The sequence below is a fragment of the Bradyrhizobium sp. 192 genome (genome assembly GCF_023100965.1).
GTDB lineage: Bacteria > Pseudomonadota > Alphaproteobacteria > Rhizobiales > Xanthobacteraceae > Bradyrhizobium > Bradyrhizobium symbiodeficiens.
In genome coordinates, this window is sequence record NZ_CP064690.1 from 6771413 (window position 1) to 6827730 (window position 56318).

Annotated in this window: 55 protein-coding genes (2 of these 55 running past the window's edge); 12 read left to right on the forward strand and 43 right to left on the reverse strand. The window is 64.7% G+C overall.

Annotated features, from left to right (window positions below; translation table 11 throughout):
• The 3 genes from glgC to IVB24_RS31710 form a co-directional block, all read left to right on the forward strand.
• On the forward strand, window positions 1-623 hold the final stretch of the coding sequence (gene glgC, locus IVB24_RS31700; protein WP_094977851.1) for a glucose-1-phosphate adenylyltransferase. The gene continues 640 nt to the left of window position 1, outside the view; 623 of the gene's 1263 nt are visible here — the last part of the coding sequence; the start codon falls outside the window, past its left edge; it ends in the stop codon at window positions 621-623.
• Complete coding sequence (gene glgA, locus IVB24_RS31705) at window positions 620-2074, forward strand: glycogen synthase GlgA (protein WP_247770360.1); 1455 nt, start codon at window positions 620-622, stop codon at window positions 2072-2074. The genes glgC and glgA overlap by 4 nt, the downstream gene beginning before the upstream one ends.
• A 218-nt stretch (window positions 2075-2292) precedes the next feature.
• The gene (locus tag IVB24_RS31710) at window positions 2293-2553 is read left to right on the forward strand and encodes a SemiSWEET transporter (RefSeq protein ID WP_140480791.1); all 261 of its coding nucleotides are present in this window, start codon (window positions 2293-2295) and stop codon (window positions 2551-2553) included.
• A gap of 63 nt (window positions 2554-2616) precedes the next feature.
• Here the strand turns inward: IVB24_RS31710 and IVB24_RS31715 are convergent, their stop codons facing one another.
• Window positions 2617-3411, reverse strand: a complete 795-nt coding sequence (locus IVB24_RS31715) for a class III extradiol ring-cleavage dioxygenase (protein WP_247770361.1) — start codon at window positions 3409-3411, stop codon at window positions 2617-2619.
• A gap of 155 nt (window positions 3412-3566) precedes the next feature.
• Here IVB24_RS31715 and IVB24_RS31720 point away from each other — a divergent pair, with 155 nt between their 5' ends.
• Window positions 3567-3746 (forward strand): hypothetical protein, encoded by a 180-nt coding sequence (locus IVB24_RS31720; protein WP_094977458.1) that lies wholly within the window; start codon window positions 3567-3569, stop codon window positions 3744-3746.
• A gap of 21 nt (window positions 3747-3767) precedes the next feature.
• On the opposite strand, the gene IVB24_RS31725 is transcribed toward IVB24_RS31720, so the two are convergent.
• Both IVB24_RS31725 and IVB24_RS31730 read right to left on the reverse strand, forming a co-directional pair.
• On the reverse strand, window positions 3768-5243 hold the full coding sequence (locus IVB24_RS31725) for a carboxylesterase family protein (RefSeq protein ID WP_247770362.1): 1476 nt from the start codon (window positions 5241-5243) through the stop codon (window positions 3768-3770).
• A gap of 76 nt (window positions 5244-5319) precedes the next feature.
• Complete coding sequence (locus tag IVB24_RS31730; RefSeq protein WP_094894007.1) at window positions 5320-5532, reverse strand: hypothetical protein; 213 nt, start codon at window positions 5530-5532, stop codon at window positions 5320-5322.
• Between the two features lie 228 nt (window positions 5533-5760).
• Between IVB24_RS31730 and IVB24_RS31735 the strand changes: the two genes are divergently transcribed.
• The 3 genes from IVB24_RS31735 to IVB24_RS31745 all read left to right on the forward strand — a co-directional run bounded on the left by IVB24_RS31735 (window position 5761) and on the right by IVB24_RS31745 (window position 9220).
• Window positions 5761-8427, forward strand: coding sequence for an alpha/beta hydrolase fold domain-containing protein (locus IVB24_RS31735; RefSeq protein WP_247770363.1), 2667 nt, complete (start codon window positions 5761-5763; stop codon window positions 8425-8427).
• A 129-nt stretch (window positions 8428-8556) separates the two neighbouring features.
• Window positions 8557-8829: a hypothetical protein gene (locus IVB24_RS31740; RefSeq protein ID WP_094977455.1), complete on the forward strand. Its 273-nt coding sequence runs from the start codon at window positions 8557-8559 to the stop codon at window positions 8827-8829.
• A gap of 85 nt (window positions 8830-8914) precedes the next feature.
• Window positions 8915-9220 (forward strand): hypothetical protein, encoded by a 306-nt coding sequence (locus IVB24_RS31745; RefSeq protein WP_162406708.1) that lies wholly within the window; start codon window positions 8915-8917, stop codon window positions 9218-9220.
• A 287-nt stretch (window positions 9221-9507) separates the two neighbouring features.
• Here IVB24_RS31745 and IVB24_RS31750 read toward each other — a convergent pair whose 3' ends face one another.
• The 4 genes from IVB24_RS31750 to IVB24_RS31765 form a co-directional block, all read right to left on the reverse strand.
• A complete protein-coding gene (locus IVB24_RS31750; protein ID WP_247770364.1) occupies window positions 9508-9663 on the reverse strand; it encodes a hypothetical protein in 156 nt (51 codons plus the stop codon).
• 117 nt (window positions 9664-9780) lie between these two features.
• A complete protein-coding gene (locus tag IVB24_RS31755; RefSeq protein WP_140480795.1) occupies window positions 9781-10299 on the reverse strand; it encodes a septal ring lytic transglycosylase RlpA family protein in 519 nt (172 codons plus the stop codon).
• A 248-nt stretch (window positions 10300-10547) separates the two neighbouring features.
• On the reverse strand, window positions 10548-12143 hold the full coding sequence (locus IVB24_RS31760; protein ID WP_247774218.1) for an NAD-dependent malic enzyme: 1596 nt from the start codon (window positions 12141-12143) through the stop codon (window positions 10548-10550).
• Between the two features lie 451 nt (window positions 12144-12594).
• A complete protein-coding gene (locus tag IVB24_RS31765; RefSeq protein ID WP_247770365.1) occupies window positions 12595-14934 on the reverse strand; it encodes a mechanosensitive ion channel domain-containing protein in 2340 nt (779 codons plus the stop codon).
• Window positions 14935-15705: 771 nt separating this feature from the next.
• Here IVB24_RS31765 and IVB24_RS31770 point away from each other — a divergent pair.
• Both IVB24_RS31770 and IVB24_RS31775 read left to right on the forward strand, forming a co-directional pair.
• Complete coding sequence (locus IVB24_RS31770) at window positions 15706-16185, forward strand: MBL fold metallo-hydrolase (RefSeq protein WP_247770366.1); 480 nt, start codon at window positions 15706-15708, stop codon at window positions 16183-16185.
• Window positions 16089-16568 (forward strand): MBL fold metallo-hydrolase, encoded by a 480-nt coding sequence (locus IVB24_RS31775; protein WP_346771383.1) that lies wholly within the window; start codon window positions 16089-16091, stop codon window positions 16566-16568. Before IVB24_RS31770 ends, IVB24_RS31775 begins: the two co-directional genes overlap by 97 nt.
• 212 nt (window positions 16569-16780) lie before the next feature.
• Here the strand turns inward: IVB24_RS31775 and IVB24_RS31780 are convergent, their stop codons facing one another.
• The 15 genes from IVB24_RS31780 to IVB24_RS31850 all read right to left on the reverse strand — a co-directional run bounded on the left by IVB24_RS31780 (window position 16781) and on the right by IVB24_RS31850 (window position 30769).
• Window positions 16781-17752: an IS110 family transposase gene (locus IVB24_RS31780; RefSeq protein WP_247768358.1), complete on the reverse strand. Its 972-nt coding sequence runs from the start codon at window positions 17750-17752 to the stop codon at window positions 16781-16783.
• Window positions 17753-18068: 316 nt separating this feature from the next.
• Window positions 18069-18986, reverse strand: coding sequence for a polyphosphate kinase 2 family protein (locus IVB24_RS31785; protein ID WP_247770368.1), 918 nt, complete (start codon window positions 18984-18986; stop codon window positions 18069-18071).
• Entirely contained in the window at window positions 18967-19965 is a 999-nt protein-coding gene (locus IVB24_RS31790) for a branched-chain amino acid ABC transporter permease (protein WP_166468450.1), read from the reverse strand. Before IVB24_RS31790 ends, IVB24_RS31785 begins: the two co-directional genes overlap by 20 nt.
• Complete coding sequence (locus IVB24_RS31795; RefSeq protein WP_094894029.1) at window positions 19962-20843, reverse strand: branched-chain amino acid ABC transporter permease; 882 nt, start codon at window positions 20841-20843, stop codon at window positions 19962-19964. Before IVB24_RS31795 ends, IVB24_RS31790 begins: the two co-directional genes overlap by 4 nt.
• A gap of 5 nt (window positions 20844-20848) precedes the next feature.
• Window positions 20849-21553 (reverse strand): ABC transporter ATP-binding protein, encoded by a 705-nt coding sequence (locus IVB24_RS31800; RefSeq protein ID WP_247770369.1) that lies wholly within the window; start codon window positions 21551-21553, stop codon window positions 20849-20851.
• Window positions 21553-22323, reverse strand: a complete 771-nt coding sequence (locus IVB24_RS31805) for an ABC transporter ATP-binding protein (RefSeq protein ID WP_094977448.1) — start codon at window positions 22321-22323, stop codon at window positions 21553-21555. Before IVB24_RS31805 ends, IVB24_RS31800 begins: the two co-directional genes overlap by 1 nt.
• Before the next feature lie 15 nt (window positions 22324-22338).
• Window positions 22339-23649 carry an ABC transporter substrate-binding protein gene (locus IVB24_RS31810; RefSeq protein WP_094977447.1) on the reverse strand — a complete coding sequence of 437 codons (1311 nt, stop codon included), beginning with the start codon at window positions 23647-23649 and terminating at the stop codon, window positions 22339-22341.
• Between the two features lie 93 nt (window positions 23650-23742).
• Window positions 23743-24447 carry an NUDIX hydrolase gene (locus IVB24_RS31815; RefSeq protein WP_247770370.1) on the reverse strand — a complete coding sequence of 235 codons (705 nt, stop codon included), beginning with the start codon at window positions 24445-24447 and terminating at the stop codon, window positions 23743-23745.
• A gap of 30 nt (window positions 24448-24477) precedes the next feature.
• A complete protein-coding gene (locus IVB24_RS31820; protein ID WP_166468448.1) occupies window positions 24478-25503 on the reverse strand; it encodes an ABC transporter substrate-binding protein in 1026 nt (341 codons plus the stop codon).
• Between the two features lie 222 nt (window positions 25504-25725).
• Window positions 25726-26499, reverse strand: a complete 774-nt coding sequence (locus IVB24_RS31825) for an anti-sigma factor (RefSeq protein WP_166468447.1) — start codon at window positions 26497-26499, stop codon at window positions 25726-25728.
• Window positions 26496-27014 carry a sigma-70 family RNA polymerase sigma factor gene (locus tag IVB24_RS31830; protein WP_247770371.1) on the reverse strand — a complete coding sequence of 173 codons (519 nt, stop codon included), beginning with the start codon at window positions 27012-27014 and terminating at the stop codon, window positions 26496-26498. The genes IVB24_RS31825 and IVB24_RS31830 overlap by 4 nt, the downstream gene beginning before the upstream one ends.
• Before the next feature lie 40 nt (window positions 27015-27054).
• Complete coding sequence (locus IVB24_RS31835) at window positions 27055-28524, reverse strand: YncE family protein (protein ID WP_247770372.1); 1470 nt, start codon at window positions 28522-28524, stop codon at window positions 27055-27057.
• A 9-nt stretch (window positions 28525-28533) separates the two neighbouring features.
• Window positions 28534-29067, reverse strand: a complete 534-nt coding sequence (locus IVB24_RS31840) for a DUF305 domain-containing protein (RefSeq protein ID WP_247770373.1) — start codon at window positions 29065-29067, stop codon at window positions 28534-28536.
• A gap of 98 nt (window positions 29068-29165) precedes the next feature.
• Entirely contained in the window at window positions 29166-29951 is a 786-nt protein-coding gene (locus tag IVB24_RS31845; RefSeq protein ID WP_247770374.1) for an ABC transporter permease, read from the reverse strand.
• Complete coding sequence (locus IVB24_RS31850) at window positions 29951-30769, reverse strand: ABC transporter ATP-binding protein (protein ID WP_140480805.1); 819 nt, start codon at window positions 30767-30769, stop codon at window positions 29951-29953. The genes IVB24_RS31845 and IVB24_RS31850 overlap by 1 nt, the downstream gene beginning before the upstream one ends.
• Before the next feature lie 133 nt (window positions 30770-30902).
• Here IVB24_RS31850 and IVB24_RS31855 point away from each other — a divergent pair, with 133 nt between their 5' ends.
• Both IVB24_RS31855 and IVB24_RS31860 read left to right on the forward strand, forming a co-directional pair.
• A complete protein-coding gene (locus tag IVB24_RS31855) occupies window positions 30903-31685 on the forward strand; it encodes an ABC transporter ATP-binding protein (RefSeq protein ID WP_094977438.1) in 783 nt (260 codons plus the stop codon).
• Entirely contained in the window at window positions 31682-33235 is a 1554-nt protein-coding gene (locus tag IVB24_RS31860) for an ABC transporter permease/substrate-binding protein (RefSeq protein ID WP_247770375.1), read from the forward strand. Before IVB24_RS31855 ends, IVB24_RS31860 begins: the two co-directional genes overlap by 4 nt.
• Before the next feature lie 96 nt (window positions 33236-33331).
• Here IVB24_RS31860 and IVB24_RS31865 read toward each other — a convergent pair whose 3' ends face one another.
• From IVB24_RS31865 to miaA, 12 genes are all read right to left on the reverse strand, one after another.
• Window positions 33332-34294 (reverse strand): ABC transporter permease, encoded by a 963-nt coding sequence (locus IVB24_RS31865; RefSeq protein ID WP_247770376.1) that lies wholly within the window; start codon window positions 34292-34294, stop codon window positions 33332-33334.
• Complete coding sequence (locus tag IVB24_RS31870; RefSeq protein ID WP_247770377.1) at window positions 34284-35270, reverse strand: ABC transporter ATP-binding protein; 987 nt, start codon at window positions 35268-35270, stop codon at window positions 34284-34286. The genes IVB24_RS31865 and IVB24_RS31870 overlap by 11 nt, the downstream gene beginning before the upstream one ends.
• Window positions 35267-36433, reverse strand: coding sequence for an NEW3 domain-containing protein (locus IVB24_RS31875; protein ID WP_247770378.1), 1167 nt, complete (start codon window positions 36431-36433; stop codon window positions 35267-35269). Before IVB24_RS31875 ends, IVB24_RS31870 begins: the two co-directional genes overlap by 4 nt.
• Before the next feature lie 291 nt (window positions 36434-36724).
• Window positions 36725-38437: a sulfatase-like hydrolase/transferase gene (locus tag IVB24_RS31880; RefSeq protein ID WP_247770379.1), complete on the reverse strand. Its 1713-nt coding sequence runs from the start codon at window positions 38435-38437 to the stop codon at window positions 36725-36727.
• Window positions 38438-38687: 250 nt separating this feature from the next.
• A complete protein-coding gene (locus tag IVB24_RS31885) occupies window positions 38688-39539 on the reverse strand; it encodes an SDR family oxidoreductase (protein ID WP_247770380.1) in 852 nt (283 codons plus the stop codon).
• Window positions 39540-39724: 185 nt separating this feature from the next.
• Window positions 39725-40744 (reverse strand): ketol-acid reductoisomerase, encoded by a 1020-nt coding sequence (ilvC, locus tag IVB24_RS31890; RefSeq protein WP_028145443.1) that lies wholly within the window; start codon window positions 40742-40744, stop codon window positions 39725-39727.
• A 147-nt stretch (window positions 40745-40891) separates the two neighbouring features.
• Complete coding sequence (locus tag IVB24_RS31895) at window positions 40892-41494, reverse strand: LysE family translocator (RefSeq protein WP_162406714.1); 603 nt, start codon at window positions 41492-41494, stop codon at window positions 40892-40894.
• A 7-nt stretch (window positions 41495-41501) separates the two neighbouring features.
• A complete protein-coding gene (locus IVB24_RS31900; protein WP_247770381.1) occupies window positions 41502-42377 on the reverse strand; it encodes an EamA family transporter in 876 nt (291 codons plus the stop codon).
• Window positions 42378-42422: 45 nt separating this feature from the next.
• On the reverse strand, window positions 42423-43118 hold the full coding sequence (locus IVB24_RS31905) for a class I SAM-dependent methyltransferase (RefSeq protein ID WP_247770382.1): 696 nt from the start codon (window positions 43116-43118) through the stop codon (window positions 42423-42425).
• Between the two features lie 3 nt (window positions 43119-43121).
• Window positions 43122-43664 carry an acetolactate synthase small subunit gene (gene ilvN, locus IVB24_RS31910; RefSeq protein WP_028145447.1) on the reverse strand — a complete coding sequence of 181 codons (543 nt, stop codon included), beginning with the start codon at window positions 43662-43664 and terminating at the stop codon, window positions 43122-43124.
• A gap of 23 nt (window positions 43665-43687) precedes the next feature.
• On the reverse strand, window positions 43688-45463 hold the full coding sequence (locus IVB24_RS31915) for an acetolactate synthase 3 large subunit (protein WP_094977427.1): 1776 nt from the start codon (window positions 45461-45463) through the stop codon (window positions 43688-43690).
• A 329-nt stretch (window positions 45464-45792) separates the two neighbouring features.
• Window positions 45793-46749: a tRNA (adenosine(37)-N6)-dimethylallyltransferase MiaA gene (miaA, locus tag IVB24_RS31920; RefSeq protein ID WP_247770383.1), complete on the reverse strand. Its 957-nt coding sequence runs from the start codon at window positions 46747-46749 to the stop codon at window positions 45793-45795.
• An 11-nt stretch (window positions 46750-46760) separates the two neighbouring features.
• On the opposite strand from miaA, the gene serB reads away from it, so the two are divergent.
• Entirely contained in the window at window positions 46761-47666 is a 906-nt protein-coding gene (gene serB / locus IVB24_RS31925) for a phosphoserine phosphatase SerB (protein WP_166468437.1), read from the forward strand.
• Window positions 47667-47794: 128 nt separating this feature from the next.
• Here the strand turns inward: serB and IVB24_RS31930 are convergent, their stop codons facing one another.
• From IVB24_RS31930 to IVB24_RS31970, 9 genes are all read right to left on the reverse strand, one after another.
• Window positions 47795-49300 carry a Do family serine endopeptidase gene (locus IVB24_RS31930; RefSeq protein WP_247770384.1) on the reverse strand — a complete coding sequence of 502 codons (1506 nt, stop codon included), beginning with the start codon at window positions 49298-49300 and terminating at the stop codon, window positions 47795-47797.
• A 141-nt stretch (window positions 49301-49441) separates the two neighbouring features.
• Window positions 49442-49648, reverse strand: coding sequence for a DUF2065 domain-containing protein (locus IVB24_RS31935; RefSeq protein WP_094893965.1), 207 nt, complete (start codon window positions 49646-49648; stop codon window positions 49442-49444).
• Between the two features lie 72 nt (window positions 49649-49720).
• On the reverse strand, window positions 49721-50617 hold the full coding sequence (locus IVB24_RS31940; protein ID WP_247770385.1) for a protease modulator HflC: 897 nt from the start codon (window positions 50615-50617) through the stop codon (window positions 49721-49723).
• Entirely contained in the window at window positions 50614-51750 is a 1137-nt protein-coding gene (hflK, locus tag IVB24_RS31945) for an FtsH protease activity modulator HflK (RefSeq protein WP_247770386.1), read from the reverse strand. The genes IVB24_RS31940 and hflK overlap by 4 nt, the downstream gene beginning before the upstream one ends.
• A 153-nt stretch (window positions 51751-51903) precedes the next feature.
• Window positions 51904-52416 carry a dihydrofolate reductase gene (locus tag IVB24_RS31950; protein ID WP_247770387.1) on the reverse strand — a complete coding sequence of 171 codons (513 nt, stop codon included), beginning with the start codon at window positions 52414-52416 and terminating at the stop codon, window positions 51904-51906.
• Window positions 52416-52901 carry a GNAT family N-acetyltransferase gene (locus tag IVB24_RS31955; RefSeq protein WP_247770388.1) on the reverse strand — a complete coding sequence of 162 codons (486 nt, stop codon included), beginning with the start codon at window positions 52899-52901 and terminating at the stop codon, window positions 52416-52418. The genes IVB24_RS31950 and IVB24_RS31955 overlap by 1 nt, the downstream gene beginning before the upstream one ends.
• A gap of 5 nt (window positions 52902-52906) precedes the next feature.
• Complete coding sequence (locus tag IVB24_RS31960) at window positions 52907-53701, reverse strand: thymidylate synthase (protein ID WP_094977419.1); 795 nt, start codon at window positions 53699-53701, stop codon at window positions 52907-52909.
• 169 nt (window positions 53702-53870) lie between these two features.
• The gene (locus IVB24_RS31965) at window positions 53871-54851 is read right to left on the reverse strand and encodes a tripartite tricarboxylate transporter substrate binding protein BugD (protein WP_247770389.1); all 981 of its coding nucleotides are present in this window, start codon (window positions 54849-54851) and stop codon (window positions 53871-53873) included.
• A gap of 141 nt (window positions 54852-54992) precedes the next feature.
• Window positions 54993-56318, reverse strand: the 3' portion of a protein-coding gene (locus IVB24_RS31970) for a tripartite tricarboxylate transporter permease (RefSeq protein ID WP_094977417.1). Its footprint extends 189 nt past the window's final position; 1326 of the gene's 1515 nt are visible here — the last part of the coding sequence; the start codon falls outside the window, past its right edge — the gene reads right to left on this strand; it ends in the stop codon at window positions 54993-54995.

The following is a 56318-nucleotide window of genomic DNA, read 5'->3' on the forward strand; positions in this document are numbered from 1 at the left end:
AGTTCCTGTTCGAGGAGCTCAAGCGCGACGCCGAGGACCCGAACTCGAACCACGATTTCGGCAAGGACATCATTCCCTACCTCGTCAAGAACGGCCGCGCGATGGCGCACCAATTCTCGACCTCCTGCGTGCGCACCGGCACCGAGGAACGCGCCTATTGGCGCGATGTCGGTACCGTTGATGCCTATTGGGCTGCCAATATCGACCTCACCGACGTCGTGCCCGAGCTCGATCTGTTCGACAGCTCCTGGCCGATCTGGTCCTATGCGGAGATCACGCCGCCGGCGAAATTCGTCCATGACGAGGAGAGCCGGCGCGGCCAGGCCGTGAGCTCGCTGGTCTCGGGCGGCTGCATCATCTCCGGCGCTTCGCTGCGCCGGTCGCTGCTGTTCACCGGCGTGCGCATCAACTCCTATGCCAATGTCGAGAACGCCGTGATCATGCCTTATGTGCAAGTCGGCCGCGGCGCCCGCTTGAAGAACGTCGTGATCGACCGCGGCGTCGAAATTCCGGAGGGGCTCGTGATCGGCGAGGATCCCGAACTCGACGCAAAGCGCTTCCGCACCACCGAGCAGGGGATCTCGCTCGTCACCCAGCCGATGATCGACAGGCTCAATACATGACGCCTGTTCGCGTCCTCGCGGTCGCATCTGAAGTCTATCCCATCGTCAAGACCGGCGGCCTCGCGGATGTCGCCGGCGCGCTGCCGATCGCGCTGAAGGCGCATGGCGTCGAGATGCGCACCTTGATGCCGGGCTATCCCGACGTGATGCGGCTGGTATCGAACGCAGAGGAGATCCGGAGCTGGCCGGATTATTTCGGCGGGCGGGGCCGGTTGCTTGCGGGCTCCCATGACGGGCTCGACCTGTTCGTGCTCGACGTGCCGCATCTCTATGCGCGGCCGGGCAACCCTTACGTCACCACCGAAGGTGTCGATTGGCCGGACAATGGCGTGCGCTTCGCGGCGCTGTCGCGCATCGCCGCCGATATCGGCCACGGCCTCGTCCCCGCCTTCGTGCCCGAAATCGTCCATGCCCATGACTGGCAGGCCGGGCTCGCGGCGGCCTATCTGCACTATGACGATCGCCCGCGGCCCGGCACCGTGATGACCATCCACAACATGGCCTATCAGGGCAAGTTCGCTCCCGAGCTGATCGGTGCGATCGGCCTGCCCTGGCACGCGTTCAGCGTCAACGAGATCGAATATTTCGGCGGCATCAGCTTCCTGAAGGCGGGCCTGCAATTCGCCGATCGCATCACCACGGTGTCGCCGACCTACGCGCAGGAAATCCAGAGCGACGAAGGCGGCATGGGGTTCGGCGGCCTGTTGCGCGCACGCGCGAACGTGCTGAGCGGCATCCTCAACGGCATCGACGTCTCGGTGTGGAATCCGCAAGGTGATCCGCACATCGCCTACCGCTACGGCGCCGAGGACCTGACCTTCCGGGCCGCGAACAAGGCGGTGCTGCAGCAGCAGTTCAGTCTCGATTGCTCCGACGAGGCGCCGCTGCTCGGTGTCATCAGCCGGCTGTCCTGGCAGAAGGGGCTCGATCTCCTGCTCGAGGCCATTCCGACCATTTTGGCCGAAGGCATGCAGCTCGCGCTGCTCGGCAGCGGCGACCGCGATCTTCAGGATCGCTATCAGTCCGCAGCCCGCGCCAATCCCGGCCGGATCGGCGTCGTGATCGGCTATGACGAGATATTGGCGCACCTGCTCCAGGCCGGATCCGACGCACTGATCGTGCCGTCGCGCTTCGAGCCCTGCGGCCTGACCCAGCTCTGCGCGCTGCGTTACGGCGCCGTTCCGATCGTCTCACGCGTCGGCGGGCTGGAGGACACCATCGTGGATATCGGAGAGGCCGACGCCTCCGGCAGCGATGCCACCGGTTTCAAGTTCGCACCCGTGACGGCAGAGGCCCTTGCCGGCACGCTGCGCAAGGCCAACACCGCCTTTCACGACAAGCCGACCTGGCGCAAGCTGCAACGAAACGGCCTTGCGACCGACGTCTCCTGGCGCAACCGCGCCGGCGACTATGCCGCGCTCTATCGCAGCCTGATGGCGGAGCGTGCCTGAAGCGGCAGGGCATTCGAGACCCTCAGCCATCCTTCGAGACGACCGCTTCGCGGTCTCCTCAGGATGAGGACGGAGTCCGCGGCAACGAACCTCGACAGCACCGGCGCTGCTTAGCCTCATCCTGAGGAGGCGCGTAAGCGCCGTCTCGAAGCACGAGGCGTGCGCACCGACGGCCGCCCTGAGAAGCATGACCGTCGAATCCATGTTATAGAGCCGGCATGGACCCGTTCGTGATCAAGCTGATCGGCTTTGCCGCCGCCACCTGCACCACCGTGGCCTATGCGCCGCAAGCCATCAAGGTGTGGAAGACCCGCTCCACCGGCGACATCTCGCTCGGCATGTTCCTGGTGATGGTGCTGGGCCTCGCGCTGTGGCTGATCTACGGCCTGCTCTCGGGCGATGCGCCGCTGGTCGCCGCCAACGCCATCACCATAGTGCTCGCCGGCTGCATCCTGTTCATGAAGCTGCGATACGGGTGAGGTTGCGACGCTCCCCTCTTCCTTCTCCCCTTGCGGGAGAGGGGTAGAGCGCAACGCTGCTCTTCATCCAAACACGTACGACGCCATCGCGACGCTCGCGACCTCGTCGACGAACACGCGTTTGCCGATATCGCTGCCGGCGGCGCCGGCGGCCACCATCAGCGGTAGCAGATGGTCCTCGCGCGGATGCGCGAGCCGAGCGCCGGGCGCATTCTCCCAATCGACCAGCATCGCGTTGCGGCGGGCGGGATCGGGGTTGCTGATCGCCTCGTTCAGATAGGCCTCGAAGTCATATGAGACCGGCTTCGACTCCGGCCGGTTGAAGCCGCGCATGTTGTGATAGGTCAGCCCGCTGCCGACGATCAGGATGCCTTCTTCGCGGAGCGCGGCGATGGCTTCGCCGACCTTGATGTGCTCGGCCGCATCGTAAGCAGACTTCAGCGACAGCAGCACGATCGGCATGTCGGCATTCGGATACATCAGGCCGAGCGGCACGAAGGTGCCGTGATCGAAACCTTGGTTGGGATCTTCCCGGCAAGCGACGCCCGCGCCCGCAAGCAGCGCCTTCACCTTCGCTGCGAGCTCTGGCATGCCCGGCGCCGGATATTTGAGGTGATAGGTGTGCTCGGGGAAACCGTAATAGTCGTATACCATCGGCGGCTGCGCGGAGGTCGAGACGGTGAAGGCATCGGCTTCCCAATGGCCGGTGATGACGAGCACCGCCTTCGGCCTTTCGGGAAGCAGCTGAGGCAACCGGCCGAACTCCTGGGCGGTCCTGGCGTATTGCACCCGCCGATCCTCCATGAATGGCCACGGGCCGCCGCCATGCGACAGGAAGAGGGTCGGTAATCGCGTCATCGGATTGGTCTCGTCGGAAAGGTGCGCGTGGCAGCGCCCGCGCGACGGCCGCGAGCATAGGCAAACCGGCATGGTTAGCAAGTCGTTAACGATTTGCCGCCCAAAATCCCCGGTGCGGCCGAAGCAGTCGGCCCGAAGACAAGCGAGACGTTGAGATGAGGAAGTTTGCGCTGGGGGACGTCGTCAACAGTGACAAGGGCCGCCGCGGCATCGTTCGCGCCGCCTTCAAGTCGCGGGACGGCCAGCAGTTCTACGCCGTCGAGAAGGACGGCGCGATGGACTATCTGGAGGAAGACCGGCTGACGCCGGCGCCCCGCGTCGAGCTCGCGGCTTAAGTCCAACCCATTCGTGTCGCGCTAGCGCGCGAGCCGGTCGAGACGCTCCGCCAGGGGATCGTCGCCGCTCGCGATGCGATCGTTCGTGATCAGCAGCAGGCGATCGCGGCCTGCGGCCGAGTCCCAATGCGGCAGGTCGGGACCGTTGGGATCGCCGCTCCTGGCGAAGTTGATCCAATAGGACCGCATGCGGCTGGCGACCTCGCGATCGGCTCGCGAGAAGATGCCCGCTCCGGGCACGCCTTCCGCACCGAAGATGAATTGCAGCTCGCGCCCGTGCCCAGCCCCGGGATTGCCGCGACGCGCCCCGGGCACATAGGCGAAGCGATAGCGAAAAGTTGCCGCGCCACTTGCGGCGTGGAGGCGCGCCAGCAGTCTTGCGGGCTCGGAGAAGACCTTGTCGGTGTAGACCTTCGCCGCAAGATCCGTCGGACTGGCGAGAGAAGGCTCGGCGACATCAGGATAGAGCTTGCGCAGATCATCGATCGTGAGGCCTGACGCTGCAAGCTCCTGCCTGGTATCGAGCTCGCCGTCGAAACCGGTCTCGTCGTCGTTCGAGCCGATCATCAGGGCCATGCGGCTTTGGTGTCCGGCCGCAAAGCCTGCAGCGATATCCTCGGTCACCAGAGCTCCATCCATCATCGGCGCGAAGCCGTGCCGCGATTGCTCCAGCAGAAGGCTTTCGGCGGCCAGCAGGCGTCGCGGTTCGGCGGCGCGCAAATCCGCCTCCGGTCCAAGCGCCGCCACGAACTGCCGACCGATAGCTTCCGCCTCCTGCGACGATCGCAACCGCGCCCGGGCGGGGATCGATTGCAGAATGGCTTTCTTGAATAGGCCGCGCGATTGCGCGGACAACATCAGCAGCGCGATCGATGTCGCGCCTGCGCCGCTGCCAAACAAGGTGACATTATCAGCATCGCCGCCGAAGGCTGCGATGTTGTCATGAACCCAATGCAGCGCGGCGATCTGGTCCATCAGGCCGTAATTGCCGGAGCCGCCGTCCGTCAGCGCGGGATCAGCGAGCCAGCCAAGCACTCCAAGGCGGTAATTCATGGTGACCACGATGAGGCCGGCCTGCGCCAGCCTGGCACCGTCGAACAGCCGCTCATTCGCGGTGCCACTGACGAAGCCGCCGCCGTGGATGAACATCATCACCGGCAGCGGCCCGTCGACCCCGAAGGGACGGAACACGTTCAGCGTCAGGCAATCCTCGCTCGCATCAGGCAACGACGGTTGAAGGCACGGCGCGCCGTACGCGTAGGCGGTGCGCATCTCCGAACTTTCCGGCGCCGGCTGCGGCGGGCGCCAGCGCAGCGCGCCGAGCGGTGGCTCGGCGTAGGCCAGTCCCTTGAACGAGGCCACCTCGCCTTCGACGGCACCGAGCATCTGTCCTTCACGCGTCAGCGCGAATGGAAACTGTCCGACCGGCTGCGCCACGGCCGAGCCGGCGCAACACAGGACAATGGAGGCCGCAAGAAGCGCGAGCAAGGATCGCATCTTCGGAGCATCCCGATGCGCGGAAAGGTCCCCGTGAGGTTAAGTCCTGAGCGCGCCGAGAGGCAAGCCTCCCGGCTCACGCACCACGCTTTGCGAGAATCTCCGCCAGCGCGTGCCGCGCGACGATGCCGAGCTCGCCGAGCGTGGAGTGCCCCGCTTGCGCGGCCTCGATCAAGCGCTCGGCGATGAATCTGCGGCTGTCGTGATCGCCGCCGTGCGGCAATTGCCGGCACGTCTCCTCGAGGACGACGTCCATGTTGGCTTTGGTCCGCTCACTCAACTCTGGCATGACGCTCGATCGCTACGCGTGGCTTGTAGCCGCAAGCATACACAGATGGACCGGGCATGATTACCCCGGGTCATCACGGCCATTGTGCATCGCGGTGCGTGTAGCGCCGCAACGTTCAATTGGCCTTGATGCCGCCGCAAACGACTACCGAAGATTGCACTTGCTCTGATGACAAGCCGACCCTGCAGCGATAGCCTGCCGGCAAAACAAAACATTCGGGAGGATGCCATGCCTGACACGATGGTTGCCACACGTGCCTCCGAAGACCGCGGAACCGCTCAGCAGGTCGATGTCGCCGTGGTCGGCGCCGGATTTTCCGGCCTCTATCTCCTGCATCGCCTGCGTAAGGCCGGCTTCTCGGCCGTCGCCCTCGATGAGGCCGGCGACGTCGGCGGCACCTGGTACTGGAACCGCTATCCGGGCGCGCGCTGCGACATCCAGACCATCGACTACAGCTACACCTTCGATCCCGAGTTGGAGACGGCCTGGACCTGGTCGGAGAAATACGCGGCCCAGCCCGAAATCCTGCGCTATCTCGGCTTCGTCGCCGACCGCTACGATCTCAGGCGCGACATCCGCTTCAAGACCAAGGTCACCGAAGCCAGATGGGACGAGAAGGCAGAGCGCTGGCTCATCACCACCGACAACGGCGCGCCAGTCTCCTGCCGCCACTACATCATGGCCACCGGATGCCTCTCGGCGCCGAAGCCGCCGGAGATCGACGGCGTCAAGGATTTCAAGGGCGAGGTCTATTTCACCGGACGCTGGCCGCATGACGGCGTCAATCTCGCCGGCAAGCGCGTCGCCGTGATCGGCACCGGCTCGTCGGCGATCCAGTCGATCCCGCTGATCGCCGAGCAGGCCGCGCATCTGACCGTGTTCCAGCGCACGCCGAACTTCGCGCTACCGGCGCATAACGGCCCGGCGCCGGCCGATCGCATGGACTTCTTCCAGAGCGACCGCGCCGCCTATCGCGAGCAGGCACGCCAGTCGATGGCGGGCGTGCCCTACCCGCAGCAGACCGTCGTGAGCTGGCAGCTCAGCGATGCCGAGCGCCGTGAGCGTTTCGAACGGGCCTGGGCCGCCGGCGACCTCGTCCACATCCTGACCCAGCTCTGGGCCGACCAGGCCGTCGACGTCGACGGCAACAAGATCGTCCAGGACCTGATCCGCGAGAAGATCCGCTCGGCGGTCAAGGATCCCCAAACGGCGGCGGCGCTGATGCCGGACGACCATCCCTTCGGCGCCAAGCGTCCCTGCCTCGATACCAATTACTACGCCACTTACAACCGGCCGAACGTCACGCTGGTCAATCTGCGGCAGGAGCCGATCAAGGCGATCACGGCGAGCGGCATCTCCACAAGCAGCCGCAGCTTCGACGTCGACGTCATCGTGTTCGCGACCGGCTTCGACGCCATGACCGGCGCGATCCGCGCCGTGCATCCGATCACCGGGCGCGGCGGCAGGTCGCTGACCGACGTCTGGGCGCAGGGCCCGCAGACCTATCTCGGGCTCACGGTCGAGGGCTTCCCGAACTTCTTCATGATCACCGGGCCGGGCAGCCCGTCGGTGCTGTCGAACATGGCGGTGTCGATCGAGCAGCATGTCGACTGGGTCGTGGATCGCCTTGCAGGATTGCGCGATGCCGGCTTCACCACGATCGAGCCGACCGAGACGGCGCAGGCCGGCTGGAACAGGCACATGGCCGACTGCTCGATGGTGACGCTGCACCGGCTCGCCAACACCTGGTACACGGGCGCCAACGTCCCCGGCAAGGTGCAGGGCCTGATGCCCTATACCGGCGGCGTCGGCCCCTATCGCAGCATCTGCGACGAGGTGGTCAGCCGCGGCATGCTCGGCTTCAAGCTCACCGGCCCCGGTGGCGCCACGCAATGCAACGACGGCGAGGTGGTGCGGCTGCAGCCCGACGTGCGGCTGGTGCTCAATCTGCTCACATCGCTGAACCTGCCGCCGATCGAGTCGATGGGCGCGGAAGGCGCGCGCGCCTTCGTGAACGAGTTCAACAAGGGCCGCCCCGCGGGGCGGCCGATCGGCGCCATCGTCGACGGCACCCTGCCCGTCACCGACGGCGCGCTGCCGTACCGCGTCTACAAGCCGGCAACGCCGGGACCGCATCCGGTCGTGGTCTATTTCCACGGCGGCGGCTGGGTGCTCGGCGACGAGCAGTCGGACGAGCCGTTCTGCCGCGACATGGTGCGGCGGACCGGCATGATGTTCGTCAGCGTCGGCTATCGTCACGCGCCTGAGCATCGCTTCCCGACCGCGGCCGAAGACGGCTATGCGGCCACGCGCTGGATCGCCGAGCATGCCGCCGAACTCGGCGGCAGAGCGGGACCGGTGCTGGTCGCGGGCTGGAGCGCCGGCGGCAACATCGCTGCCGTCACCTGCCAGCTCGCGCGCGACCGTGGCGGACCTGAGATCGCCGGCCAGCTGCTGATCTGCCCGGTCACCGACTGCAGCTTCGATCGTCCCTCCTACAACGACAACGCAGCGGGCTACTTCCTGACGCGCGGGCTGATGTACTGGTTCTGGGATCTCTACTGCTCGCCGGCGGACCGCGCCGATCCGCGCGTCTCGCCGCTGCGCGGCAAGGTCGAAAAATTGCCGCCGGCCTTCGTGACGACCTGCGAGTTCGATCCGCTGCGCGACGAAGGCATCGCCTATGCCGAGGCGATGTCGGCCGCGGGCGTCCCGGTCGAGCAGTTGAAGGCGCACGGCCATTTCCACTCGTCTTTTACCATGGTCGATGTGGTGATCACGGGTGTGTCCGGCCGGGTGCAGATGGCGGAAGCCTTGCGACGCTTCGCCGGCCTGCCGGAGGTCAGTCGCGGCGAGCCTGGCCCGGGTTTCAAAATCGCGGCGGCGGCGAGCTGATTGCGACAAGGCAGCCGGGAACCTTTTCCCGGCTGCCGGGTTGTGGGTGAGGCATTGAGATCCAACGTTTGGTGTGAGCCCCGGCACGTAGATCCGCGTGCTGGGGTGTTTTTTGCGTGAGGCGGAGCGATGGCGGACGTGGTTGCGGAGTCGAAGGTCGATTTCGGTGCGCATGCACGCCTGCATAAATGGCCATCGCTGGCAAACCAGCGCCGGCCGGACCGGGAGCCTTACCAGGTCAGTGAAGGCACCCTCGACCAGTGCATCTCGGCGTTCATGGAAAAGCCGGCGGCGACCCGGCATCTCTATGAGATCCGGACAGCGGCGCAGCCGCCGCTCGTGACCGGCATCCTCTCCCCCGAACACGTCATCGAGCTCTCGCGCTGGAGAGAATTTCTCTGACGGCACTTCACCTGCAGGCGCGCTGGAACCTTCGGCCGGTTTTTCCCGTTGGTGGAGATCGGAAGCCAAGGCGTGAGTGCCCGATATGCTCGAAGCTGGCGTGCCATCCCCGGTCGTGCCCTACGGCGCAGACAAGACCCTGTTCGTGGTGATCGATCGCCTCGACCAGGCGAGAGAGATTCGCATCGAACGAAGCGATCTCGAAGCCACGATCGGCGAGCTCGTCGCCGGCTGCTTCAACGACCCCATCAAGGTGATTTCGTTCAACACGCTCGAACATTGGATGAAGGACATCTCGACCGATGTCGCCGGCGAGATCAAGGCGCGCTGCGATATCGACGGCGTGACGCTGCCCGACTATCTCAGCGACTTCGTCGAGAGCCATAGCTGAAGTGAATTGGCTGAAGTGAATTGGCTGAAGTGAATTCGCCGGTTTGCGCAGACAACAAAAAGCGCCGCTTGCGCGGCGCTTTCGTGTGATCTGGTCAGCTTAGTGGTGCCAGAACAATGCCAGCAGCAGAACGATCGGCAGCGGCACGCCAAGCAACCAAAGTAAAGCACCTCGTCCAAAGCCCATGAATTCCTCCTCCTCATGCACTGCCAACATGACGCAGGAGAGGCGAACAAGTTCCGCGCTTCGTAGCGAGGGCGAATGCGCTCAGCGCATGGACGCGGGAGTCAGGCGCTGCGGTGCCTGCCGGCGATGACCTCGATCTCGCGGCGACGCTCGCCCGCGAAGCTCAGCAGCCTTTCGATCGTCAGCGCATCCGTGATCCGTTTGGCGAGCCGCTCGGCGCGCGCAGCCTGATCTTCGAGATACTGGATCGTGTTCAAGGGCCGCCTCCCGAGAGGGCTCCGAACCCGGAGCCCCCGACCTGTTGGACAGCCATGGTGCGACAGAGCGGCTAACAGCCGGTTAAGTACGGCGGGTCGAGTTCGACGGAGTTTGCCTCACTGCACGACGTCGAGCCGGACATTGGTGATGCCCCTGTCGACCATGCCGAGGGCCTCGGCTGCGGACGGCGAGATATCGACGACGCGGCCGCGAACATAGGGACCGCGGTCGTTGACCCTGACGGTCACGAAGCGGCCGGAGGACACATCGGTGACGCGCAGCTTAGTGCCGAACGGCAAGCTCGGATGGGCCGCGGTCAATTGGTTCTTGTCGAACTTCTCGCCGCTCGCGGTCTCCGTATCCGAATAGAAGCTGGCGACGCCATGCGAAGTGGTCTGCTTTGCATCGCCATCGGGAATGCGCACCCGGCTGATCGGGCGTCGATGCAGCGCCGCCACCTTGTGCGGCCGTTCCACCGCAGCGTGCCGGCCGGTCGCCGCGAGATCGGCCTTCTGGCGGCCGGCCGGCGATTGCGCGCAGGCGGCGAGCGAGGCGGCACCGACGATGGCCAGCAGCAGCCGGCTCGAGGTTGCCAATGAAATCCGGGCAGTTTCGGCACGTGCAATGCAAGACATGATGCGCCCTCCGAATGATGCGGAGTTTCGGTGGGCAATCGGGGCAGAACCTTGTCGGAACAAAAGCGGGCCTGGGGCCGCCGCCGTTTCGCGTCAGCTGTGACGATTCCACCACAGTGACGCGTCCTGAAACGGGACAGGTAGCCCCGAGCCGGCCCCCACGCAGCGAAATCAGGCGCCCAGCGAAAGCCTGGCGAGCGCCTGACCGGATCGCGCTCCGGCGCCGATCAACTGTCGGCTCAGCGGCCTCAGTAATGCGGCTCGTACATCTGCGACTGAACGAGAGCCTTGACGTCGTTGGGCGCGGGTCCCTCGGCGAGCCCGCGTTGATAGGCGACGTCGGCAACGGCCGCGGCGATGCGGATCGAGACCTCGCGGATGCGCGGCAGGGCCGGATAGAGGCTGCCCTGCGCAAGATCCTCCTTGCCGACGCAATCGGCGAGCGTGTGGGCCGCCGCCATGAACATCTCGTCGGTCACCAGCTTCGAGCCGCTGGCGATCACGCCGAGGCCGACGCCGGGGAAGATGTAGGAGTTGTTGCCCTGGCGCGGCACGAAGTTGCGGCCATTGAGCTTGACCGGATCATACGGGCTGCCGCAGGCGAACAGCCCGCGCCCTTCGGTGTAGCGATAGGCATCCTCCGCCGAGCATTCCGCCTTCGAGGTCGGGTTGGAGAGCGCGAACACGATCGGCTGCTCGTTGAGTTCGGCCATCGTCTTGAGCACCTCGGGCGTGAAGGCGCCACCAACCGCGGCAACGCCGATGATCGCGGTCGGCTTGAGCGTCTTGATCGCGGTGAGGAAGTCGGCGATCGGCGCCTGGTCGGCATGGGCGTAGCGGAGCTTGTGACCGTGGAGGCCTTCGCGACTGCCGACGACGAGTCCGCGGGAATCCACCAGCCAGTTGCGCCGGAGTGCTTCGGCTTCCGAGGCGCCCTCCGCCATCATGGCAGACACCACGAGATCTGCGATGCCGGTCGCGGCCTCGCCGGCGCCGAGGAACAGGATGCGCTGATCCTTCAGCTTGCCGCCATTGACACGCAGCGCCGAGAACAGGCCGGCCAGCGCCACCGCCGCGGTGCCCTGGATGTCGTCGTTGAAGACGCAGGCTTCATCGCGATATTTGTGCAGCAGCTTGAACGCCGAATGATTGGCGAAATCCTCGAACTGGATCAGCACGCCCGGAAAGGTCTTTCGCGCGGCTTGCATGAATTCGTCGACGAAGCTGTCATAGGCTTCGCCGGTCAGCCGCCGCTCGCGCAGGCCGAGATAATAGGGATCGTTCAGCAGCTCTTCGTTGTTGGTGCCGACGTCGAGCACGACAGGCAGGCAGGCTTCCGGATGCACGCCGGCGCAGGCCGAATAAAGCGACAGCTTGCCGACGGGAATCCCCATGCCGTTGGCGCCTAGATCGCCAAGCCCCAGGATGCGCTCGCCGTCGGTGACGACGATCAGCTTGGCCTGATAGGGCCAGTTCTTCAGCAGCTCGGCGATCTGGCCGCGGTCGCGCGAGGAGATGAACATGCCGCGCGGCCGCTGGAAGATCAGGCCGTATTTCTGGCAGGCCAGCCCGACCGTCGGGGTGTAGATTATCGGCTGGATCTCGTCGATATTGTCGACGACGACGCGGAAGAACAGCGCCTCGTTGCGGTCATGCAGCGCGTTCAGCGCGACGTATTTTTCCAGGTCCGTGGGCAGCGTGCGCAGATTGGTGAGGACGCGCTGAGCCTGCGTCTCCATCGTCAGCACGCAAGGCGGCAACAGGCCGCGCAGGCCGAGGGCCTCGCGCTCCGCTTCCGTGAAGGCGGTGCCCTTGTTGAGCAGGGGATCGCGCAGCAGTGCCATGCCTTGCGGCGAATTGGACGATTTCGATTGGGCAACGACCCGGGCAGGTCTATTCACAAATTCCCCCAAGGAGCTTCACATTGAACCTGTGTACATTGTCGACCAGCGTTCCATTGAGATCAAGGACGTAGCGACTGAGACGCCGATTGTGATCTCGCACCGCAGCGAGATTTCTCGCGAACGAGAACGAACGAGAACGCCATCGCGCGGCAAAAGATTAATGCCGCAGAGCCACCGCCCATGGAGAGCGCGGCACGCGGGCCTCAGGAAGGCCGGTGGTCATCGCAAACGGTATCATCAGAGTGATCGCGCGCGACGGAAACGGCCGGGCGCCGAGCACAACGCCCCCCGGCCCGCATCGTCCACGCGCTCCTCCTTTTGCCGTCCGCATGTTGCCAGCGGAGTGAACGCCGCCACAATGCGCCAAGGCAAGCGGGAAGTCGCCCAGCGATCAGCCGGCCGCGCGCCGCGGCGTCAGATTGGCGGCGCTATCGGCCGGCGGCGCGATGTGCATCAGGATGGTCTGGGTCGCGGACGCGACATTGATGCCGTTCTGCTGGAAGCACAGCTTCATGCGGCGATTGAATTCGCGCTGGACCGGCCAGCGCCCGGCTTCGGTGCAGCGGATCTGGCCGACGATCGACACCATCGCGCCATCGACCTTGTCGATGCCCCAGAGATCGAGGTCGCCGCGGATCAGGGGCCGGAATTCGGGCTCGCGGCGCATCTCCTCGACGATGTCCTTGAGGATCTGGCCGGCTCGATCGGTGTCTTCCTTGTAGGCGACGTTGACGCTGACCGAGGCGTTGCCGGCGCCGCGGCTGGCATTGGTGATGGTCGTGACCGCGCTGAACGGCACGATGTGCACCGCGCCGTCGCCTGCGCGCAGGCGAATCGTTCGAATGGAAACATTCTCGACCACGCCCGAAAGCCCGGACACGCTGACATTGTCGCCGACCTGGACCGTGTTCTCCAGCAGCAGGAACAGCCCGGTGATGAGATCCTGCACCAGCTTCTGCGAGCCGAAGCCGATGGCAATCCCGACGATGCCGGCGCCCGCCAAAAGCGGCGCGACGTTGACGCCGATCTCGCTCAGCGCGGTGAGGCCGACGACGGTGGCGATCAGGCACAGCAGCGCGGTGCGCAGCATCGGCTGGAAGGTGCGCAGGCGGGCAGCGCGGGCATAGTGCCCTTCGCGTGACAGCGTGTTGATCTGGCGGTCCAGCAGCGCGTTGCCGGCCTCCCAGATCGCGGCAGCAACCAACACGGCGAGGCCGATCGTCACCACGGCCGAGATCAGCCGGCTACCGATCTGGCCGCCATAGAACCAGACGATGGCATCCACACCCCAGACTTCGAGCACGGCGACGAAGCCGATGAAGGCGATCACGCCGGAGACGATCCTGCGCAGCAGCGGCAGATAGCGGTTGGCGCGGATCTCCAGGCCCGGAAATCGCTGCAGGATCTCCGGCCTGATGCGGAAGCCGCGGTCGATCAGGCTCAGCGTCAGTACGATGGCGACGCGGGTGATCAGGGCGACTGCGATGGTGCCGACGAAATATTGCAGCAGCAGCGAATAGCCGTTGCGGATGTTGAGCGCCCACACCGCCCATAGCGCGAGATCGAGCGCAATGGCAAGATAATGCCAGCCGCCGGCGATGCGGTTGCGCAGGCGCGCGGCGATGCCCTGCCGGTCGGCCGGCGCCCGGATCGCTTCGGCAACCTGCCGGCGGCATTGCAGGATGATGACGACGACGAAGAGGTGCACCACCAGCATCACCATGCGCAGCAGCGCGGCATAGCCGGCACGATGCAGACCGAGCAGCAGCGCCACATTGGCAAAGGCGATGCCGGAGACGCCGACGCCGACGATGCGGCGGGCCCAGATCTCGACATAAGCCGCGGTTTCGGCCCGCACCGGGAACAGGCCGAAGGGTCCGGCCAGCGCCCGGACCAGGCAGATGAGCCAGCGCGAGACCGCATAAGCGTTGACGACGGCGAGGATCACGAGGCGAACCGTCGTGGGCTCGCCGAGCTCGGTGCCGATCAGCGCCGTGGCAACGCCCACAAAGACGAGTACGGGAAGGAGTTCGAGGACGAAGCGCCCCAGCACGAAAGGCAGCCGCAGCACGATCTGCCAGGCGCGCGCGAGGCTGTGACGCCGCTTGCTCAGTTCGGGCGCAGGGGTGACATCGGCAACCGACGACGGCGGATCGGCAATCGGCAGCACCTGCGCGGGCAGATGCGCGGTTTGCGGCACGCGTCCCTCCAGGAAGGCAACCGGGCGACGGATCAGGCGGAACAGCACCCATTCGGCCGCGAGCCCGCAACCCACCACCAATGCAAGCTTCCAGGCGATCTCGATCAGAAGGTTATAGGCCGCGGGATCATTCGCAGTCCGCACGATCCAGTAATAGAACGCCGGGAAATGCGTGATCGTCCGCGCCACGCTGGCGATCTGGCTCGATATGTCGCCGATCTCCTCCGACACCGTGAGCAGGAGCTGCGCACCGAGACCGTCGGCCGAGAGCGGGATCGGCGACTTCTGCTCGGGCGCGGGCGGCGCAGGCTGCTGCTGACCGGACGCATTGGCGATCACACGCAGCGTGTCGATCATCTGCGTCCGCTTCTTGTCGTCCTGAAGCGTCTCCAGCGCGCGCCTGGCTTCGTCGGGCGACAGCGCGGCGGCATTGTTCGTCGCCGGCCGAGGCGTTTCGGCGCTGACAGCTGAGAGAGAGGAGATCGCGAGGAAGAGAGCGGCGAGGAGCGCCGGGGCAAGCTTATGCGACACGAGGATCTCCTGGAACAAATGCATGCACCGGCGGTGTCGGGACCCGTCACCGCCGAAGCGCATGCATCATGTCGGATGGCCGCTATTCGCCCCCGGCCTGTGTCGGAAGTTGGCCTTTGGGGCGACATTCTCTTGGCATTTGCCGCAATGCGAAGATGGAGGAACCGCGGTCGCGACGAAGCGACACGTATCGAAGGATGCGCCGCGGGGAAGGAACTCCTCATTCCATATCACTCGGTCATTCCAGGCGTTGACCCGAAATGACGGCGACGTGGAAGAAGGGGGAAAAGCAGAATGCGATCAAGCACTCGGCGCGCCGGGCTGATCCGACATGATCGGGTGATGCAAAATACAGCGCCGGGAAGGTAGGGGCTCTGCCTTACTGATGCAGCCCGCTAAACCTTGACCCGGCGTGCCGTTCGCGGTTTCTGCCGCTATGCGATAGTCCGAACGAGCTCCATCGCACTTAACGCGGCTGGGTTTGCGGAGGTGGAGTCATAGACCTCCCCTTGCTCATGAGGTGGACGTTGCGCGTCGCTTGTTTGCGACCGCGACCATGCTCCTCCTGTGCCACAAGACTGTCAAGCGAGATCAATCGTGAGAGCAATCACAATTGACGCGCCAGTTCCTCGGGGGCGGCTCGGCGCTGGATCATACTGTGTCGGCCTGGATCGCCTGCGACTCAATGCAGCGGAATAAAATCATTCCGCCAGCGTTTGTGATGGCGAGGATACCTGTCTCCCGCCCTCATTCATTTTCAGAAAGTCAGACATGAAGATATCGATTTGCCTCACCGTACTCACGGCAATCGTTGCCGGACTTGGACCCGCTGCCGCGCAAAATCCTCCGCAGACCTCGACCAAGAAGGTCGACGGCACCGACAACGTCTACGTCTTCCGCTATGGCGGCCATCAATCGATCTTCATCGTGACGCCGCAGGGCGTGATCGCGACCGACCCGATCGCCTATTTGCGTCCAGCCAAGCCCTATATCGATGCGATCAAGGCAGTCACCGACAAGCCGATCAAATACGTCGTCTACAGCCACCACCACTACGACCACATCGCCGGCGGCCAGCCCTTCAAGGATCTCGGCGCCACCTTCATCGCGCACCGGCGGACCAAGGAGCGTTTCCTCGAGCTGAAAAAGCAGAAATCGCTGCTCGCCGATGTCGTGATGCCGGACCAGGTGGTGGACGACAAGAAGAGCATCACTATGTCGGCCGCAACCACTCCGACAATTCGCTCGTGATGCGCCTGCCGAAGGAGAGGATCGTCTTCGTGGTCGACCTCGCACCGATCGAGCAGGTCCAGTTCCGCAACATCCCCGACAACGCCTCGCCGCTGGAATACATCGCCTCGCTGAAGAAGCTGGCGTCACTCGACTGGGAGCGGATGATCCCCGGCCATCCCTATGCCGGCGGCCGCTTCGGCACCAAGAAGGACATCGAGGACGATATCGCCTACATGGAGGATCTCTCCACCGAGGTGAAGAAGGCCGCAGATAGCGGCAAGTGCTTCGACACCGCAATGAAGGAAGTGAAGCTGCCGAAGTATGAGAAGTGGGCCAATTACGAAACCGCACTGCCCGCCAACATCGAGCGCTTCTGCTACTGGTGGGGTCGCGGGTATTGAGGGGCGGCGCCGAACTCGTAGCAACCATTAAGGTTCTCCCGATTTTCCGCAAGCATGACGCCGGGCTTGCAGCCGTCAAGGTGTGGCCTGGCGGCAGCGAGTTTGACGCGGGGCGTTCGCGACGGCCAACCTTGACGGCCGCGGCGCACGGCGTCGTCCAGGCGGAAGGTCGGGACGAAGAAACGGCCGCCTGATCGAACAAAGAAACGCGATCAGGTGGCGGGCAGCTTGGCAGTTTGAGGCGCTTCGGCGATCCACGGAGTTCCGCGGGCGACCACGGCGTTGATCGTGACGAGCAACTTTCTGGCGCAAGCGACCAGCGCGCATTTATGAGATTTTCCGGCGGCGATCAGCCTTGTATAGAGAGCCTTCATCTGCGGGTTCCATCGGGAGGATGCCGGAAGAGCCGCGTTGTAGAGCGCCCAACGCAGCCGCTCACGGCCACCTTTGATGTGACGGGCACCGGATCGTTCGCCGCTATCGTCGTCGTAAGGCGCCAGTCCACTGAGAGCTGAGGCCCGTTCGCGTGTGATGTTGCCGATCTCGGGCATCCTGATCAGGACGGCAGCCGCGGTCGGCAGACCGCAGCCGGCGACGCTGTAGATCAGATCGAGCCGTGCGGCGAGATCAGGATGCTTGCGGATCGCCGCCAGCAGCGCCTTGAACTCGGCTCGTTTGGACTTTGCCAACAGCGCGATCTGCGCCTTCCAAACCCCTTGAATCCGCTTGTCGCGGCAACTCTCGAGCCGGTTCTTCAGCCTTGCGATGTCTTCCGTGATCTGATCGATCATGGTCAGATGCTCGGCAAAGGGCTGCAACCGCGGATCCGGTGCAGGATGGATCGTCTTGACCGCGGCAGTGCACGTCGCGATCAGCGCCGCGTCGATCCTGTCGTTCTTAGCCAGCAGCAGACGGAACGTGGCATAGGCGCGGACCTGCTTCGGCTGAAACAGCACGACGACGAAACGCTTGCGCCGCAGCTCCGCAACGACCGCCTGCTCGTAGCCTCCACTTGCCTCGATCCCGACCCTCTTTACCTTGCGGCACTTCAACCACTCCACCAGCGCCTGGTGACCTCTTGCCGTGTTGTCGACCCGCAACTGCTCAGAGTTGCCATCGATCGCCACGTCGAGCTTGCGTTTGCCGGTATCGATCCCGGCACAGATCGTGTTACGCTTGGCCATCTTCCTCGACCCTCCCTTGTTATGCGAACCTGAAGTTCGTTCAACCATGCGGGTCCCGATGAAGTGCCGACCGCGATCTTGCTACGAAACGCAGCCCTCAAGGCTTCGGTGGGCATCGATCCGATCGATCGGCGGCCCAGCCAGGGTGGCCACCCGGGCTGGGCCATTCCTCACGGAACGGGGCCAATCCTATACCGATGCGCTAATACAAGGGTGGGCAAAGGCGCTCAAGCGCCGTGCCACGTCTTTGGAAGTCGTGGGCACGCTTCGCTTTGCCCACCCTACGGGATCTTGCTGGATCGGCGATCGCGGCGCCTTACCGCTTCCCCTTGCCCTCCTTCTCCAGCGCCTTGCGCACCTGCTCGAACTCCTCCACCGAGGCCTTGTCGGCCCGCGGAAAACGCAGGTCGAGCTTTTCGAGCGCGGCATTGATCACCGAGCCAATCACGACGCGCGCGAACCATTTGTGGTCCGCGGGCACGACGTACCACGGCGCATGAGATGTGGCGGTATGCCGGACGATATCCTGATAGACCGCCTGGTAGCGCGGCCACAGTGCGCGCTCCTTGATGTCGTCCATCGAGAATTTCCACTGCTTGGCCGGCTCCTCCAGCCGGTCGAGGAAGCGCTTGCGCTGCTCCTCCCTGGAGACGTTGAGAAAGAACTTCAGCACCACGGTGCCGTTGCGGCAGAGATAGCGCTCGAACGACGAGATGTCCTCGAACCGCTCCTTCCAGATGTTCTTGGTGACGAGCTTCTGCGGCAGCTTCTCCTTGGCGAGCAGCTCCGGGTGGACGCGCGTGACCAGGCACTCCTCGTAATGGGATCGGTTGAAGATGCCGATATGGCCGCGCTCGGGCAGCGCGATCGCATGACGCCATAGGAAATCGTGGTCGAGCTCCTTGCTGCTCGGCGCCTTGAAGGCATGGACCTCGCAGCCCTGCGGGTTGATGCCCTCGAAGATCGCCTTGATCGCACTGTCCTTGCCGCCGGCGTCCATGGCCTGGAACACGATCAGGAGCGACCAGCGGTCCTGGGCGTAGAGCTTCTCCTGAAACCCGATCAGCCGCTTCTTGTTGGCGTCCAGAAGCGCCTGTGCCTTCTCCTTGTCGAGATCGTCCTTCTCGTCGGTCTTGTGATCCTTGAGATGGAACTTGCCCGATCCGTCGTAGCGGAATGGCGTGATGTAGCGGTCAAGTTCCTGGTCGAGCGATTTAGACGGCTTCTTGCTCATGAGCGCGGGGCACCTTGCGTTGCGGCTTCAGTCGGTCGAGCACGCTACCAAGGATGCCCTTGGGAAGGAATATGATGAAAAGGACCAGCAGCACACCATAGACGAGATTGTCCCAGCCGACCGCCTTGGTGCCGAAGCCGATGCGAAGGGTCTCCGCCAGCAGGATGGTGATCACGGCGCCAAAGGTCGGGCCGAGCGAGACGAACAGGCCGCCCACGATGGCCGCGAACACCATCTGCAGCGAGACCGCGATGCCGCTGACCGTGTCGGGGGTGATGAACATCTGGTACTGGCAGTAGATCGCGCCCGCGAGCGCCGTCATCACCGCGCTGAGCAGCGTGATCTTGAGTTTCTCCGCGGTTACGTTCACGCCCGCGGCGGCCGCGGCGTCCTCGTCCTCGGAGATCGCCTCCAGCGCGTAGCGGCTCATGCTGCGGTCGACCCAGTGCCAGACCACGATGCCGAACAACCAGACCCCGAGTGCGATCAGATACCAGGTGATCTTGTCATCGAATTGCAGCGCCAGCAGCTTGTTGCCGGACGCGCGGTTCGGCGTATAGCCGAGCGAGCCGCCGGTGTAATCGCGCGTCGCCGTGATGACCTGGAGCACGATGCCCGACAGCGCCAACGTCACCAGCACGAAATAATGTCCGGTGATGCGGAAGCGGAAGCAGGGATAGCCGACGATCAGCGCAAGCGCGCCGGCCGCGACCATGCTGACCGGGATGCCGATCCATGGCGACACGCCCAAATGATTCCACAAGAGCGCGGTGACATAGGCGCCGATCCCCATGAAGCCGCCATGGCCGAGCGAGACGAGGCCGAATCGCCCCATCATCGACCAGGAGGTGTAGGCAAACGACCAGATCAGGATCAGCACCAGGATGTGCAGATGATAGGGATCGCGATAGACGAAGGGCAGCGCGACCAGCGCCGCCAGTCCGATCCCCCAAGCTGCAAGCCGCCCCTGCCCCATCATCGGCGCCTCGCCAGCAGGCCCGCGGGCCGGATGAACATCATGACGATGAAGAAAGCGAAGGCGAGCACATAGCCCCATTCGAGATCCGAGAACAGGCCGCCGAGCGAGATGATCTCGGCGAACACGAAGGCGGCGATGAAACCGCCGATGAAATTGCCGAGGCCGCCGAGCACGCAGATCAGGAAGGTGATCGGCCCGAAGGAGAGGCCGACGAAGGGATGCACGTCGTATTGCAGCACCAGCAGGCAGGCAGCGAGCCCGGCCAGCCCACCGCCGATTGCAGAGGTGATGAGATAGATCCGCCTGGTGTCGACCCCCATCAGCGCCATGATCTGCCGGTCCTGCGAGATGGCGCGGATCGCGGTGCCGGTGAAGGTGCGCGTCATGAACAGATAGACGCAGACCATGCCGACCAGCGCCGCCAGGAAGGACAGAAGTCGCGCATAACTGAAATTCATGTCGCCGAACGCAAGCACCGGCAGGCGGATGCCGAGATTGCGGAAGTCGATGCCGAAGGCGACGGTGGCAAAGCTCTGGAGAACGAACAGCACGCCGCCGGTCGCGAGCAGCTGGTTGATCGGCGGGGCGGTCAATAGCGGCGCGATCACGAGGAAGTGCAGCGCGGCACCGAGCATCGCGACCAGCAGGATGGTGAACGGCGCGGCGACGAAATAGCTGAGGCCGTAGACCTGCACCATGAAATACATGGCATACATGCCGATCATCACCAGCTCGGCATAGCAGATCCAGGTCACGTCGATGACGCCGAAAATCAGATTGAGCCCGAGCGCGAGCAGTGCGAGCACGCCGCCGAGCAGGATGCCGTTGATCACGGCCTCCAGCAGGTAGATGTCGAAGATGTCGAGAAATCCCTGCATGCCCATCACACCCCGAGATAAGCTTCCCTGACCGTGTCGCTCGCCAGCATCTCGGCGGACGTGCCGGATGCCCGGATCGTGCCTGCCTCGATCAGATAGGCGCGATCGACCACTTTCAGCACCTGCTGCACGTTCTGCTCGACGATCAGCACCGTCAGCCCGCTGGTGCGAATCCGCTTCACCAGCTCGAACACCTGCTGCACCACGACCGGCGCCAGCCCCGCCGAGGGCTCGTCGAGCAGCAGCAGCTTTGGATTGGACATCAGCGCGCGGCCGATCGCGCACATCTGCTGCTCGCCGCCGGACATGGTGCCGGCCATCTGGTGGCGGCGCTCCTTCAGGCGCGGAAACAGGTCGAACACGACCTCGAGCCGCTCGGCATAGTGGCTGCGCGCCTCCTTCACGAAGGCGCCCATCTTGAGATTGTCGTCGACCGAGAGCTGCGGAAACAGCCGCCGGTTCTCCGGCACATGCGCAATGCCGAGACTGACGATCTTGTGCGGCGGCGTTGCCACGACGTCGGTGCCCTCCATCCGGATCGAGCCGCGCGAGGGTCGGATCAGCCCGGAGATGACGCGCATCAAGGTGGTCTTGCCGGCGCCATTTGGGCCGATGACGCCGACGGCCTCGCCGGCCTTGACGTCGAGATCGACGTCGAACAACGCCTGGAAGGTGCCATAGCCGGCATTCACGGCGCGGAGCTCCAGCATCAGGCGCCTCCCGCACGGCGGCGCGCTTCGGCGGCCGCGGCCTGCGTGGTCTCGGCATCGGTGCCGAGATAGACCTCGATGACGCGCGGATCGCCCGCAACCGCGCTCGGCAATCCTTCCGAGATCTTCTCGCCGTGATCGAGCACCATGACGCGGTCGACGACGCGCATCAAGACGCCCATGATGTGCTCGACCCAGATGATGGTGATGCCGAGCTCGTCGCGGATGTTGCGCAGCATGTCGGCGGCCTGGTCCATCTCGGTCTCGTCGAGACCGCCGAGGCTCTCATCGGCGAGCAGCAGCTTTGGCGCAGTCGCGAGGGCTTTCGCCAGTTCGAGCTTCTTCAGCCCGGCCGCGCCGAGGCCATCGACGCTGGCATGGCGATCGGTCGGCAGGCCGACCATCGCCAGCGATCGTTCGGCCGCCTCCTCCGCCCTGGCGCGGCTATGGCGGCCCTGGCCGTAAAAGCCGGCGAGCGCGACGTTCTCGAAGATGGTCAGGCGGCGGAACGGCCGCGGAATCTGGAAGGTACGGCCGACCCCGCTGTTGATGATCCGGTGCGGTGCGAGGCCTGCAATCTCCGAGCCGTCGAACACGATCGAGCCCGATGTCGGCGCCAGCGTCCCGGAGAGCATGTTGAAGATCGTGCTCTTGCCCGAACCGTTCGGCCCGATCAGGCCGAGGATCTCCCCCTGATCGACCCGGAACGACACATTGTTGACGGCGGTGAAGCCGCCGAACCGCTTCACCAGCCCACTGACTTCCAGCACCAGAGCCCTCCGCTGCTACTGGTTGCTGTAGGTGGTGCCCTTCGGCAGCGGCAGCACGGCCTCGCGCTGCGCCTGACTCTTGGGCCACACCACCGAGGACTTGTCGTCGATGTACTGGATCACGACCGGGAACGAGCGTTCGTTCTGGCCCGACATCGGCGTGCCCTCGCCGTAGAACTTGACGCCGAAGCCGAGCATGGTGCCGCCTTCGGCGATGTCGGTGTCGAGCGCCGCCTTGCGCAGCGCTTCGGGATCGACTCCGCCGTACTTCTTGATTGCCCGCGGCAGCACGTCGGCCATGAAGACGTAGGTGTTGGACGCGCCGATGCCGACATGGGCGGAGCGGATGGCAACGCCGGGCTTGATCTTGTCGAACTCCTCGCCGACCATCTTGATGACGGGCGCAAGCTTCGGATCCATGGTCTTCTGGTTGGCGAGCCAGATCGAGATCGGGTCGGTGTTGAAGATATAGGTGGCGTCTGCTCCCATGCCTTCCTTCAGCTTCTCATAGACGCCATAGCCTGCGCCGTGGCCCATCAGCGCACCGAACTTCAGACCCTGCTCGCGCGCCTGGCGCAGCAGCAGGGTGATGTCCGGATTGTAGCCGGTGTGGAAGATCACGTCGGGCTTGGCGCGCTTGAGCTTGGTCACCAGCGCCGACAGATCGGGCGCGGTGGCCGAATAGCCCTCCTTCATCACGACGTTGAAGCCCGCCTTCTTCGCACCGGCCTCGTTGCCCTTGGAGACGTCGACACCATAAGCCCCGTCTTCGTGGATGATGGCGACGCGCAGGTCCTTCGGCTCCTTGCCGAACTTCGCTTTGGCGTTCTGCGCGATGAAATCCATCGTCATCATGCCGAACTGATCACCGCTCGCCTGTGGGCGAAAGACGTATTTGTAGCCCTTCTCGTTGAACACGGCGGACGAGATGCAGGTCGTCATCCACATGAATTTCTTGAGCTGCTCGACGCGGGCGGCCACCGGCACGCACTGCGCCGACGAGAAGAAGCCGAGCACCATGTCGACCTTCTCCTGCTCGAGCAGGCGCACGGATTCGTTGATGGCGATATCGGGTTTGCTCTGCGCGTCGGCATAGACCGCCTCGATCTTGTAGCCTTCGACGCCGGTCTTGGCGAAATGGTCGAGGATGATCTTTGTGCCGACATAATTGAGCTCGGAGCCGCCGCCGGCCAGAGGCCCGGTCAAATCAAAGACGACGCCGATCTTGATCTTCTTGTCCTGAGCCTGGGCGGACACCGCCAAGCCCGTCGCTGATATCGCGACCAACAGCCCACGTACCAAGCGGGCAGCCATGCGCAGGCGCATCAAAACCTCCCTGGACGATTGTGCATTGCAATCTTTTTGCTTTTGCTTTTTCCCATCACATGGGCTGAACGCCGGGATGTCAAGCCTTGCGCGTCAGCGCGAGGCGAACTGCTGCTCGACGAAGGCCGTGACAAATCGCGGCATGGTCGGCGTGAGGTCGCCGATCCCGCGCACGAGATGGATGGCCGACAATTCGGGCTCGTCCTCGCGGGCGAGGTTGGCTTCGATCCGGGCGCGCGCTTCTTCGCCTGACATATCCAGGTTGAGCACCTGCATCATCGCGATCGTGGGACCGCTGACGACGCAATGCCAGTCCGGCTCGACGCGATAGTCTGCCGCCGTCAGGCCGGTCTCCTCCTCGAGCTCGCGGATGACGCTGCCGGGTATGTCGAGTGTGCCACCCCTGACGTCGTCGAGATCGGGCGTGCCCGAAGGGAAATAGATGCGGCCTGCGTTGGCGGTGTGCTGCGCCATCTCGCCCATGACGAAGGCGCCATCGGACGTGCGCAGCGCACCCATGCCGAAACCGTTGAACACGGGAGCGCCGGGAAAGCCCCAGTCGCGCCAGGCGAGGAAGCTCGCGAAGTCGGTCTCGAAATAGGTCGCGGCGAAATGGCCGTCTGTGAACACAGGATCTCGCCCGACCAGGACGCGTCCGTTCCAGATCTTCGGCCGCTCGCGCTGCTTCTCGGCGAAATGCGCCGCGATCTCGTCGCGACGCTCTTCCGCGAACGGCCAGGCGATCGGGCGGACGGCCAGATCGAGCGTCGTGACGCGATGGATGATCGGTGACGTCATGAGGGGGCGGCTATCACGCCTTCGCGTCGGCTATTTGGCGCTCCCCGTCGTCTTCTTGGCCTGCTCGACGAAGGTGTTGGTGAAGGTCTTGCTGACGTCGATCTTGGCATTGGCCACCTCGGGCGAGCCGACGCTGAACACCGCGAGCACGGCGTCCGCGCCCTTCGGGTCCATCTTGCCGGTCTCGGAGAACATCGGGATCGTGTTCTTCAGCGCGGCGAGATAGAGATCCTTGTTCTTGCCGACCGTCTCCTCCGGCATCTTCGCCATGATCTCCTCAGGGCTGTGCGAATGGATCCAGGCGAGCGTGGCGAGGATCGCGTTGGTGAGCGCTTGCGTCTCCTTCTCGTGCTTGGCGACCCAGGCCGCGGTCGAGTAAAGCGCGCCGCCGGGATATTCGCCGCCAAACGTCTCGAGCGTGTCCTTCTGCGTGCGGGTGTCGGAGAGGATTCGCAGATCCTTGTGGCTGCCCTGAAGCACGGTGACGGAGGGGTCGAGCATTACGGCGGCATCGATCTGGCCCTGCTCCATCGCGGCGACCGCGGTGGCACCGAGGCCGACGCCGATCACGGCGGCGCTGGTTGGGTCGACGCCGTTCTTCTTGAGCATGTATTTCAGGAAGAAGTCGGTGGAGGAGCCGGGCGCGCTGACGCCGACCTTCTTGCCGGCGAGATCCTTGACCGACTTGATGTCGTTGGTACGCGAGGGCGCGACCACGAGCACGAGGCCGGGATAGCGGTCATAGACCACGAAAGCCTGGAGCTCCTGCTTCTTGGCAGCCAGATTGACGCAATGGTCGAAATAGCCGGAGACCACGTCGGCGCTGCCGCCGAGCACGGCTTTCAGCGCGTCCGAGCCGCCCTTGAGGTCGACCAGTTCGACACTGAGGCCGGCCTTGTCGTATTCGCCGAGCTGCTTGGCCAGCACCGTCGGCAGATAGCACAGGCAGGAGCCGCCGCCGATCGCGATGGTGACCTTGCTTTGCGCTGCGGCAAATCCGGTGGTGAGCGTCAGCGCCAGCAGCGCGCCGGCGAGCCTGGCAATCGTGTTCTTCATTGGTTTCCTCCGTTCGGCCGGCGGCACCATAGAGCAGCGGGACGGGCTTGAGAAGCGCTCGGGAAGCACTGGCCATCGGCCATTCGGCGCAATAGCATGCGTGGCCCTGGGCCCGGCCAACAAGGTCGGCTATCGCTCCAAGAGCTTCATGACCGCCGACGGCGCCAGGCTTCGCTATCAGGGTTCGCGCCAATGCGCGGACCCGTTCCCCGGTTTCCGAAGCTAGATCGGTCCCGCCTGTTTCCGGATCTCGTTTGCGATCGGCTTAAGGGTGTCCCCCGGAAGCTGGCCGACGAGCGTATAGCCCATGCCACGATCCGCCCATGCGAAGCCCGCGATATCGCCGGCGGCGTGCGGCATCATCGGCGCATCCTGACTGCCGCTGCTCATTGGACGTGTCAGCATGACGAGACGGTCGCCCTGATCGTCGTCATACATGAACATCGCGGCCGGACCATGCGAGGTCGCAACCAGGCGCCCTCCCATCAGCCGATAGCCCGACGTGGAGAGATCAGGCACCTTGACCGCCCGCTTCAGCCGGCTGGAAACCCATTGCGTGAGCTCGGCCCTGTCGGAAGCACGTATTTCGACCGGCCGCACGCGATCCGGTGCGTAGACGCCATAGGAGTAGGCGGCCTCCTGCGCCAAGGCGGACAATCCGCTCGAACCACCTTGCAACAGGCTGCGCACGGTCCACCCGCCGAGACCGCCGATGCTCACCAGCAACAGCGCCGCGATTGCTTTCCATGCCCGCAATGGACGTCGCTTTCGACGTTCAATGATGTGCGACAGGTTCAGTTCGGCCGGAACTGGTTCATCCGCGATCGAAGCCAACGCGCCGCGCAACTGCTCGCGCTGGCTGGCGAAGGCCGCGACGCGCTCGGCGGCATCCGGATGATCGTTCAGATAGGAAACAACCTCTCCAAGACGCTCAGGTGCAAGTGCCTGATCCACAAACGCGTGGAGATCATCTTCCGTGATCGGTCGCTGGCTCATTTCATGCTCCGCAATTCCACGACATTCCCCGGCGCAGCCCCCTCCATCTCCTGCTGCAACCGTTCCCGCGCGCGTGACAGCCGCGACATCACGGTCCCGACCGGGACATCCAGCAATTTCGCGGCGTCGGCGTAGGAAAAATCCTCGACGGCAACAAGCAACAGCACGGCCCGCTGCTCTTCCGGCAGCCTCGCGAGCTTGTTCAGGACGTCCTGGTAGATCAGCCTGTGCTCCTGTGCGGCAGCACTCGCGAGCTCGCGCTCGCCTGCATCATCGATCGGCATATGCCTTCCCCGCGTCGCGGCCTGACGGAATTGGCTGACCGCCAGATTGTGGAGGATGGTGAACAGCCAGGCGCGCACGCCGCCGTCACGCCGCTGATGCCAGCGGCTGACGGCGCGCTCCAGGCAATCCTGAACCAGATCGTCGGCGGTCGTGCGATCACGCATCAGCGCGCGCGCATAACGGCGGAGCGAGGGGATCAGCGGCTCGACCTGAACCAGCATGTCCTTCATGGAGTGCTCCGCCTGCCTTTCGTTGACGCCCGATGGCGCGTCATTGCGTCTCGATCTGGACCGCGCCGCCGGGCTCGGCCGCATCACCGGAGGCAATCACGAGATATCGCTTTCCGGAGGCCGCGGACTGATCGACGATCTGGCGGATCGGACCAGCCGCGTTGACGATAGCTGATCCGGCCGGATTCGTCATGAAGGCCGCGAGTGGCTGCAGCGGGCCGCTTCCATCATTTCGATCCGCCAGCGCAAGCACATATTTTTGCTTGGGTTGAAGTCCTGTCACCGAAGCCTGCAATATCTGGATCAGGCCCTGATCGAACAGCGAGACGCTGGTCGGCGCCGCGCCATCCTTCGATCCGTCCTTGGGGCCCATCGAAAGATGGGCGACCTGGCCGGCCACGCCCAGCGGCTGCAGATTCTGGCGATCATCCGGATTGGGCGCCGCGCCTGGAACGTAGACGATCGCCTGCGGTGCCTGGCCGATCGGGACATTCGCAACCACGCTGTTGGTCGCGGTGTCGATCGCCGCGAGGGCGTCGGCGTTCTCGAGGCCGACATAAATGCGCGTGCCATCGCCAGACGGCCAGACGCCATGGGGCAGATTACCGACCGGGATCGTCGCGACCTGCGAGAAATCGTCCGTGCGGAAGACCCTCACCAGGTTCAGGCCACCGACGGTGACATAGGCGAATGTGCCCTTCGCGGTGTGCGCGAAATTGACGTGATTGGTGATCGGACCGGTGTCGATCGTCTTGATCAAGTTGAACGGCGGCTTCGCGTTGAAAACCTGGGTCCGGCCGACATCCTTCAGCGTGAACCAGACCTGGTTTCCATCGGGCGTCGCCGCGATGTTCGGGCAGAATGGGCTCTCCTGCTTCACTTTGGCGATGATCTTGTGCTCGGCGACAGAAACAACATCGGTCTCGGGATTGAACGACGAGCAGATGTAGCCGTATTTACCGTCGGGCGAGAAGATCTGCATCCCCGGCCCGTTGGGGGTCGTGATACGGGCTTTCTCCTTCAAGCTCTTCGCATCGATCACGGAGATGTAGTTTTCGCCGCGAACGGTGACCCACACCTCCTTGCCGTCCGGCGTAAAGAACGCCTCGTGGGGCGACCGCCCGACATAGGTCACGTGCTTGACCGCATTGGTCGCGGTGTCGATGAAGCTCACCGAATTGGAGCCGATCGAGACCACGGCGAGCGTCTTGTGATCGGGGGAGAAACCCATGCCGTGCACGAGAACCTGGCCCTTGTAGAGCGGGCTGAAATTGCCGGGCTGCGGATCTCCCAGGCGGATCACACCAAGCAGCTTGTTGTCGACCGGATCTGTCACCGAGACCGTGTTCGAGAACTGCTCGGCCGCATAGACGCGATCGTGATGGCTCATCGGAATATCGGGGGCGGATAGCGCGCCCGGCGCCTGCCCTGCCCATGCGGCCGAGCCGGTGGCAAGCATCGTGGCTGCCAGGAAGATGCTCTTCATGAGGTTACTTTGCGACGTCTTCATCGATGACTCCTATTTCTTCATTCCGGCGGACATATCCATCTGCATGCCCTGATGATGAACGTTTGCGGCTGGAACGGATGGCGGCTGCGTCGGGGCCGGCGTCGTGTCCGTTGCGGGCTCGCCGATGGCGAGCTTCATCGCCGCGATCTCCTGCATCTGATCGACGATGATTTCCTGGGCGATGCGCCGTAGCTGCTCATTCTTGCCGTAACGCAGTTCGATGACCGCCATGTCGATCGCGCCCTGATGATGCGGATTCATCATCGCAACGAAGTCGCGATCGATATCGCCGGTCGGCTTGGCCGCCATGTCGTTCATCATCTTGGTCATCGCCGCGTCGTTCTCCTCCAGGAACGCGCGCTCGTCCGCGCTGTGCGCAACCGATGGGGCGACCGGATGGGCTTCGTGCGCGAGCACGAGCGACGGCAGCGCGAATGCGACGAAAATGCGGGCGCCGATGAGCGCCGTGCCGAGGCCGGGCCTCGGCCATCGGCATCTGCCTGCGAGCGCCGCAACGACGCGGCGAAACTGTAACTGGTGCATCCTGAACTCCCATGCAGGTGGTCGCATGGGGGTATGACGCGTGGGCGCGCGTTCTATTCCGGCCGGCCAATCACATAAATGTCAGCAGCAGATCGAGCCTAGCCGCGACCGTCCACGGTCGGCCGCCACACCAATAGCCTCCGCTCCACCAGCGTCACCCCATAGTCGATCAGGATGACGAACGCCGACAGCACGAACATGCCGGCGAATACGCCGGCGACGTCGAACACGCCTTCGGCCTGCTGGATGAGATAGCCGAGGCCCGCGGCCGATCCCAGATATTCGCCGACGACCGCGCCGACCACGGCAAAGCCGACCGAGGTGTGCAGCGAGGAGAACATCCAGGACAGCGCCGAGGGCCAATAGACGTGCCGCATCAGCTGCCGTTCGCTCATGCCGAGCATGCGGCCATTGTCGAGCACGGTGCGGCTGACCTCCTTGACGCCCTGATAGACGTTGAAGAACACGATGAAGAACACCAGGGTCACGCCGAGCGCGACCTTGGACCAGATGCCGAGCCCTAGCCACAGCGCGAAGATCGGCGCCAGCACGACGCGGGGCAGCGCGTTGACCATCTTGACGTAGGGGTCGAACACGGCGGCGACCAGCGGCTGGCGTGCGAACCAGAAGCCGACCAGAACGCCGCCGGCCGAACCGATCACGAAGGCCAGGAGCGATTCCGTCAGCGTGATGCCGAGATGCTTCCAGATCACGCCGGAAGAGAACCATTTCACGATCTGGCTGAAGACGTCGAGCGGGTTGGAGAAGAAGAACGGCGGCAGCAGGATCTTGCCGAGCACGGGGACGGTCGACAGCACCTGCCACAGCACGATGCAGACGACCGCGACCAGGACTTGCAGCGCAAACAGCGTCGGACGCGACATCAGACCGCCTCCGCCGCTTGGGTGGATTGCGCGTAGCCCTTCATCACCTCGTCCTTGAGCACGCTCCAGATCTCACGGTGGAGCGCATGGAACTCCTTGTCCAGCCGCACCTCGAAGATGTCGCGCGGGCGCGGCAGGCTCACCCGCCAATCGCCGATGATGCGCGAGGACGGACCGGCCGACATGATCACGACGCGGTCGGCGAGCGCGATCGCCTCTTCGAGATCATGGGTCACGAACAGCACGGCCTTGCGGTCGGCGCTCCAGAGGTCGAGCAGCAGGTTGCCCATCACCTGCCGGGTCTGCGCATCCAGCGGCCCGAACGGCTCGTCCATCAAGAGGATCTTGGGATCGCGGATCAGCACCTGCGCCAGAGCCACGCGTTTGCGCTGGCCGCCGGAAAGCATGTGCGGATAACGACCCGCGAAGGCGCCGAGGCCGACGGAGGTCAGCCATTGCTGCGCCCGCGGCAGCGCCTCGGCGCGCGGCGTGCCCTGGACCTCCAGCCCGATCGCGACATTGTCGAGCGCGGTCTTCCACGGGAACAGCGCATCGGCTTGGAACAGATAGCCGGCATCCCGGTTCAGCCCGGCGAGCGGCCGGTCGAATATCCTGACGTTGCCGGCAGCCGGCTTCAGCAGCCCGGCCGCGACGTTGAGCAGCGTGGATTTCCCGCAGCCGGTGGGCCCAACGATGGCGACGAACTCGCCTTGCGCAACCGTGAGATGAGCCTTTTCCACCGCCGTATAGACCCGCCCGTCCCCGAGCCGGAACGCAACCTTGGCATCTTCCAGCGCCACTGCCGTTGGCGTTGACATATGTTCCCTCCGAACTTGGCCCGATGCCTTAGCCGCTCGCGCGGCCAAGTTCAATCAAGGCGCCAAGCGTGCTACGCATGGGTCTTCTCATTCCCTCCCTCCGTGGGCGGGTCAGCGAAGTGAGCCCCGCCCGATGCCGTCCAGGCCGATGATCGGCTATGCCCAAATCACCAAGAGCTTCGGCGCGCTCAAGGCCGTGGACGACGTCTCGCTCGACATCGCCGAGGGCGAATTTCTGGCGATCGTCGGCGGCTCGGGCTCCGGCAAGACCACGCTGCTGCGGCTCGCCAACCGGCTGATCGAGGCCGACAGCGGTACCATCACGGTCGAGGGCGAGGACGTGCAAAACGTCGATCCGGTCGCGCTGCGGCGGCGGATCGGCTACGTGTTCCAGAGCGGCGGGCTGTTTCCGCATCTGAGCGTGGCCGACAATATCGGGATCACGCCAAAACTGCTCGGCCGGCCGGCGGCGGATATCGCAGCGCGGGTCGACGAGTTGCTGGAGCTCGTGCAGCTCGACCGTGATGCCCATCGCGACCGTCTGCCGGAGGCGCTCTCCGGCGGCCAGCGCCAGCGCGTCGGCGTGGCGCGGGCGCTGGCGGCCAAGCCGCGCATCGTGCTGATGGACGAGCCGTTCGGCGCGCTCGATCCCCTCACCCGCGATGCGCTCGGCGACGATTATCGTTCGCTGCATCGCAAGCTCGGCCTCACCACCGTGATGATCACCCATGACATGACGGAGGCGATCCTGCTCGCCGACCGCATCGCGGTGATGCGCAGCGGACAGCTGCTCGCGCAGGGTACCCCCGCCGAGCTGTCGAACAGCAGCGACGCCTACGTGCTGGAGCTGCTGCGCACGCCGCGCCGCCAGGTCGAGCGGCTGAACGCGCTGCTGCCGCAAAGCGGTGCGGCATGAGCCTGTTTGGCGATCCGCGCTGGGGCGAAGCATTGGCGCATCTGCCCGATTATCTCGGCAATCATGTCCGGGTGAGCCTCGCCGCGCTTGCGCTCGGTCTCGCCGTCAGCCTGCCGCTGGCGATCCTGACGCGCAACCGCCCGGCGCCCCGCGCCATCCTGCTCGCACTCGCCAGCATCGTGCAGACGGTGCCGGGCCTGGCGCTGCTCGCGCTGTTCTACCCGTTGCTGCTGCTCGTCGCCTCGGTGACGCTGGCCTGGTTCGGCGTATCCTTCTCGGCCTTCGGCTTCCTGCCGGCGATGCTGGCGCTGGCGCTTTATTCGATGCTGCCGGTGCTGCGCAACGGCGTCACCGGGCTCAACGGCATCGACCCCGCCTTGATCGAGGCCGCCAAGGGCGTCGGCATGACGGCGCGGCAATCGCTGGTCACGGTCGAACTGCCGCTGGCGCTGCCGGTGATGATGGCAGGCATCCGCACCGCCGCGGTGTGGGTGATCGGCACCGCGACGCTATCGACGCCGATCGGGCAGACCAGCCTCGGCAATTACATCTTTGCCGGGCTTCAAACCCAGAACTGGGTGTTCGTGCTGTTCGGCTGCTTTGCCTCGGCCCTGCTCGCGCTCGCCGTTGATCAGCTGCTCGGCCTGATCGAGAGCGGCCTGCGACGCCGCAGCCGTTTGCGCACCGGCCTCGGCGCGGCCGGCATCGCGGCGCTGGTCGCCGCCACGCTGGTGCCGGCGATGGGGCGCCCGTCGCAGGGCTATGTCGTCGGCGCCAAGACCTTCGCCGAGCAATATGTGCTGTCGGCCCTGCTCAGGGACCGCCTCCAGGCCGCCGGTCTGCCCGCCACCACACGATCGGGCCTCGGCTCCAGCGTGATCTTCGGGGCGTTGAAGGCCGGCGACATCGATCTCTACATCGATTATTCCGGCACGCTCTGGGCCAACCAGTTTCACCGCACCGATATCAAGCCGCGCGCAGAGCTGTTGGCGGATTTGAAGGCAAGCCTGGCAAAGGACAACATCACCCTGCTCGGCGAGCTCGGTTTCGAGAATGCCTATACGCTGGTGATCCCGAAGAAACGCGCCGAAGCCCTTCATATCCGCACCATCGCCGATCTCGCCGCGTACGCATCGACGCTGTCGATTGCCGGCGACTACGAGTTCTTCTCGCGGCCGGAATGGGCGGCGCTGCAAAAGGCCTACGGCCTTTCGTTCAAGGCGCAGCGCCAGATGCAGCCAGACTTCATGTATGCGGCGGTCGCCAGCGGCGAGGTCGACGTGATCGCCGGCTACACCAGCGACGGGTTGATCGCGAAATACGATCTGGTCGCGCTGGACGATCCCAGGCACGCGCTTCCGCCCTACGATGCCATCCTGCTGCTGGCGCCGAAACGTGCCGGCGACAAGCGACTGCAGGCCGCACTCGAGCCCCTGCTCGGCAAGATCGACATCGCCACCATGCGCGAAGCGAATTTGCGCGCCAGCGGCAACGATGCGAATTCGTCGCCGGATGCGGTGGCGAAGTGGTTGTGGGGGAAGATCAGGTAGAGCAAAGTCGAGGGGGTGGCCGCGATGGGGAAACTCCGACCACCCCCTCTCGCCCGTCTCCTGGAGGAAGAGAGGGCAACGCCGATCAGCTTCGGTTCAGGCCCTCACCTCCTGCCGCTGGAACAGCACGTAGCTGAACGCGAACAAGATGATGGTGCCGGCAACGAGGCCGACGGTCTGCGGCCACGCGATCATGATGCTTTCACCGAATGGGAGCGGCGCACCCATGACGGCGCCGCGGAGCTGTTCCAGGAATACGGGGCCGAGCGTGCGCGTCGTCGGCGACAGCACGGCGAGCATCGCTTCGCCGAACAGGTCGTTCGGCGACAGCCTCTGCAATTCCTGCGTCCAGACGGCAGTCGCTGGATCGTTCAGGCCCAGCAGCGCATAGCGGGGATCGGCCGGCGCGATCGCCTGCGCGATGGCCGGAGCCAGCATCGGCCAGAGCACCGTCAGGAACAACCAGATGCCCAGCGAGACCAGCGCAGCGGTAGCTGCCGAACGGAACACTGTGGACAGCAACATCGCAAGCGACAGCCAGACGCCGGCGTAGAAGATCGCCACGATCAGGAAGACCAGCGATCTTGCGATCTCCTCACTGCCGGGAGGTACGCCCAGGAAGAGCAGACCGAGGCCGATGACCAGCAGCCACAACGCGGCGAGGCTGATACCGATGGTGGCGAGCGCCGCAAGGAACTTCCCCATCAGCAATGCATCGCGGTAGATCGGCTGCGCCAGGATGCGCGAGAGCGTCCGCCGGTTGTGCTCGCCGTTGACGGCGTCGAAGCCGAGCCCGATCGCCATCAGCGGAATGAGAAAGCCGAGGATCGCGACGAACGACGGCAACGGCGCCTGATCGATGGTGAAGAGGCGCAGCAGCAGGAACGGATCCTCGGCCGTGGTCTGCCTGAGGCGGCTGATCGCTTCATAGAGCGCGGCCAGCGCCGTGGACACGATCAGGAGCTCCAGCATCAGCATCCGGATACTGGAGACGTGATCGGCCAGCTCCTTGACAAACACGGCCGACAGTCCCTGGAACGGTGATCCTTCACGCCGCATGCCGAACGTCTCCCATGGGCTGCGCCTGGAAATAGTGCGCGTAGATCGCTTCGAGGCTCGGCTCGTCGACTGATAATTTTCGCAGCGCCCCGTCGACTGCGACCACGGCGCGGGCCGCATCCGGCCGCACGTCGCGCTCGGCCGTCATGCGGAAACGGTTGACGGCGAGGGTCTCCACCTCGGTCACGCCCGGGATCAGCGCCAGCCGCCGGGCGATGCCAGGCCCTTCAGCCTCCACCTCAACGACGAAGCTCGCGCCGAGCACCTTGACCGCGAGCTCGGGCACCGCGCCCATCAGCACGATCCGGCCGGCCTTGAACAGCGCGACGCGATCGCAGATGCGTTGCACCTGGTCGAGCATGTGGGACGACAGCAGCACGGTGATGCCTTCGGCCTTCAGCTCTCCGATCAATCCGAGGAATTCCTGCGTCGCCTGCGGATCGAGCCCGGAGGTCGGCTCGTCCAGGATCGCGATCTCGGCGCGCTTCATGATGATTTCGGCCAGGCCAAGCCGTTGCCGCATGCCGCGCGAGAAGGTCGCAACACGCTTCGACGCGACGTCCGCCAGCCCGACCCGGGACAGCGCCGCCTCGATCAGCCGAGCCCGTTCGGTACGCGCAAGGCCCATCAGCTTGGCCGTGTAGGCCAAGTTCTCCGTGGCGGTGAGCTGGTCGTAGAAGCCGACGGCGTCGGGCAGATAGCCGACGCGCCGCTTGACCTTCAATGGCTCGCGCGCCGGATTGAAGCCGAGCACGCTGACCTCTCCCGAAGATATCTCGGTGAGACCGAGCATCATCAGGATGGTCGTGGTCTTGCCCGCGCCGTTCGGGCCGAGCAGGCCGAACACCTCACCGCGGGCAATGTCGAAGTCGATGGCATCCACCACGGCGGTGGCGCCATAGCGCCGCGTCAGCCCGCGCGCGGCGATGACGGGACCTTGTGCCGTCCCTTGGCTTTGGCTGGATTGACCGCTCATCGCCGTCCGAACCTCGCCACTGCACCCAGCATCAACAGCAGCGCGACGCCGATGACGCCGGCACCTGCCATGCCCCATACGGTCGACGTGGCGACGGTGACGCGGAACTGGCTGGAAGCGCTCTCGCCGCGCGAAGTGGCGCGGATCGTGGCCTGGTAGTCACCGGCCAGCGACTTGTCGCTCGGCGTCACCAGTGCCTGTACCTCGCTGTCCTTGCCCGGCACGAGGCGCTCAATCGTCGCCGGCTGGAACGTCACCTTCCACCCGCTCGGCGCGCTCCCGGCGAGTGCGATGTTCTCGGCCGGCGCCGTGCCGGTGTTGGTCACGACGATTGGAATCGAGCTCTGCTGCCCGGCGACCGCACGCGCGCTCAAGAGACCGTCGCGACCGGAGATCTGGAGATGTGGCTCGCCGACCACGTCGAGCGCAAGCTCGGTCGACGCCGAGGCATCCTCCGCCTTGACTGTGACCTTGACCGGGAAATGACCGGCATCGATCGTGCTGGGCGGACGTACCTTCAACTTGACGTCCTTGGACTGGCCGGCGTCGATCGGGATCGAGGACAGCTCTTGGGTGCCATAGGCCTCGGTGAACGAGGTCTCGAAATTGGCCGGCGCGTCCGCTCCGAAGCTCGCGACGAGGTTGCGACCTGAATCGTTCTTGATCGAGAGCGTGTAGTCGAAGTTGGATTTCGGACTGCCGCGCAGCGACGGCAGGCTGGACTTCACGCTGAGCTTGGCGGGAAGCTCCTTGGCAAGCGACACCGCGATGGGCAGCTCCGCGTTGGTGCCCTGCCCTTCGGCCTTGACTGTGAGCGTGTGTGCGCTGAGATCGTTGCCGGTGGGAATATCGAGCCTGAGCTGCAATGTGACGCTGCCATCAGGCGCCGGCATCGCCGCTCCGACCGGCTGTCCGCCGCCGAGCAGCGTCGCGGTCCAGCCACTCGGAACGCCCGCGACCGAGAGCTGATAACGCTCCGGCGACAGGCCGTAATCCTGCAGGCGGAGCGCAACGTTGGTTGTGGTGCCGGGCCGCACCGTGATCGCCGGATAGTCGGTCATCAGATACAGACCCTTGATCTCATGCGACGGTTCGGCGGCATGAACGACGGGGCTGACAAGCGTGAGGGCAAATGCAAGACGCGCAGCATCAAGCGCTCGCATGGATGATACTCCTGCAAGGATGGGTGGGCCAGAGACGGGCATCGCGTCGCGAAGAGACAGTCAGGCCGTGACGGCGACGTGTCGAATGATGGAAGCAATCGTGACGAAGTTTGGGTGGCGAAGCACCGTACCAATTACAAGTCGGTGATAGCGGGCGCTTCAGCTTCAGACTTTAGTTTGAGATCCCGCGCACATCGCCGAAGATTAAAATGCCGTAATGCGATCTGTTGCGCGCAGCAGCCACCGCGATCGGCAGCGGCGATGTCATCGCCTGAGGTCCGCGAGCCGGCGTTAAAGCCCCCGGATCATTCCTGCCTCGATCAGCAGCCTGTTCAGCCGCCGCGCTTCGGCGCCGTCCTTGCAGCTGTAGAAGACGCCCTTGCAGCGGAGCATGATCTGCTTCTGCTCGGCGAAGGACGGGTCGAGCGGGATGCCGGCGGCTTCCTGGATCACCAGCGGCAGATAGGGGCCGTCGATCGTGTCCATCACGGCCTCGCTTCTGACCGGCTCGAAATTGACGGCGTCGATCGCATAATAGGTTGCGTAAAGGCGTGGATCGTAGGCGTCGAGCTTCTTGCCGATGGCGCCCTCGTCGAGCCCGGGCTCGAGGATCGCAGGCGCAAACTCGGGCTGATGATCGCCATAGCGCACGATCAGGAAGGGCTCGCCCGGAAAGTTCTTTTTCAGACCGGCGACGAACGCCTTGTACTGCTCGGCGCTCATCGCCTGACGACGCAGATATTCGTCGATCGACGCAACGTTACCAGGCGCGCGCCAGTTCGGCAGCAGGTCGGGACGGAAGCGCGTCTCCCAGGGGAAATGATTGGCGCCGAGATAGATGAAGGTGAACAGCGGCTTGTTGGGCGGCTGCTGACCCATCAACTGGAGCGCCTTGTCGTAGAAGAAGCCGTCGGGCTCGACGTCCTTGGCGTGGAGATCCTTGGAGTCGAAAAAGCGTTCGATGCCCGTCGTCATCTGGAAGCTGCGGGCGGCCATGAAGCCGCCATTGGCGGGATACAGCGACATCGTGTCGTAGCCGCAGCGACGCAGCGCCAGCGGCAGCCCGCGCTCGACGCGGTTCGAGGCGATGCGCGTCACGAAATAGGCGAAGCGGCCGAACGAGCGCGAGGAGAGGCCTGTGAGCACGTTGTATTCGGTGAACCAGCTCGGCCCGCCATTGCTCTCGGCCAGGAAGGTGCGCTGCCTGCCGTCCCAGGATTTGAAGTGGCTGCCATAGCCCTGCGGCACCTTGATGCCCTGGGCGGCGCGGATGTCGAAGCTCGATTCATCATGGATCATGACGATGTTCGGCCGGCGTCCGGCAGGATGGCAGGAATCGACCAGCGGCACGTTGAGCCGTTCGTCGGTCGCAGCGGCCGATTCCATGAAGCCGTATTGCACGAAGTCCGAGACCGAGCTGACGCCGGAGCGGAAGAACTTCGACAGATAGCCGTCGTCGTAATAGCCGCGCCAGGCCTCGTCCGGATGATAGAGCGAATAGCCGACCAGCGCGGCGAGGCAGGCCAGCTTGCAGGCGAGCGCCGGCAGGCGGCGGATGCGGAACGGATCGAGCCACCACAGCGCATACATCAGCGGCAGCGTGACGAGCCCGGCCAGGATCACCGACCAGCGCAAGTTCGGGAAGATCGTGAACAGGAATGCGACGGTGTCGCGGTCGATCATCATCAGGTCGATGAAGTTGACCGTCATCTGGACGACGTCGTGCTTGAGCCGCGACAGCAGCACCAACACCACGACCAGGGTCAGCGACAGCGCGCCTGACAGCGCCGGCCGGCGCAGCAGCGTGATCCAGAAGAAATTCAGGATGCCCCAGGCCAGCGCAAAGGAGAAGCGCGAGCCGAAATCGGTCTCGGTCTCGTACATCAGCGCGAGCGCGGCCAGATGCGGCGCGGCAACCGCGAGCAGCCGCCAGATACCGAGCGCGGCGACGCTCGCCAGCACGGCGGTGGCGGCAGAAGGACCTGGATTGGGCGCGGACGCCATCGACGACACGCAACAGCTGGTCCGGCGCAATGATACCTAGCCGTCTGGCCGGCCCAAGAGAGAATAAGGGCAGCTAGGGCATCCGGCGCAGCCGGAAGGCCTGCACCGTGTCATAAAACTGTAACGGAACGGTCAAGGACAGGCAATGCAGGCCGTGATCCGACCTTCGCTTAATGCTTCGCGGGCGGCGATGGGCCGCAGGCAAGACAGGCAGCATCGCAGGACTGGCCCGGGGCGAACTGAACGTCAGTCACCCCTGCGGCAGGAATCCCAGCCGCTTGGCGATGATGCGATCGACCGTCCGTTTCGGCAGTACGGCGCCGATCAGATGCCGCAGCGGGTCCGGCGTGATCTGGTAGCGCACCTTGGGGCTCGCCGCCGTCAGCGCCTCGAACACGATCTCGGCGATCCGCTCGGCCGGCAGGCCCTTCGCCCCGAGGTCCATCATGAAGGCCATGACCTTGTTCAGCGCCGGCAGATAGGGCGAGTTCTGGTAGACGGAGAGGTCGATCTGTTCGGCCTTGCTCCAGATCGGCGTCTTCACCGCGCCGGGGGCGACGATGATGACGTCGATGCCGAACAGCATCAATTCGCGGCGCAGGCTTTCGGATAGGCCTTCGATGGCGTGCTTGGAGGTGCAGTACGGCGCCGACAGCGGATTGCCGTTCTTGCCGGCGACCGAGCTGATCATCACGATCCGCCCCTTCGACCCCTTCAGCGACGGGTCGGCCCCGAGCAGCGGCCCGAACGCCTGCGTCGCGATGACAGGGCCGATGACGTTGATGTCCATCTGGCGACGGAAATCATCCGCGGACAATTCGAGCACGGGACCCGCGACCGCGACGCCCGCGTTGTTGACGAGGCCCGCCAGCGTCTCGCCATTCAGCGCCTCACGCACGTCCCGCGCAGCCGCGAGGACCGCGGCTTCGTCGGTGACGTCGAACAGCAATGGCGTGAAGTCGGCGCCGAACTCGGCCTTGAGCCGCTCGGCATCGGCCTGCTTGCGAACGCTGCCGAACACGCGATAACCGCGCCCGATCAGGAATTTTGCAGTAGCCCAGCCGATGCCCGTGGACGCACCGGTGACGACGACAGATCGCATGGTCTTCCCCCCCCTGGAGTTCCCGCGATCATGCCTCGGATTTTTGCCCGTGTCCCGGACAAGCGCAACGAAGTGGAGCGCAAAGCAGGGACCCAGGAGCAGCATCGGCCCTCGGATCAGCAGCGCATCACACCCGACGATGCTTTGCATCGCCGGGCGCTGCGCTGCGTCCGGGGCAAAACGACTTAGTTCTTGCTCTTGTCGACCAGCGCGCCCTTCTTGATCCAGGGCATCATGTCGCGGAGTTTCGCGCCGACTTCCTCGATCGGGTGCTGGGCGAGCTTGGCGCGGGTCGCCTTGAACGAGGTCTGGTTGACCTTGTTCTCGAGCATCCAGTCGCGGGCGAACTTGCCGCCCTGGATGTCGGCGAGAACGCGCTTCATCTCGGCCTTGGTCTCGGCGGTGACGATGCGCGGACCGGTGACGTACTCGCCGTACTCGGCGGTGTTGGAGATCGAGTAGTTCATGTTGGCGATGCCGCCTTCATAGATCAGGTCGACGATCAGCTTCACTTCGTGGAGGCACTCGAAATAGGCCATCTCCGGCGCGTAGCCGGCTTCGACCAGGGTCTCGTAGCCGCCCTTGATGAGCTCGACCAGGCCGCCGCAGAGCACCACCTGCTCGCCGAACAGGTCGGTCTCGCACTCTTCCTTGAAGGTGGTCTCGATGATGCCGGCGCGGCCGCCGCCGACGGCGGAGGCGTAGGACAGGCCGAGGTCATGGGCGTTGCCCGAGACGTCCTTGGCGATCGCGATCAGGCAGGGCACGCCGCCACCGCGCTGATACTCGGAGCGCACGGTGTGGCCGGGGCCCTTCGGCGCGATCATGAGCACGTCGAGGTCGGCGCGCGGGTCGAGCAGGTTGAAGTGGACGTTGAGGCCGTGCGCGAACACGAGGGCGGCGCCCTTCTTCATGTTGTCGTGCAGGTGCTCGCGATAGATGTCGCCCTGGAGTTCGTCCGGGGTCAGCATCATGACGAGGTCGGCCCATTTGGCGGCTTCGGCGACTTCCATCACCTTGAAGCCGGCGGCTTCCGCCTTCTTGACCGAGCCCGAATCCTTGCGCAGCGCGATGGCGACGTCCTTGACGCCGGAATCCTTCAGGTTGAGCGCATGGGCGTGGCCCTGGCTGCCATAGCCCACGATGGCGACCTTCTTGCCCTTGATCAGGTTCAGGTCGGCGTCGCGATCGTAATAAACACGCATGGGTTGTTTCCTCGTTAGGGGCCAGTATCGGCCGTTGGTCAGGTCCGACTGCTCAAGTCTTGGACGGTGAAATTTGCGGATTTCGGGGGCTGTCTAGAGCATTTTCGCTCCCCTGGGAAACCCGTTTCTGCATGGAAATCCGCGACATCATGCATCCATGAAAACGGGGTAGAGAGAGGCCAGCAGCAGCATCGCCATCAGGATATTGAAGGCGCGGACCAGCCGCTCCGAGGTCAGGACCGGTCGCAACGCCGAGCCGAACAGGGCCCAGACCACGGTCGAGACGGTGCCGACGAGCAGGCTGATCAGGGTCTGGATCGCGATGTTGAGCGGGAATTGGGCGATCGCCGCATAGGCGGTGATAGTGCCGATCACGATCACCCAGCCTTTGGCATTGATCCATTGGAACATCGCCGCGCCCCAGAAGGTCATCGGGCCGCGGCCATCCCCCTCCCCTGGCCTGGTCGGGCCGGACATGGCGATCGCGGCGGCAAGATAGATCAGGTAGGCGGCACCGGCGTATTTCAGGATGGTCTGGAGGATCGGATAGGTCAGGAATACCGAGCCGAGCCCAAGGCCGACGGCGGCGACCATGAAGGCGAAGCCGAGGACGATGCCGACGATGTGGGGGATGGTGCGCCGGAAGCCGTAAGTCAGGCTGGAGGACAGCAGCATGATGTTGTTCGGCCCCGGCGTGAAGTACATCACGACCATGAAGACGAGGAAGGCATAGAACAACGAATAGGTCATCGCCACCTCACGCCGCCTTCGGCAGGATCTGCGGGCGCTTCACCAGCACCATCACTGCGATACCGCCGATCACCGTCAGCATGCCGGCCAGGCGCAACGGCCCGAACCGCTCGCCGAACACGATGCTGGAGGCGGCCGAGCCGACGAACGGCACCAGCAACGCGAACGGCACCACTTGAGCTGCCGGGTAATCACGCAGCAGCCGGCCCCACAGCCAATAGGCGATGCTGGTGGAGATGGCGCCGATCACCAGCAGGCAGATCAAGCCGGTCAGCGACATGTGGATCAGCGACTGGAAGGTCGGCATTGGCCCGTTGACGACCAGCGCAAGCGCAAACAGCGGCACCGCGGCGGTGAGGCAGAGCCAGGCAAACAGATCGAACATCGGCGCGCCGCGGGCGCCGCGCAGCAGGAGATTGCCGACGGCAAAGCAGATCGGAGCGATCATCAGCACCGCAAATGCAGCGACACTGAAATCATAACCGACCGTGCCGCAGATCATGAGCAGGCCGATCGCAGCGATGCCGATGCCGAGCGTCTGGACCGGCGTCGGCCGTTCGCCGAAGGCGATCGCGGCAAGTCCGATGGTGAACAGCGCTTGGCTCTGCACCACGACGCTGGTCAGCCCCACCGGCACGCCATGGGCGATACCGTAGGCCTGGCTGAGGAATTGACCGAGGAACAACGTGAAGCTGATCGCGATCAGACGCGACCATGCGACCTTGGGCTTGGGAATGAACAGGCACGGCAACGCGGCGATGGAAAAGCGCATCGCGGTCATCAGCTCCGGCGAAAGCTCGTCGAGCGCGATCCGGCTCGCCACGAAGGCAAGCCCCCAGATGATCGCCACCAGGATGGCGATGAGGATATCGGCCGGCTTCATTGTTGTTCTCGGTTCTGCCCTGTCGTGCAGCCCTGTTGTTGTCGTCTAGCCTTGCTCGCCGGCTCTTGGTTTGCGCAGCAGATACGTGCCGTGCATCGGTGCGTGGTAATCGGCCGAGACCAGCGTGAAGCCGATGTCGGTCAGCATCCGCTCCATCACCCAGCCGAAGGTGGAATATTCGTCGCGCATGTGCGTGACGACGCTGTCGCGCGGAAAATCGTGGTTCTTGATCTGGAAGTCGGCCCATTGCTCGACGTCGCGCTCGATGGCGTCGGGCATCGCGGCGTAGACGAGGTCGCGCAGATAGAACGTCGCTCCGGGCTTGAGCGCGCGGAAAATTCGCGACATCGCCACCGCCTTCCAGAAATCCGGCAGATGGTGCAGCGTGAACTCGCTGACGATCAGGTCGTAGGATTCCGGCCGGTAGGCGAAGCTGAGCAGGCCGGCTGACTGGGTTGCGACCTTCGCCTTGCGGTCGCGCGCGTAAATTTCGGCGAGCGCCAGCATTGCCGGCGATATGTCGATGGCATCGACCTCGGCACCCATCAGCGCCGCTTCGGTCGCCAGCACGCCGTTGCCGCAGCCGATGTCGGCGATGCGCCAGCCGCGCTGGACTCCCAACATTTTCAGTGCGGCGCGCGCCCGCAGATCGGCATCGTCATGGGCGTCGTAGATCGAGGCCACAGCGGGCTCGATCCCCATCCGGTTCCGCTCGTTATAATACCAGTCGCGCGCCAGCATGGTTCACATTCCTTCAGGCCCGCGGCCGATCGCGGCAACGCCGGTGCGCGAAACCTCGACGAGGCCGAGCGGACGCATCAGGTCGATATATTGATTGATCTTGTCCGTGTTGCCTGTGATCTCGAACACAAAGCTCTCGGTGGTGGCGTCGATCACGCGGGCGCGGAAGGCATCCGCGAGCCTGAGCGCCTCGACCCGATGCTCGCCCTGCCCGCGCACCTTCACCATCGCGAGCTCGCGCTCGATCGAGCGCCGGGTCTGGGTCATGTCGACGACCTGGTAGACCGGGATCATGCGGTCGAGCTGGTTCTTGATCTGCGCGATCACCATCGGCGTACCGGTGGTGACGATGGTGATCCGCGACAGGTGCTTCTGGGCCTCGGTCTCCGAGACCGTGAGGCTCTCGATGTTGTAGCCGCGGCCCGAGAACAGGCCGATGACGCGCGCGAGCACGCCGGGCTCGTTCTGCACGAGCACGGCAAGCGTGTGCGTCTCATTGGGATCGTGGCGCTCTTCGATGAAGTAGGCGGATGCGGGCTGGTTCATTGTCGTCCCCTCAAATGTCTTCGTCACACCAGCGCCTTGCCGCCGGCAAACGCCTTGGCGGTGGCCTCGTCGTTGGCCTGCTCCGGCAACAGCATCTCGTTGTGCGCCTTGCCGGACGGGATCATCGGGAAGCAGTTTTCCAGTGACGCGACGCGGCAGTCGAACAGCACCGGGCGCTTGACCGAGATCATCTCCTGGATGGCACCGTCGAGATCGCCGGGCTTGTGCACCTGGAAGCCGACGCCGCCATAGGCTTCCGCGAGCTTGACGAAGTCCGGCATCGCCTCCGAATAGGAATGCGACAGCCGGTTGCCGTGCAGCAGCTGCTGCCACTGCCGCACCATGCCCATGTACTGGTTGTTGAGGATGAAGATCTTGATCGGCAGTTCGTACTGAACCGCCGTCGACATCTCCTGCATCGTCATCTGCACCGAGGCATCGCCGGCGATGTCGATGACCAGGCTGTCGGGATGGGCCACCTGCACGCCGACCGCGGCCGGCAGGCCGTAACCCATGGTGCCGAGACCGCCCGAGGTCATCCAGCGATGCGGCTCCTCGAAGCCGTAGAACTGCGCCGCCCACATCTGGTGCTGGCCGACCTCGGTGGTGATGTAGGTGTCCCTGCCGCGCGTCGCCTCGAACAGGCTCTGGATCGCATGCTGCGGCAGGATGACGTCGTTGCTCTTCTTGAAATAGAGCGAGTTGCGGGCGCGCCACTGCGCGATCTGCTGCCACCACGCCTTGATGTCGGGCTTCTTCGCCTCCGCCTTGAACACCTGGAGGATGTCGCCGAGGATGTTGCCGCAATCGCCGATGATCGGCACGTCGACGCGGATGTTCTTGTTGATCGAGGACGGGTCGATGTCGATGTGGATCTTCTTCGAGCCCGGCGAGAACGCGTCGACCCGGCCGGTGATGCGGTCGTCGAAGCGCGCGCCGACGCACAGCATGACGTCGCAATCATGCATCGACATGTTGGCTTCGTAAGTGCCGTGCATGCCGAGCATGCCGAGCCAGTTCTTGCCCGACGCCGGATAGGCGCCGAGACCCATCAGCGTCGAGGTGATGGGAAAGCCCGTGACCTCGACCAGCTCGCGCAACAGTTTGGTCGCTTCGGGGCCGGAATTGATGACGCCGCCGCCGCTGTAGATCACGGGGCGCTTGGCATTGGCCAGCAACGCCACGGCCTTGCGGATCTGGGTCGCGTCGCCCTTCACGCGCGGCGCGTAGGAGCGATGCACGTCGGACTTGCGTGGCGGGTGATAGGTGCCGGTCGCGAACTGCACGTCCTTGGGCACGTCGACCAGCACCGGGCCCGGACGGCCCGTGGTCGCGACGTAGAAGGCCTCGTGCAGCACCTTGGCGAGATCGTTGACGTCGCGCACCAGCCAATTGTGCTTGGTGCAGGGACGCGTGATGCCGACCGTGTCGCATTCCTGGAAGGCGTCGTTGCCGATCAGATGCGTCGGCACCTGGCCGGAGATGCAGACCAGCGGGATCGAGTCCATCAGCGCGTCGGTGAGCGGCGTCACCATGTTGGTGGCGCCGGGGCCGGAGGTCACCAGGGCAACGCCGGGCTTGCCGGTGGAGCGCGCATAGCCTTCGGCCGCATGGCCCGCGCCCTGCTCGTGGCGGACCAGGATGTGCTGGACCTCGCTCTGTTGGAAGATCTCGTCATAGATCGGAAGCACCGCGCCGCCGGGATAGCCGAAAATGTCGGTCACGCCGTGATCGATGAGCGCGCGGACGATCATCGCGGCGCCGGTCATCTGGTTCGGATCGTGGCTCTTGTCGCTCATTGGCTTGCTCCGGATGCGCTGTTGTCAGCGGCTTCGTTCATGTCTGGTTCGGGAAATAAAAAAGGCCCCGAAGAGGGCCCATGCACACCGCCTGTCATGTGGATGGCAGCTAGCCACCCCCGGCGGTGTGCCTGGGTACGACGGCGATAAGGAGTTTGGTAATAATGTTGCGCATGACTGACGCTCGGCTTCCCAAAGGTTGCGCGAAACATAGCGGCCAAACCCTGGATGTCAAGGCGATGCGGCCGTTCTCGCGCGATTTTGGCAGTGTAGCGGTGTTCCCTGGGTTGGGCGAGAGGTAAATTCGGGAACCCGGACAGAATAACGTGTCAGCCGTGGTCTCTGGCCGTGCTCACAATGGCGGCGAGCCATCCCCGTGCCTCCCCGGACTTCACCCATTCGAACTCCGGCAATTGATGCCGGAACCATGTGAATTGCCGCTTGGCATAGTGGCGGGTGTCGGCGCGACCGATTCCTGCGGCGTCCTCCCGGCTGAGTTCACCGCGCAGATGGCGGATCAGGGCCGGCACGCCATGAGCCTTCATCGCCGGCAGCAGCGGATCGAGATGTCGGGCGGCGAGCCGCTCGACCTCCCTCAGCGCGCCGGCGTCCAGCATGGCGTCGAACCGGGCATCGATGCGGGCATAGAGTTCGTCCCGCTCGGGCGCGAGAAACACCGCGCGAAAACTGTGCTTCGGCAGCAGCGGCGGCTGGCCTTCCCTGTGCCAGTCGAGCAGCGAACGGCCGGTCGCCTCGACCACCTCGAGCGCGCGCGCGATCCGGGTGCGGTCACGCAGGTTCAATCGTCCGGCCGCACGGGGGTCGCGACGCGCCAGTTCCTCATGCAGCGCCTCCGCGCCGTTGCGTTCCAGCCGCGCGCGCACGTCCTCGCGCACCTCGGCAGGAATTGGCGGCACCACGGAGAGCCCCGCCGTCAGCGCCTTGAAATAGAGCCCGGTGCCGCCGACGAAGATCGGCAGACGGCCTTCCGCTTTCGCCTCGTCGAGCGCCTTTGCCGCGTCAGCCACCCAGGCGCCCGCCGAGAAGTTCACGGCCGCATCGACATGGCCGTAGAGACGGTGCGGCGCGCGCGCTTCCTCGCTTTGTGTGGGACGCGCCGTGATGACGCGGAGGTCACGATAGACCTGCATGGAGTCGGCATTGATGACGACCCCGCCCGTGCTGAGGGCAAGCTCCAGCGCCAGCGCCGACTTGCCGCTGGCGGTCGGGCCTGCGATAAGCACGGCCTCGCCAAGCTGCCTTCTGCCGACCTGTTCCTCGCTCACGAAAACCTCAAATGTCCCTCGTCGCCACGCTGATCTGCAACCCCGACAATCCCGCGCTCGATAGCACCATCGTCGATGGCGCCCGCGCCGTGCTGCCCCAGGCAGCACCCGCGCACTGGCTGTTCGATGGGGTTGCGGTCGACATTCCCTTCGGCGCCGACAGTAACCTCGAAGGCGACCGTCACGCCATCGAGCAGCGGCTCCGCGAGCTTCGCGGCGACCTCCCCGTCGACATCGTGGTGCAGCCTGTCGGCTTCAGGCGCAAGAAGCTTTTTCTCGCCGACATGGATTCCACCATGATCGGCCAGGAGTGCATCGACGAGCTCGCCGACCTCGTCGGGATGAAAGCCCACGTCGCAGGCATCACCGAACGCGCGATGCGCGGCGAGATCGAGTTCGAGCCGGCGCTGCGCGAGCGCGTGGCACTGCTGAAGGACCTGCCCGCCGGCGTGGTCGACGAAGTCCTGGCCAAGCGCATCACGCTGACCCCGGGCGGCCGCGAACTGGTCGCGACCATGCGCGCCCACGGCGCCTATACCTGCCTCGTCTCCGGCGGCTTCACGCTGTTCACGACCGCGGTCGCCGCCAGGATCGGTTTCCAGGAGAACCGCGCCAACGAGCTCGTCGTGCGCGACGGCAAGTTCACCGGCGAGGTGAAGGAGCCGATTTTGGGCCGCGCGGCAAAGCTCGCGACGCTGGTGGATTTGATGGAATCGTTCGATCTCGACGACATCGACTCGGTCGTGGTCGGCGATGGCGCCAATGATCTGGCGATGATCCAGGCGGCGGGACTTGGCGTTGCCTATCACGCCAAGCCGGCCGTGGCCGCTGCCGCCGCGGCGCGGATCGACCATGGCGATCTCACCGCGCTGCTCTATGCGCAGGGCTATCGGCGCGAGGAGTTCGTGGAGGGATAGTCTCTAGCTGCACACTCAGCTGCCGTAGGGTGGGCAAAGGCGCGTTAGCGCCGTGCCCACCTTTGTTGCAGCGATAGAAAGACGTGGGCACGCTTCGCTTTGCCCACCCTACAAGACCGTACCCGCGACTACTGCACGCTCAGCGCCACGAAGCGCAGCTCGCCGTCGGCGTTGGAGACCAGCAGCAGCACCGACTTCTTGCCGTCCTTCTTGAGCTGATCGACCCGCTTCTGGATGTCGGCGCCGCTCGACACCGCCTCCTGCGCGACCTCGACGATGACGTCGCCGGCGGAGAGGCGCTTTTCGGCGGCGTCGGAATTGGCGTCGACATTGGTGACGACCACGCCCTTGACGCTGTCCTTGATCTTGTAGCGGGTGCGCAGATCCTTGTTCAGCGCCGCAAGGTCGAGGCCCAGCGCCTTCTGCGTCACCGGCTTCTCGGGCGCGGGCTCGTCGGTCTTCACCGCGGCCTGCACCTTGTCGGGATCCTGGAGGCGGCCGAGCGTGACTTTCTTGGTTTCTTCCTTGCCCTTGCGGATGACGACGACGTCGACCTCCTTGCCGACCGCCGTGTCGGCGACGACGCGGGACAGGTCCTTCGGATCCTTGACGTCCTTGCCGTCGAACTTGACGACGACGTCGCCCGGCTCGATGCCGGCCGGCTTGGCGGGACCCTTGTCGTCGATGCCCGCAACCAGCGCACCGCGCGCCGGCTTGATGCTGAGGCTCTCGGCGATCTCGTCAGTGACGCTCTGGATCCGCACCCCCAGCCAGCCGCGGCGCAACTCGCCGAACTGACGGAGCTGGTCGACGACGCCCGCGACCGTCTTCGACGGCACGGCGAAGCCGATGCCGATCGAGCCGCCCGAGGGCGAGATGATCAGCGTGTTGACGCCGATGACGTCGCCATCGAGGTTGAACAGCGGGCCGCCGGAATTGCCGCGGTTGATGGAGGCGTCGGTCTGGATGTAGCTGTCATAGGGACCCGAGGAGATGTCGCGGTTCTTGGCCGAGACGATGCCGGCCGTCACCGTGCCGCCCAGGCTGAACGGGTTGCCGATCGCGACCACCCAGTCGCCGAGACGCAGCTTGTCGCTATCGCCGAACTTCACCGCGATCAGCGGCTTGGTCGGCTTGAACTTCAGCACCGCAAGATCGGTCTTCTTGTCGACTCCGACCAGCTCGGCCTTGATCTTGGTGCCGTCGTTGAGGATGACGTTGATCTCGTCGGCGTCCGCGATGACGTGGTTGTTGGTAACGACGATGCCCGACGCGTCGATGATGAAGCCGCTTCCGAGCGAGTTGGTCTTGCGCGGCGCCGGGCTGTTTTCACCGCCCTTGCCGCCGCCGGGGCCCTTGCGGTTCTTGAAGAAGTCGTCGAAGAACTCCTCGAAGGGCGAGCCGGGCGGCAATTGCGGCATGGCGTTGCCGCCGCCGCCCTTGGCCTCGACGGTCTGCGAGGTCGAGATGTTGACGACCGCGTCGATCACCTTCTCGGCGACGTCGGCGATACCCTCCGGTCCGCGCGCATAGGCCGGCGTGCCGAGCGCGCTGAAAGCAGCGACGGCGAGCGCGGCCAGCCCAATTCGCACACCAAGTCGCGAGCGGGACGGAGCAAGGGCGGCAGCGGTCATTGTGATCTCCAGAGAGAGGGATTTGGCGCCAGACTGCGCTTGACGGGGAGACGGCGCAAGCGCGGAGCTTAGCGGGCCTCAGGACCCCTATAATACGGCGAAAACCGGTCTTTCGCCTTCACTTTGGCGTTGGCGAGACGCCTAAATGGGGCGTCGCATCACCCAGATCAGGACCAGGCCGGCGACGGCCGAACCGATCCCGACGGCGCGCAGGATGTTGTCCGGCGTGGCGATGGCGCTCTTCATGGCCTTGCGCATCCAGTTGGGACTGGCCGCGAACATCAAGCCTTCCAGCACGAACAGGATGCCCAAACCGATGAGGAAATCGGTGAACGCAATGGACCTCATCGGATCGGAACCTCCCGGTATGTTGTTGTTGTCTGGACGAAGGGCGGCGATATCCGCCGCCCTGTGTCTGGCTTACGGCTTCGCCGGCGTCTCGGTCGCCATCTTGCCGGACGGGTTACTGAAGTACCGGAAGAAATCCGAGTCCGGCCGCAGCAGGAAGCGGGTGTCGTTCGCCTTCAGCCCATTCTCGTAGGCCGTCATCGACCGGTAGAAGGCGAAGAAGTCGGCATCCTTGCTGTAAGCTTCGGCGAACAGGCGGTTGCGCTCGGCATCGCCCGCACCCCGGGTCTGCTCGGCCTGCGAATTCGCCTCGGCAACGATGACAGTTGCCTCACGATCGGCCTTGGACTTGATCTCCTGGGCCTTCTGGCCGCCCTCGGCGCGGAACTCGGCGGCTTCGCGCTCACGCTCGGTCTTCATGCGCTGGTAGACCGCCTGGCTGTTCTGCTCCGGCAGGTCGGCGCGGCGGATCCGGACGTCGACGACCTGAATGCCGTAGCCGCCGGCCTCGCGGTCGAGCTGGTCGCGGATGCGCTGCATCAGCTTCTCGCGGTCGTCGCGCACCACGTTGATGAAGGTGACCTCGCCGAGCACGCGGCGCAGCGCCGCGTTCAGAAGCGTGGTGAGCTGGATGTTGGCGGCCTGGATCGAGCCGATGCTCTGATAGAAGCGCAGCGCGTCCTTGATGCGGTAGCGTGCGAAAGCGTCGACAACGAGCCGCTTCTGGTCGGAAGCGATCGCTTCCTGCGACGGGTTCTCGAGATCGAGGATCCGCTTGTCGATGTTGATCACCGAGTTCCACGGCGCCTTGAAATGCAGGCCGGGATCGGTGACGACGTCGACGGGCCGGCCGAATTGCAGCACGATGGTCTGCTCGGTCTGCTGCACCGTGAACAACGACATGTAGCCGACGATCACGACGAGCAGGAGGGCGAGCAGCGTGACGATACCTGTGACCGGAGACCTCATCGGGTGCCTCCGCTCGAGGGCTGACCGGCGGTAGGCGGCCGCTTGGCCGTCAGCTCACTGAGCGGCAGATAGGGCACGACGCCCTGGCCGGACTGGCCGCCGTCATAAATGAGCTTTTCAGAGCCGCCGAGCACGCGCTCCATCGTCTCCAGATAGATTCGTTCACGCGTCACGTCGGGCGCCTTCTTGTATTCCTCGTAAACCTTCAGGAAGCGAGCGCTCTGGCCCTTGGCCTCGGCGACCGCCTGCTCCTTGTAGCCTTCGGCGGCCTGCAGAATCTGCGCCGAGCGGCCGCGCGCCTGCGGCACCACCTGGTTGGCGTAAGTCTGCGCCTCGTTCTGCAGCTGCTCGAGATTGGCGCGCGCGGCCTGGACGTCGCGGAAGGCGTCAATCACCTGCGCCGGCGGGTCGACCTTCTGCATCTGCACCTGGCTGATCTGAATGCCGGCACCGTAGGTGTCCAGAGTCTTCTGGATCAGCTCCTGCACGCCCTGTTCGGTGACGTTGCGCGCACCGGTCAGGATCGGCTGGATCTGGGAGCGGCCGATCACCTCGCGCATGGCGCTCTCGGCGACCGCCTTCACGGTGCCCTCGGGATTCTGGATGTTGAAGAGGAAGTCGCCGACACCGTCCGGCTTGATGCGCCAAAGCACGGTGAAATCGACGTCGACGATGTTCTCGTCACCGGTCAGCATCAGACTCTCTTCGGGCACGTCCCGAACAGAACGGCCGCGCCGCGCCGGGTCATCGATCAGCGTCATGCCGATCGAGAGGGTGTTGACGCGCAGCGCCTTCGGCAGCAGCACGGTCTCGATCGGATAGGGCAGATGATAGTTCAGGCCTGGCTGCACGGTGCGAACGTGCTTGCCGAAGCGCAGCACGACGCCGAGCTCTTCGGACTGCACGCGGAAGAAGCCGGACAACAACCAGAACGCGGCGATCAGCAGCACGACCAGCGTGATGCCTATGCCGGAGAAGTAGCCTCCCGGCATGATCTGCTGGAGGCGGTCCTGGCCGCGCCGCAGAAGGTCTTCCAGATCCGGCGGCCTCGGCCCGACTGGTTGCGGGCCTGAGCCCCATGGTCCCTTCGGACCCGAGCCCCATGGGCCACCGCCCTGATTCTTCCACGGCATTCGACGCTCTCCTCGGCAGGGTGGAATTGCCCCCGCCCGCTTTGTCCGGTCCGGCTTTATAGGGGACAGGCCAGTCCCTTACAACGCAGCGGTGACCGTCTTCCGAGCTATGCTCGGGCGCGAAAAAGTCAATGTAAACATTGAAGAAAGCGGTTAATGGCCGCGCCGCCGACGATATGTCACATAGGAGTATTCGGCGCTGTCCTCGCCTCCGGCAGGATGGCGGACGCGTGCGACCTCATCCCATTCCGCCTTGTTGATGTCGAAATGCGTGTCGCCGTCGGGCCGCGCATGCACTTCGGTGATTTCGAGGCGATCGGCGCGATCGAGCCATTGCCGAAAGATCTCGGCGCCGCCGATCACGGCGATCTCAGTGGCCGAACGCCGCAGGACATCGCCGCGCGCAACCGCGTCCGCATCTGCGGCGGACGTCGTGACGAGGGCGCCCTTGGCACGATAAGCCGCATCACGCGTGATCACGATGTTGGTGCGGCCCGGCAGGGGACGGCGGGGCAGGGATTCGAAGGTCTTGCGGCCCATGATCACGGGCTTGCCGATGGTCAGCGTCTTGAAGCGCGCCATGTCGGATTTCAATCGCCACGGCATCGCATTGCCCGCGCCGATGACGCCGTTCTCCGCGATCGCAACGACGAAGACGATCTCCATCAGGGCACACTCCCGGCAAGCCGCGTCAGCGCCGGCCCGGTGACGCGGCACAGCGTCCAGTCGTCCATCATGACCGCGCCGAGCGACTTGTAGAACGCGATCGACGGCGCGTTCCAGTCGAGCACCGCCCATTGCAGGCGGGACCAGCCGTTGTCGACGCATTCCTTGGCGAGATAGGCCAGCAGCGCCTTGCCGAGGCCCCTGCCCCGATGCGACGGCCGCACGTAGAGATCTTCGAGATAGATGCCATGGCGGCCGCTGAAGGTGGAGAAATTCGCAAACCACACCGCGAAACCGACCGACTCGCCGTTCCACTCGGCGATCGCACAATAGAGCTGCGCCCTCTCACCGAACAGCGCCTCGGCGATGTCAGCCTCGGTCGCCTCCACCTCGTGCGAGAGTTTTTCGTATTCGGCGAGCTCGCGGATGAAAGCAAGAACGAGCCCGGCTTCGCCCGGGCGCACACGGCGGATGTTGAGCGACATCGGCGCTAGACTGCGACTTCCGCCTTGATGTGCGGATGAGGGTCGTAGCCGACAAGTTCGAAATCCTCAAAGCGGAAGGAGAAGATGTCCTTCACCTCGGGATTGATCCGCATCACCGGCAACGGACGCGGGGCACGTGTCAGTTGAAGCCGCGCCTGCTCCAGATGGTTGGAATAAAGGTGCGTGTCGCCGAACGAATGCACGAAGTCGCCGGGCTTCAGGCCGGTGACCTGAGCCACCATCATGGTCAGCAGCGCGTAGGAGGCGATGTTGAAGGGCACTCCGAGGAAGACGTCGGCCGAGCGCTGATAGAGCTGGCACGACAGCTTGCCGTTGGCGACATAGAACTGGAACAGCAGATGGCAGGGCGGCAGCGCCATCTTGTCGACGTCGGCCGGATTCCAGGCGGTGACGATCAGCCGGCGCGAATCCGGGGTGCGCTTGATCATGTCGATGACCTTGGCGATCTGGTCGATGCTGCCGCCATCAGGCGTTGGCCAGGAGCGCCACTGATGCCCGTAAACCGGGCCAAGGTCGCCATTGGCGTCGGCCCACTCGTCCCAGATGGTGACGCCGTTGTCGCGCAGATATTTGATGTTGGTGTCGCCCTTCAGGAACCACAACAGCTCGTGGATGATCGCCTTCAGCGGCAGCCGCTTGGTCGTCAGCATCGGGAAGCCGGCCGACAGATTGAAGCGCATCTGATGGCCGAACACCGAGAGCGTGCCGGTGCCGGTCCGATCGGTCTTCTCGGCGCCGTCTGAAAGAATCCGCTCGAGCAGGTCCTGATACTGGTGCATGTGCGACTAAGCCTTTGGGGAGGCGGCGAACTTAACGGCGCCCCCTGCGGTACGACAGCAGCGATTCGCCGCCTGCACCGATTATACCCGGAAAAATGAGCATCCCGGCGCAAACGACAAGGGGCGGAACTTGCGTCCCGCCCCTCACCTATCGACTTGAAAGTGCTGGCTAAGTTGCCGGCTTGAGCACAGGGGTCCACTTCGCGATCTCGTTCTTGACGAGGGCCGCCAGAGCCTCCGGCGTCCGCTCAGCAGGGCCCGGGACGACGCTGCCGAGCTCGAGCAGGCGCCTCTTCACGGTCTCGTCGTCGAGCGCCTTGCTGGCCGCAGCGTTCAGGCTGGCCAGGATCGCCGGCGAAGTTCCCTTGGGCGCGAACATCGCGTTCCAGGCCTGGGCCTGGAATTTCGGCAGGCCCGCTTCCGCCGTGGTCGGCACGTTCGGCAGCGACGGATTGCGCTCCGGCGTTGCGATCGCATAGGCCTTGATGGTGCCGGCATTGATCTGCGGCACGGCGTTGACGATCTGGTCGCACATGTAATCGACCTGCCCCGCCACCAGCGCGTTCATCGCGGGTCCCGTGCCGTTGAAGGGCACGCCGACCGGCTTGATGTCGAGGATCGAGTGCAGGAGCTCGCAGGAGACGTGCGAGACCGAGCCGACGCCGGCATGGGCAGCGTTCACCTTCTCGGCGTTGGCCTTCACATAGGCCACGAACTCCTTCAAATCCTTCGGCGGAAAGTCCTTGCGCGCGAGGATCAGGATCGGGGTGCCCGCGAGCAGCGCGATCGGCTCGAAGTCCTTTTCGGGATGATAGGCGAGCTTGGGATAGAGCGGCACCGATGCGGCATGCGTGCCCATATGCCCGGTGATCAGCGTGTAGCCGTCATTGGCCGCGCGCGCGGCGCGCGAGGTGGCGGTCGTGCCGCCGGCGCCGACCACGTTCTCGATGATGATGCTCTGGCCCAGCGTCTGCGCCATATGCCCGGTGACGATGCGCGAGATCACGTCGGTCGGTCCGCCGGCCGCAAACGGCACGATCATGGTGATGCTGCGGGTCGGATAGGTCTGCGCCCCTGCCGGTGCGACAAAAGCGGATAGCGACGCAAGCGCTGCGGCACAGGCGCCCGTGAGCGCGCGAATGAAGGTCATGTCGATCCCCGTATCGGTCCCTTGGACACAAACAATTGGATACCAAGCAAAATGCCGGCCCAAAGGCCGGCATTTTCATTTCACGAAGCCGTAACACAAGTCGATCCGACTTCCGCATGCGGCGCGCCGACGCAGGCGCCCTCAGTTCTCGGATTCGGTGAACACCTCGTCACGCTTCGACCGCAGCGCCGGCAACACCGTCAGCAGCAGCAGGCCCGCTGCGATCGCGAGCAGCACCGCCGACAGCGGACGCGTCAGGAACACGCTCCAGTCGCCGCGCGAGATCAGCAGCGCGCGGCGCAGGTTCTCTTCCATCAGCGGTCCGAGCACCATGCCGAGCAGCAGCGGCGCCGGCTCGAAATCATGCTTGATCAGCCAGTAGCCGACGAGACCGAACACGCCGGCAAGGATGACGTCGACCGGCGCGTTGTTGACCGAGTAGATGCCGATCGCGCAGAAGATGACGATCGAAGGAAACATCAACCGGTACGGCACGCGGAGCAGGCGAACCCAGATACCTACCAGCGGCAGGTTGATGATGATCAGCATCAGATTGCCGATCCACATCGAGGCGATCATGCCCCAGACGAGATCGGGCTGCTTCTGCATCACCTGCGGGCCCGGCACGATGCCGTGGATGGTCATCGCGCCCACCATCAGCGCCATCACCGCGTTCGGCGGAATGCCGAGCGTCAGCAGCGGAATGAAGGAGGTCTGCGCCGCGGCGTTGTTGGCGCTTTCCGGCCCCGCAACGCCCTCGATCGCGCCGCGGCCGAACCGCTTGGGATCCTTGGCGAGCTTCTTTTCGAGCGTGTAGGCCGCGAAGGAGGCGATCACCGCGCCGCCGCCCGGCAGGATGCCGAGGATCGAGCCGAGCGCGGTGCCGCGCAGAATCGCAGGCGCCGAATCTTTCAGATCCTTCCTGGTGGGCATCAGACCGGTGATCTTCTGCTGCACGAGGTCGCGATTCATCTCGGCGCCGGCGTCGAGATTGCGAATGATCTCGGCGAAGCCGAACACACCCATCGCCACCGTCGCGAAGCCGAGACCGTCGGCAAGTTCCGGAATGTTGAAGGCCATACGCGAGGCGCCGGTTTCGATATCCGAGCCGACCATCGAAAGCAGCAGGCCGAACACGATCATCGCGATCGCCTTCAGCACCGAGCCCTTGGCCAGCACGACTGCGAAGATCAGGCCGAGCACCATCAGCGAGAAATATTCTGCGGGACCGAACGCCAGCGCAAGCTTGGTCAGCGGCGCGCCGAGCACGGCAATGAGCACGGTCGCAACGCAGCCGGCGAAGAACGAGCCGATCGCCGCAATCGCCAGCGCCGGGCCGGCACGACCCTGCTTGGCCATCTGGTGACCGTCGATAGCGGTGACGACCGATGTCGCCTCACCTGGAATATTGACCAGGATAGATGTGGTCGAGCCGCCATACTGGGCGCCGTAATAGATACCGGCCAG

Coding starts and splice junctions, on each gene's coding strand:
- IVB24_RS31810 (WP_094977447.1), bottom strand. CDS start 23,649: ATGCGCCTGCGCATGGCTGCCCGCTTGGTACGTGGGCTGTTGGTCGCG.
- IVB24_RS31825 (WP_166468447.1), bottom strand. CDS start 26,499: ATGAGCCAGCGACCGATCACGGAAGATGATCTCCACGCGTTTGTGGAT.
- IVB24_RS31860 (WP_247770375.1), top strand. CDS start 31,682: ATGAGCCTGTTTGGCGATCCGCGCTGGGGCGAAGCATTGGCGCATCTG.
- IVB24_RS31875 (WP_247770378.1), bottom strand. CDS start 36,433: ATGCGAGCGCTTGATGCTGCGCGTCTTGCATTTGCCCTCACGCTTGTC.
- ilvC (WP_028145443.1), bottom strand. CDS start 40,744: ATGCGTGTTTATTACGATCGCGACGCCGACCTGAACCTGATCAAGGGC.
- IVB24_RS31745 (WP_162406708.1), top strand. CDS start 8,915: ATGCTCGAAGCTGGCGTGCCATCCCCGGTCGTGCCCTACGGCGCAGAC.
- IVB24_RS31815 (WP_247770370.1), bottom strand. CDS start 24,447: ATGACGTCACCGATCATCCATCGCGTCACGACGCTCGATCTGGCCGTC.
- IVB24_RS31730 (WP_094894007.1), bottom strand. CDS start 5,532: ATGCCAGAGTTGAGTGAGCGGACCAAAGCCAACATGGACGTCGTCCTC.
- IVB24_RS31780 (WP_247768358.1), bottom strand. CDS start 17,752: ATGGCCAAGCGTAACACGATCTGTGCCGGGATCGATACCGGCAAACGC.
- IVB24_RS31710 (WP_140480791.1), top strand. CDS start 2,293: ATGGACCCGTTCGTGATCAAGCTGATCGGCTTTGCCGCCGCCACCTGC.
- IVB24_RS31895 (WP_162406714.1), bottom strand. CDS start 41,494: ATGACCTATTCGTTGTTCTATGCCTTCCTCGTCTTCATGGTCGTGATG.
- ilvN (WP_028145447.1), bottom strand. CDS start 43,664: ATGAACCAGCCCGCATCCGCCTACTTCATCGAAGAGCGCCACGATCCC.
- IVB24_RS31725 (WP_247770362.1), bottom strand. CDS start 5,243: ATGCGATCCTTGCTCGCGCTTCTTGCGGCCTCCATTGTCCTGTGTTGC.
- IVB24_RS31830 (WP_247770371.1), bottom strand. CDS start 27,014: ATGAAGGACATGCTGGTTCAGGTCGAGCCGCTGATCCCCTCGCTCCGC.
- IVB24_RS31790 (WP_166468450.1), bottom strand. CDS start 19,965: ATGATGGGGCAGGGGCGGCTTGCAGCTTGGGGGATCGGACTGGCGGCG.
- IVB24_RS31820 (WP_166468448.1), bottom strand. CDS start 25,503: ATGAAGAACACGATTGCCAGGCTCGCCGGCGCGCTGCTGGCGCTGACG.
- glgA (WP_247770360.1), top strand. CDS start 620: ATGACGCCTGTTCGCGTCCTCGCGGTCGCATCTGAAGTCTATCCCATC.
- IVB24_RS31850 (WP_140480805.1), bottom strand. CDS start 30,769: ATGTCAACGCCAACGGCAGTGGCGCTGGAAGATGCCAAGGTTGCGTTC.
- IVB24_RS31845 (WP_247770374.1), bottom strand. CDS start 29,951: ATGTCGCGTCCGACGCTGTTTGCGCTGCAAGTCCTGGTCGCGGTCGTC.
- IVB24_RS31905 (WP_247770382.1), bottom strand. CDS start 43,118: ATGCTGGCGCGCGACTGGTATTATAACGAGCGGAACCGGATGGGGATC.
- IVB24_RS31965 (WP_247770389.1), bottom strand. CDS start 54,851: ATGACCTTCATTCGCGCGCTCACGGGCGCCTGTGCCGCAGCGCTTGCG.
- IVB24_RS31785 (WP_247770368.1), bottom strand. CDS start 18,986: ATGAGCAAGAAGCCGTCTAAATCGCTCGACCAGGAACTTGACCGCTAC.
- IVB24_RS31835 (WP_247770372.1), bottom strand. CDS start 28,524: ATGAAGACGTCGCAAAGTAACCTCATGAAGAGCATCTTCCTGGCAGCC.
- IVB24_RS31770 (WP_247770366.1), top strand. CDS start 15,706: ATGAAGATATCGATTTGCCTCACCGTACTCACGGCAATCGTTGCCGGA.
- IVB24_RS31800 (WP_247770369.1), bottom strand. CDS start 21,553: ATGCTGGAGCTCCGCGCCGTGAATGCCGGCTATGGCACCTTCCAGGCG.
- IVB24_RS31930 (WP_247770384.1), bottom strand. CDS start 49,300: ATGACCGCTGCCGCCCTTGCTCCGTCCCGCTCGCGACTTGGTGTGCGA.
- IVB24_RS31755 (WP_140480795.1), bottom strand. CDS start 10,299: ATGTCTTGCATTGCACGTGCCGAAACTGCCCGGATTTCATTGGCAACC.
- IVB24_RS31855 (WP_094977438.1), top strand. CDS start 30,903: ATGCCGTCCAGGCCGATGATCGGCTATGCCCAAATCACCAAGAGCTTC.
- IVB24_RS31935 (WP_094893965.1), bottom strand. CDS start 49,648: ATGAGGTCCATTGCGTTCACCGATTTCCTCATCGGTTTGGGCATCCTG.
- IVB24_RS31720 (WP_094977458.1), top strand. CDS start 3,567: ATGAGGAAGTTTGCGCTGGGGGACGTCGTCAACAGTGACAAGGGCCGC.
- IVB24_RS31870 (WP_247770377.1), bottom strand. CDS start 35,270: ATGAGCGGTCAATCCAGCCAAAGCCAAGGGACGGCACAAGGTCCCGTC.
- IVB24_RS31715 (WP_247770361.1), bottom strand. CDS start 3,411: ATGACGCGATTACCGACCCTCTTCCTGTCGCATGGCGGCGGCCCGTGG.
- IVB24_RS31955 (WP_247770388.1), bottom strand. CDS start 52,901: ATGTCGCTCAACATCCGCCGTGTGCGCCCGGGCGAAGCCGGGCTCGTT.
- IVB24_RS31880 (WP_247770379.1), bottom strand. CDS start 38,437: ATGGCGTCCGCGCCCAATCCAGGTCCTTCTGCCGCCACCGCCGTGCTG.
- serB (WP_166468437.1), top strand. CDS start 46,761: ATGTCCCTCGTCGCCACGCTGATCTGCAACCCCGACAATCCCGCGCTC.
- IVB24_RS31900 (WP_247770381.1), bottom strand. CDS start 42,377: ATGAAGCCGGCCGATATCCTCATCGCCATCCTGGTGGCGATCATCTGG.
- IVB24_RS31735 (WP_247770363.1), top strand. CDS start 5,761: ATGCCTGACACGATGGTTGCCACACGTGCCTCCGAAGACCGCGGAACC.
- IVB24_RS31885 (WP_247770380.1), bottom strand. CDS start 39,539: ATGCGATCTGTCGTCGTCACCGGTGCGTCCACGGGCATCGGCTGGGCT.
- hflK (WP_247770386.1), bottom strand. CDS start 51,750: ATGCCGTGGAAGAATCAGGGCGGTGGCCCATGGGGCTCGGGTCCGAAG.
- IVB24_RS31840 (WP_247770373.1), bottom strand. CDS start 29,067: ATGCACCAGTTACAGTTTCGCCGCGTCGTTGCGGCGCTCGCAGGCAGA.
- IVB24_RS31795 (WP_094894029.1), bottom strand. CDS start 20,843: ATGCAGGGATTTCTCGACATCTTCGACATCTACCTGCTGGAGGCCGTG.
- IVB24_RS31760 (WP_247774218.1), bottom strand. CDS start 12,143: ATGGCACTGCTGCGCGATCCCCTGCTCAACAAGGGCACCGCCTTCACG.
- IVB24_RS31960 (WP_094977419.1), bottom strand. CDS start 53,701: ATGCACCAGTATCAGGACCTGCTCGAGCGGATTCTTTCAGACGGCGCC.
- IVB24_RS31865 (WP_247770376.1), bottom strand. CDS start 34,294: ATGCGGCGTGAAGGATCACCGTTCCAGGGACTGTCGGCCGTGTTTGTC.
- IVB24_RS31740 (WP_094977455.1), top strand. CDS start 8,557: ATGGCGGACGTGGTTGCGGAGTCGAAGGTCGATTTCGGTGCGCATGCA.
- IVB24_RS31950 (WP_247770387.1), bottom strand. CDS start 52,416: ATGGAGATCGTCTTCGTCGTTGCGATCGCGGAGAACGGCGTCATCGGC.
- IVB24_RS31915 (WP_094977427.1), bottom strand. CDS start 45,463: ATGAGCGACAAGAGCCACGATCCGAACCAGATGACCGGCGCCGCGATG.
- IVB24_RS31940 (WP_247770385.1), bottom strand. CDS start 50,617: ATGAGGTCTCCGGTCACAGGTATCGTCACGCTGCTCGCCCTCCTGCTC.